The 48,054-nt window shown below is 71.9% G+C and carries 35 protein-coding genes and 1 tRNA gene; 10 read left to right on the top strand and 26 right to left on the bottom strand.

The annotated features are described in order from the left end of the window. Positions 1–212: 212 nt before the first annotated feature. The 5 genes from ACZ60E_RS44110 to ACZ60E_RS44090 form a co-directional block, all read right to left on the bottom strand. Complete coding sequence (locus ACZ60E_RS44110) at positions 213–974, bottom strand: ABC transporter permease (RefSeq protein WP_469448006.1); 762 nt, start codon at positions 972–974, stop codon at positions 213–215. Further along, entirely contained in the window at positions 971–1,936 is a 966-nt protein-coding gene (locus ACZ60E_RS44105) for an ATP-binding cassette domain-containing protein (RefSeq protein ID WP_469448005.1), read from the bottom strand. Before ACZ60E_RS44105 ends, ACZ60E_RS44110 begins: the two co-directional genes overlap by 4 nt. A 112-nt stretch (positions 1,937–2,048) precedes the next feature. Beyond that, positions 2,049–2,690, bottom strand: a complete 642-nt coding sequence (locus ACZ60E_RS44100; protein WP_469448004.1) for a PadR family transcriptional regulator — start codon at positions 2,688–2,690, stop codon at positions 2,049–2,051. 244 nt (positions 2,691–2,934) lie between these two features. Then, positions 2,935–4,398, bottom strand: a complete 1,464-nt coding sequence (locus ACZ60E_RS44095) for an aldehyde dehydrogenase family protein (RefSeq protein WP_453792495.1) — start codon at positions 4,396–4,398, stop codon at positions 2,935–2,937. Between the two features lie 80 nt (positions 4,399–4,478). Continuing rightward, entirely contained in the window at positions 4,479–5,303 is an 825-nt protein-coding gene (locus tag ACZ60E_RS44090; RefSeq protein WP_469448009.1) for a helix-turn-helix domain-containing protein, read from the bottom strand. Between the two features lie 344 nt (positions 5,304–5,647). Between ACZ60E_RS44090 and ACZ60E_RS44085 the strand changes: the two genes are divergently transcribed. Further along, entirely contained in the window at positions 5,648–6,145 is a 498-nt protein-coding gene (locus ACZ60E_RS44085) for an ATP-binding protein (protein WP_199854788.1), read from the top strand. Between the two features lie 156 nt (positions 6,146–6,301). On the opposite strand, the gene ACZ60E_RS44080 is transcribed toward ACZ60E_RS44085, so the two are convergent. The 5 genes from ACZ60E_RS44080 to rpmG form a co-directional block, all read right to left on the bottom strand. After that, positions 6,302–6,520 (bottom strand): DUF397 domain-containing protein, encoded by a 219-nt coding sequence (locus ACZ60E_RS44080; RefSeq protein WP_384801779.1) that lies wholly within the window; start codon positions 6,518–6,520, stop codon positions 6,302–6,304. 399 nt (positions 6,521–6,919) lie between these two features. Next, positions 6,920–7,186 (bottom strand): 30S ribosomal protein S18, encoded by a 267-nt coding sequence (gene rpsR, locus ACZ60E_RS44075; protein WP_469448003.1) that lies wholly within the window; start codon positions 7,184–7,186, stop codon positions 6,920–6,922. Positions 7,187–7,190: 4 nt separating this feature from the next. Then, a complete protein-coding gene (locus ACZ60E_RS44070) occupies positions 7,191–8,345 on the bottom strand; it encodes a GTP-binding protein (protein ID WP_469448002.1) in 1,155 nt (384 codons plus the stop codon). Further along, positions 8,345–8,611, bottom strand: coding sequence for a type B 50S ribosomal protein L31 (locus tag ACZ60E_RS44065; protein ID WP_469448001.1), 267 nt, complete (start codon positions 8,609–8,611; stop codon positions 8,345–8,347). Before ACZ60E_RS44065 ends, ACZ60E_RS44070 begins: the two co-directional genes overlap by 1 nt. Positions 8,612–8,616: 5 nt before the next feature. Beyond that, positions 8,617–8,781 (bottom strand): 50S ribosomal protein L33, encoded by a 165-nt coding sequence (gene rpmG / locus ACZ60E_RS44060; RefSeq protein WP_469448000.1) that lies wholly within the window; start codon positions 8,779–8,781, stop codon positions 8,617–8,619. A 75-nt stretch (positions 8,782–8,856) separates the two neighbouring features. Here rpmG and rpmB point away from each other — a divergent pair, with 75 nt between their 5' ends. From rpmB to ACZ60E_RS44045, 3 genes are all read left to right on the top strand, one after another. Further along, the gene (rpmB, locus tag ACZ60E_RS44055; RefSeq protein WP_384801594.1) at positions 8,857–9,093 is read left to right on the top strand and encodes a 50S ribosomal protein L28; all 237 of its coding nucleotides are present in this window, start codon (positions 8,857–8,859) and stop codon (positions 9,091–9,093) included. Continuing rightward, complete coding sequence (gene rpsN / locus ACZ60E_RS44050; protein WP_384801591.1) at positions 9,093–9,398, top strand: 30S ribosomal protein S14; 306 nt, start codon at positions 9,093–9,095, stop codon at positions 9,396–9,398. The genes rpmB and rpsN overlap by 1 nt, the downstream gene beginning before the upstream one ends. A 607-nt stretch (positions 9,399–10,005) precedes the next feature. Then, the gene (locus ACZ60E_RS44045; RefSeq protein ID WP_469447999.1) at positions 10,006–10,503 is read left to right on the top strand and encodes a hypothetical protein; all 498 of its coding nucleotides are present in this window, start codon (positions 10,006–10,008) and stop codon (positions 10,501–10,503) included. On the opposite strand, the gene ACZ60E_RS44040 is transcribed toward ACZ60E_RS44045, so the two are convergent. After that, on the bottom strand, positions 10,481–12,685 hold the full coding sequence (locus ACZ60E_RS44040; protein WP_469447998.1) for an FUSC family protein: 2,205 nt from the start codon (positions 12,683–12,685) through the stop codon (positions 10,481–10,483). The two genes, ACZ60E_RS44045 and ACZ60E_RS44040, sit on opposite strands and share 23 nt — an antisense overlap. A 178-nt stretch (positions 12,686–12,863) precedes the next feature. Between ACZ60E_RS44040 and ACZ60E_RS44035 the strand changes: the two genes are divergently transcribed. Next, entirely contained in the window at positions 12,864–13,412 is a 549-nt protein-coding gene (locus ACZ60E_RS44035) for a DUF4232 domain-containing protein (protein WP_384801583.1), read from the top strand. 275 nt (positions 13,413–13,687) lie between these two features. Here the strand turns inward: ACZ60E_RS44035 and ACZ60E_RS44030 are convergent, their stop codons facing one another. After that, positions 13,688–14,848 (bottom strand): DUF2786 domain-containing protein, encoded by a 1,161-nt coding sequence (locus tag ACZ60E_RS44030; protein ID WP_469447997.1) that lies wholly within the window; start codon positions 14,846–14,848, stop codon positions 13,688–13,690. Between the two features lie 130 nt (positions 14,849–14,978). On the opposite strand from ACZ60E_RS44030, the gene ACZ60E_RS44025 reads away from it, so the two are divergent. The 3 genes from ACZ60E_RS44025 to ACZ60E_RS44015 all read left to right on the top strand — a co-directional run bounded on the left by ACZ60E_RS44025 (position 14,979) and on the right by ACZ60E_RS44015 (position 18,417). After that, on the top strand, positions 14,979–15,608 hold the full coding sequence (locus ACZ60E_RS44025) for a LysE family translocator (RefSeq protein WP_469447996.1): 630 nt from the start codon (positions 14,979–14,981) through the stop codon (positions 15,606–15,608). Positions 15,609–15,710: 102 nt separating this feature from the next. After that, complete coding sequence (locus ACZ60E_RS44020) at positions 15,711–16,436, top strand: Clp protease N-terminal domain-containing protein (protein WP_384801574.1); 726 nt, start codon at positions 15,711–15,713, stop codon at positions 16,434–16,436. Between the two features lie 259 nt (positions 16,437–16,695). Next, complete coding sequence (locus ACZ60E_RS44015; protein ID WP_469447995.1) at positions 16,696–18,417, top strand: bifunctional 3'-5' exonuclease/DNA polymerase; 1,722 nt, start codon at positions 16,696–16,698, stop codon at positions 18,415–18,417. Between the two features lie 37 nt (positions 18,418–18,454). On the opposite strand, the gene ACZ60E_RS44010 is transcribed toward ACZ60E_RS44015, so the two are convergent. Together ACZ60E_RS44010 and ACZ60E_RS44005 are read right to left on the bottom strand one after the other, a co-directional pair. Next, positions 18,455–21,877, bottom strand: a complete 3,423-nt coding sequence (locus tag ACZ60E_RS44010) for an AfsR/SARP family transcriptional regulator (protein ID WP_469448008.1) — start codon at positions 21,875–21,877, stop codon at positions 18,455–18,457. Positions 21,878–22,379: 502 nt separating this feature from the next. Further along, positions 22,380–23,291 (bottom strand): glycosyltransferase family 2 protein, encoded by a 912-nt coding sequence (locus ACZ60E_RS44005; RefSeq protein ID WP_469448007.1) that lies wholly within the window; start codon positions 23,289–23,291, stop codon positions 22,380–22,382. Between the two features lie 366 nt (positions 23,292–23,657). Here ACZ60E_RS44005 and ACZ60E_RS44000 point away from each other — a divergent pair, with 366 nt between their 5' ends. Then, positions 23,658–24,605, top strand: a complete 948-nt coding sequence (locus ACZ60E_RS44000; RefSeq protein WP_384801565.1) for a M56 family metallopeptidase — start codon at positions 23,658–23,660, stop codon at positions 24,603–24,605. A 132-nt stretch (positions 24,606–24,737) separates the two neighbouring features. Here the strand turns inward: ACZ60E_RS44000 and ACZ60E_RS43995 are convergent. The 12 genes from ACZ60E_RS43995 to bldG all read right to left on the bottom strand — a co-directional run bounded on the left by ACZ60E_RS43995 (position 24,738) and on the right by bldG (position 45,322). Next, positions 24,738–24,811, bottom strand: a tRNA-Thr gene (locus ACZ60E_RS43995). A gap of 101 nt (positions 24,812–24,912) precedes the next feature. Continuing rightward, entirely contained in the window at positions 24,913–26,514 is a 1,602-nt protein-coding gene (locus tag ACZ60E_RS43990; protein WP_469447994.1) for an alpha/beta hydrolase, read from the bottom strand. Positions 26,515–26,689: 175 nt separating this feature from the next. Next, positions 26,690–27,895: a DNA polymerase III subunit delta' gene (locus tag ACZ60E_RS43985; RefSeq protein WP_385834113.1), complete on the bottom strand. Its 1,206-nt coding sequence runs from the start codon at positions 27,893–27,895 to the stop codon at positions 26,690–26,692. Between the two features lie 267 nt (positions 27,896–28,162). Then, the gene (tmk, locus tag ACZ60E_RS43980) at positions 28,163–31,537 is read right to left on the bottom strand and encodes a dTMP kinase (RefSeq protein ID WP_469447993.1); all 3,375 of its coding nucleotides are present in this window, start codon (positions 31,535–31,537) and stop codon (positions 28,163–28,165) included. Positions 31,538–31,749: 212 nt separating this feature from the next. After that, complete coding sequence (gene topA / locus ACZ60E_RS43975; protein WP_385834115.1) at positions 31,750–34,590, bottom strand: type I DNA topoisomerase; 2,841 nt, start codon at positions 34,588–34,590, stop codon at positions 31,750–31,752. Between the two features lie 413 nt (positions 34,591–35,003). After that, positions 35,004–35,201, bottom strand: coding sequence for a hypothetical protein (locus ACZ60E_RS43970; RefSeq protein ID WP_469447992.1), 198 nt, complete (start codon positions 35,199–35,201; stop codon positions 35,004–35,006). A gap of 273 nt (positions 35,202–35,474) precedes the next feature. Further along, complete coding sequence (locus ACZ60E_RS43965) at positions 35,475–37,820, bottom strand: serine/threonine-protein kinase (RefSeq protein WP_469447991.1); 2,346 nt, start codon at positions 37,818–37,820, stop codon at positions 35,475–35,477. A gap of 312 nt (positions 37,821–38,132) precedes the next feature. Further along, positions 38,133–39,653 (bottom strand): DUF7059 domain-containing protein, encoded by a 1,521-nt coding sequence (locus ACZ60E_RS43960; protein ID WP_469447990.1) that lies wholly within the window; start codon positions 39,651–39,653, stop codon positions 38,133–38,135. Between the two features lie 156 nt (positions 39,654–39,809). Next, positions 39,810–40,403 (bottom strand): small secreted protein, encoded by a 594-nt coding sequence (locus ACZ60E_RS43955; protein ID WP_384801541.1) that lies wholly within the window; start codon positions 40,401–40,403, stop codon positions 39,810–39,812. Between the two features lie 225 nt (positions 40,404–40,628). Continuing rightward, the gene (locus ACZ60E_RS43950; protein ID WP_384801538.1) at positions 40,629–43,034 is read right to left on the bottom strand and encodes a sodium-translocating pyrophosphatase; all 2,406 of its coding nucleotides are present in this window, start codon (positions 43,032–43,034) and stop codon (positions 40,629–40,631) included. A 1,350-nt stretch (positions 43,035–44,384) separates the two neighbouring features. Beyond that, positions 44,385–44,828 (bottom strand): ATP-binding protein, encoded by a 444-nt coding sequence (locus ACZ60E_RS43945; protein WP_469447989.1) that lies wholly within the window; start codon positions 44,826–44,828, stop codon positions 44,385–44,387. Positions 44,829–44,980: 152 nt separating this feature from the next. Continuing rightward, the gene (bldG, locus tag ACZ60E_RS43940; protein ID WP_003975386.1) at positions 44,981–45,322 is read right to left on the bottom strand and encodes an anti-sigma factor antagonist BldG; all 342 of its coding nucleotides are present in this window, start codon (positions 45,320–45,322) and stop codon (positions 44,981–44,983) included. A gap of 80 nt (positions 45,323–45,402) precedes the next feature. On the opposite strand from bldG, the gene ACZ60E_RS43935 reads away from it, so the two are divergent. Continuing rightward, positions 45,403–47,964 carry a DEAD/DEAH box helicase gene (locus tag ACZ60E_RS43935; RefSeq protein ID WP_469447988.1) on the top strand — a complete coding sequence of 854 codons (2,562 nt, stop codon included), beginning with the start codon at positions 45,403–45,405 and terminating at the stop codon, positions 47,962–47,964. Positions 47,965–48,054: the final 90 nt, after the last annotated feature.

Genomic DNA, 48,054 nt, shown 5'->3' with positions numbered 1-48,054 from the left:
CCCGCGCCCCTAAAGGCCCTCAGGTCGGTTTTGGGGGGGGGGGGGGGGGGGGGGGGGGGGGGGGGGGGGGGGGGGGGGGGCGGGGGGGGGGGGGGGGGGGGGGGGGGGGGGGGGGGGGCCCCCCCCCCCCCCCCCCCCCCCCCCCCCCGCTGCGCCTGCCCAGACACGTGCACGGCTATTTGCACGGGCTACTTGCAGGGCCACTTGCACGGCTACTTGCCGAGCGTGCCGAACCTCCGCACCGCCAGCGGGAAGAACACCGCCAGCAGGGCCAGCGGCCAGGCGACCGCCGCCCAGATGTGACCCGACTCGGCGCCCGGCGAGCCGAACAGGTCGCGTACCGCCGTCGCCGTCTGGGAGAGCGGGTTCCAGTCGACGACCGTGGCCAGCCAGTCGGGCATAGACTCGGGGGTCGCGATGGCGTTGGAGAGGAAGCCGACGGGCCAGACCAGGATCTGCACGGCCTGCACCATCTCCGGTCTGCCCGCCACCATCGCCAGCAGGATGCCGATCCACAGCATCGCGAACCGCAGCAGCAGAAGCAGGCCCACGGCGCCCAGGAAGGCGCCGAGCGTGCCGTGCGCGCGCCAGCCGAGCGCGTACCCGACGCCCATCAGCACGAGCAGGCCGAGCGCCGACTGGAGCATGTCGGCGGCCGAACGGCCGACCAGGACCGCCCCGTCGGCCATGGGCATCGAGCGGAAGCGGTCGATCACTCCCTTGTTGAGGTCCTGGGTGACGGCCAGCATCGTGCCCTCCAGGCCGAAGGCCATGGTCAGCGCGAACATGCCGGGCACCAGGAAGTCGACGTAGTCGCCCTCGACGCCCCGGCCGCCGCCGATCAGATAGCTGAACATCAGCAGCAGCATCACCGGGAAGACCAGCCCGACCAGGACCTGGGCCGGCTGCCGCACCCAGTGGGCGAGTTCGCGGCGGGTCATGACCCAGGAATCGCTCAGCGCGTACGTACTCACACCGCCTCCTTCGCGGGGTCGGAGCCGAGGTCGCCGTCCGCGGTCAGCCGCAGGAACACCTCGTCCAGCGTCGGCCGCCGCAGCGCCACGTCCTCCGCCTCGATCCCGGCCTCCTCCAGGGCCCGTACGACCCCGGCGAGCGCCTTCATGCGGTCCACGACCGGGGCGCTCAGCAGCCGCCGGTCCACGTCCACCGAGATCTCCGCCCTGGTGAGCGGCAGCAGGGCGACCGCGGCTCCCAGCCGGCCGCCGTCCCGCAGCACCACGTCGATACGGTCGCCGCCCGCCCGCGCCTTCAGTTCGTCAGCCGTGCCGCCCGCGACGATCCGTCCCCGGTCGAGGAGCGAGATCCCGTCGGCGAGCTGGTCCGCCTCCTCCAGGTACTGCGTGGTGAGCAGTACGGTCGTACCGCCGCCGACCAGGGAGCGCACCGCCTCCCACACCTCGGTCCTGCCCCGCGGGTCGAGGCCCGTGGTCGGCTCGTCGAGGAAGAGCACCTCCGGTTCGGTGATGAGCGAGGCGGCCAGATCCAGGCGCCGCCGCATACCGCCGCTGTACCGCTTCACCGGCTTGCGGCCCGTGTCCGCGAGGCCGAAGCGCTCCAGGAGCTCGTCGGCCCGCACGCGCGCGTGGCGGGCACCCAGGTGATGGAGGCGTCCGAACATCTCCAGGTCCTGGTGTCCGCCCAGTTCCTCGTCGAGTGCCGCGTGCTGGCCGAGCAGACCGATCCGGCGACGCACCTCCCGTGCCCCGGTCACCACGTCGTGTCCGGCCACCTCCACCCGGCCCCCGCCGGGCCGCAGCAGCGTGGACAGGACCCTGACCAGGGTCGTCTTGCCCGCGCCGTTGGGGCCGAGCAGCGCGTGCACCGTGCCGCGCGCGACCCGCAGATCGAGCCCGTCCAGCGCGTACTTGTTCCCGTACCGCTTCCGAACGCCCTCGACGACGATCACGTCGGTCATCGGGCTCCCTCCGTGTACAGCCGATCCCCCACAGGGAATCTCGGGTTACTCAAACTTGACTACCGATTCATCGACGGAGGGTATGCCCGCGCAAGGCTTTAGTCAAACTTGATTAACCGACGTCTTCCGGATGCGTCCGCCCCGTGCTGTACGGGTTCTCGTCGCCCTCCGAGAGCACCCCGACGAACGGCTCGCCCTCACCCGCGAAGGTGTACGCGCCGGCCTTGATCCGCTGGATCAGACCGCGGGTCCACTCGGCACCGCTGTCGGCGGAGTGGACCCAGAAGTTCATGATCTCGCCGATGTGACCGAGCTGGCCGGGCCCGTCGTCCGGCACATAGTGCTCGGTGACGGCCGTACGCCACTCCTCGATGCCCCGCACCCGCTCCTCCAGGAGTTCGAGCGCCTCGTCACGGCCGAGGTCCACCACGAAGCCGAGCGCCGCGGAGAGCACGTCCGGCTTCTGGTCGTACGAGGTCAGGGACTCGCGCAGCAGGGACAGGTACTCCGCCGTGCCCTTCTCCGTGATCTCGTACTCCGTGCGCGGCGGACCGCCGACCGTGGAGGGCGCGATCTCGTGGGCGATCAGCATTCCCTGCTTCGCCATCTGCTTGAGCGCGTGGTAGATCGAACCCGGCTTGGCGTTGGACCACTCGTGCGCGCCCCAGTACTCCAGGTCGTTGCGCACCTGGTAGCCGTGGGCCCGGCCGTGCTGACGTACGGCGCCGAGGACGAGAAGGCGGATCGCTGACATGCGGTCAAGCCTAGGGGCTGTCTGACAATTCCCGTCGTCGCCCGGAGGGCGGCCGGGCGGCGTCAGGTGCGTGCTCTGGGGGTCCCCCCGGCCGGAGGCTGGGGGAGCGTGCATGGCGTCGCCCGGCAGACGGGAATTGCCAGACAGGCCCTAGGGCCGCCCCATGCGCCGGGCCCACCGGGACCCGGCGCGGACCTGTCGGCTCAGGAACCGCTCGATACCACTCGGAACCGCCCGGTACCCCTCAGAACGGGAAGAAGCTGCGGCCGTGCTGGACCGAGATCCACTTCTGGGTGGTGAACGCCTCGACCGTGGCCTCGCCGTTCAGCCGGCCCACGCCCGAGGACTTCTCGCCGCCGAAGGCGACCAGCGGCTCGTCGTGCACGGTGCCGTCGTTCACGTGGAACATGCCCGTGTCGATCCGCTTGGCGAAGGAGACACCGCGCTCGACGTCGGCGGTGTGCACCGCGCCGCTGAGCCCGTACGGGGTGTCGTTGACGATCCGTACCGCCTCCTCCTCGCCGTCGAACGGCACGAGGAGCGCGACGGGGCCGAAGATCTCCTGCCGGAGGAGGTCGGACGCGGCGGGCAGACCGGTCAGGACGGTCGGCTCGACGAGGTTGTCGGTGGTGGTGCCCCGCACGAGCGCGGTCGCGCCCTCGGCGAGCGCCTGGCTCACGACGGACGAAAGGGCGTCCGCCTGCGAGGAGTTGATGACCGGGCCGATGACGGTCTCCGGGTCGCTCGGGTCGCCGACCTTGAGGGACTTCACCTTGGCCACGAACTTCTCGGTGAACTCCGCCTCGACCGAGCGGTCCACGAGGATGCGGTTCGCGGCCATGCAGACCTGGCCCTGGTGCACGAACCGGCTGAAGACCGCGGCGTCCACGGCGTAGTCGACGTCCGCGTCGTCCAGGACCACCAGGGCGCTGTTGCCGCCCAGTTCGAGGATCGAGCGCTTGAACTGCGCAGCGCAGACGGTCGCCACATGGCGGCCGACCTTGTCGGAGCCGGTGAAGGAGATGACCTTGGGGACCGGGTGCTCCAGGAAGGCGTCGCCGATCTCCGCGATGTCGGTGATCACCACGTTGAGCAGACCGGCGGGCAGGCCCGCGTCCTCGAAGATCTTCGCGACCAGGGAGCCGCCCACGATGGGGGTGTTCTGGTGCGGCTTGAGGACCACGCCGTTGCCGAGGGCCAGGGCGGGCGCCACGGACTTCAGGGACAGCAGGAACGGGAAGTTGAAGGGGCTGATCACACCGACTACGCCGACCGGGACGAGGTAGAGGCGGTTCTCCTTGGTGTCGCCGGGCGAGGGGATGATCTTGCCCTCGGGCCGCAGCGCCAGGTTGACCGACTCGCGCAGGAACTCCTTGGCGAGGTGCAGTTCGAAGCCGGCCTTCAGCCGGGTGCCGCCCAGTTCCGCGACGATCACCTCGGCGATCTCCTGCTCGCGCTCCTCGACGATCCGCAGCGCCTTCTCGAACACGGCCCGCCGCGCGTACGGGTTCGTCGCCGCCCATTCCTTCTGGGCGCGGGCGGCGGCCCGGTAGGCCTCGTCCACCTCGTCGACCGTGGCTATCGTGATCGAGGCAAGCTTCTCACCGTCGTACGGATTGAAGTCGATGATGTCCCAGGACCCGGTGCCCGGACGCCATCGGCCGTCGATGTACTGCTGAGCCAGGTCGGTGAAGTAGGACGACGACATGTGATCCCTCAATCCCTTGCTGCCCGAGGCAACAGCCCATGCATCTTCACGGTCTGATCACATGTCATCGTACGGGTGTTTCAACTGAGTTGGAGCAGTCCTCTGAGCAAATCGCGGCTCTCGTCGGGGCCCGGACTGTCCTGCTGGAGCTCCTTCATCGCCTTCTCGTACTGGGCGACGTCCTCGCGCTTGTCCAGGTACAGCGCGCTGGTGAGCTGTTCCAGGTAGACCACGTCCGACAGGTCGGACTCGGGGAAGCTGAGCACCGTGAAGGCGCCGCTCTCGCCCGCGTGCCCGCCGAAGCTGAACGGCATGATCTGGAGCCGTACGTTCGGGCGCTGGGAGATGTCGATGAGGTGCTGGAGCTGACCGCGCATCACGTCCCGGTCGCCGTACGGCCGCCGCAGCGCCGCCTCGTCCAGCACCACGTGGAACTCGGGCGCGCTCTCCGACACGAGGTACTTCTGGCGCTCCAGGCGCAGCGCCACCCGCCGGTCGATGTCGGCCCCGCTCTCGCCTCTCATGCCCCGGGTGACGACCGCGTGCGCGTACGCCTCGGTCTGCAGCAGCCCGTGCACGAACTGCACCTCGTACGAACGGATGTGGGCCGCGGCGCCCTCCAGGCCGACATAGGTCGGGAACCAGCTGGGCAGGACGTCCGAGTAACTGTGCCACCAGCCCGCGACGTTGGCCTCCTTGGCGAGCGACAGCAGTGACTTGCGCTCCGCCTCGTCGGCGATCCCGTAGAGCGTCAGCAGATCCTCGACGTCTCTCGTCTTGAAGCTCACCCGGCCCAACTCCATACGGCTGATCTTCGATTCGGAGGCTCGGATCGAGTAACCGGCCTTCTCCCGGGTGATCCCACGCGATTCGCGCAGCCGCCTCAGATGTGAGCCGAGCAGCATGCGCCGTACCACCGATCCCGACTCCTGCGCGCTCACGTTCGCCAGCCTCCCCAACCCGTCCTCAAGGGCCGCAGTCTGCCACTAAAACACTTCAAGCAGTACTCGTTCGGTTACAGAAACGGCAAGCTTTCAGGGGAGTTACACAGGAAACGACAAGGAGAAGACAAGCCAGACCGAGAAATGTGGCGGAGAGATGGCGGAAAAAAGCACCAAGAAGCGGTATGGGAAGGTCCAATTCGGGCGCGTGCACGTGCATCTGCCCTTGCATCTGCCGAACGCAGACGGAACGATGGTCTAGCGCCACCGCTGCATCGCAACGACCGCGAACCCCGGGAGTGCCTCGCATGGGGACGAATGGATCGACCATGCTGGAGCCGTTAAGGCAGGGGCTTCCGCCACTGGACCCGGCGGCCGTCTCCAACGCCGCCTCCTGCGCCCTCCCGCCCCGTTACGAAGCGGTGCGCGACGCACGGCAGTTCACCCGCCGCACGCTCGACCAGTGGGACGTGGGCAACCGCTTCGACGACGTCTGTCTGGTGGTCTCGGAACTCGTCACCAACGCGCTGCGGCACGCGCTGCCCGCGGACACCCCCCGCTCCGCCGACCAGGAACCGCCCGTGCGGCTCCACCTGATGCGGTGGACCGAGAGACTGGTGTGCGCGGTGCGCGACCCCAGCCACGACAGCCCGGTCGCGGGCGACTCCGACGACTTCTCGGCGGAGTCGGGACGCGGCCTGTTCCTGGTCGAGTCCTTCGCCGACGGCTGGGGATGGCACCCGCTGGCCAACACCCTCAACGGCAAGGTCGTGTGGGCCCTGTTCCGCCTGGGGCCCTCGGCGTGACGAACCGCGGCGCTTTTTTCGCGCCGCGGTTCTACGCGCGTTACGGGCTCCCGGGGCTGCGGGCCGCTGTGGCCTGCCGCGGGGCGCGGGGCGGAAAGGCCGTATACACCCTTGTGCATCCGCCGCGTCCGCACGCGCCCCTGACGGCCGCCGGCGTCAGCCCGCTGTCAGGTGGTCGAACTCGCCGTCCTTGATGCCCAGGAGCATGGCCTCGATCTCCGCGCGGGTGTAGACGAGGGCCGGGCCGTCGGGGAAGCGCGAGTTGCGCACGGCCACCTCGCCGCCGGGCAGCCGGGCGAACTCCACGCAGGAACCCTGCGAGTTGCTGTGCCGGCTCTTCTGCCAGGCCGCCCCGTGCAGCTCCGTGGCAGCCATGCCGTTGTACACGTCGTGGTCCACAGGTCGCTCCCCGGTGGTGCATTGGCGTCTGTTGCCATAGATGCAGTGGTCAACTGCCCCGGATCATAGCTGTCTTCACATGCAGATGCATGGGCAGATGCACGTGCACGGGGGGTGTTCTCCTGGTTACAGGTTTGACGGTCGCGAAGCCCGAATCGTTCCAACTCCGCGCCCCGTCAATGGAAGAGACGCACACCGGGCCGTTCCTGTTCCGATACGGGCCCGCCCCGCCCGGAGAATGAACGGGCGGGGCGGGACCGGCGGGCAGGCCGGGGCGGTCGAGGCCCGGAGACCACGGGGACCTTGGGGGACCTGGGGAACAGAGGGGCTGCGGGCGCCTCCCGAAACGGGCCGGCGCCCGCGCGGCGGCCGGGACTAGCGGGACGCGTAGCGCAGCAGAGCCATCTCACGGGCGTTCTTGATCGCGCGGGCCAGCCGTCGCTGCTGCCGGGCCGAGACCCGGGTGACCCTGCGACTGCGAATCTTTCCGCGGTCGGAGAGAAACCTCCGCAGAAGGTCCGTGTCCTTGTAGTCGATGTACGTGATCTTCGCCGCATCCAACGGGTTGGGGCGCGGCGCGGACGGCTTGCGTCCGGGATTGCGGGCGTTACGGGCGCCACCGGCACCGGCGTCACGGGCCATGGGGTCAGACCTCCAGGAGGATGTCGAAGGCGGGCGGGAGCCGCTTCCAGGCGGTGCGGCCGGCGGCGTACTCCCTGTCGGTCAGCAGGCAGGACTCCAGGAGCAGTTCGAGCCTGTCGCGGTCCAGGCCCGGCGAGGTGAAGACGAGGTGCTGGCAGCAGTCGCCGTGCTCCGGATGCCAGTCGAGCGCGGCGGCGGCCCGGCGCACCGGCGGCAGCATGTCCCAGGCCGCGTCGGGCAGGGACGCCATCCACGGCCCCGCGCTCTCCACACACAGGGCGCCGCCGGCCGCGTCCCAGTGCAGCAGGGTGTCGGGCCGGTCCGCGAGCCAGAACCGGCCCCGGCTGCGCGCGGCGGCGCAGGCCAGGTCCTCCAGCGCCGCGTAGAGCCGCTCCGGGTGGAACGGCCGGCTCCGGTGCCACACGAGTGTGGCGACCCCGCACTCGTCCGCCTCCACGGGCAGCAGCGCGCAGGCCGGATGCTGCGCGGCGGCGGCCGACTCCACGTCGAAGCCGGCGAGTGCGGCGGCGGCGAGGGGTGAGGGGACGCCCGGAGAGGGGTCGGACACCGCGGGATCGATCGGGATCCTGCGGGCGGTCGGGTGGAGCTGGGCCAGCAGGGCGCGGTCCTCGTCGTCGGCCTCCGCCGAGTCGGCGAGGGCCAGGACCGGGGCGTACTCCAGCTGACGCGCGAAGGTGTCGGCGACGGTGCGCTGGTCGGTCGTGGCGGCGGCGAGTCCCGCATCGGCGAGGTCGTCGCCCTTGCCGAGGTACGGGAGCACCAGCGCGGGGGCGACCGCGGTGATGACGCCGGTGAGGCGGAGTCCGGCGCTCGCGACCACCTCGGCCATCGCCTTCGGCTCGACCGAGTCCCAGAGCTCGACGATCGCGAGCCGGGTCACGCCGTCCGCCGCGAGCCGCTCCAGCTCCGGGACCAGGTCCTCGCGCAGGGCGCAGCACGCGCAGTCGTTGACCAGCGGCGCCTCACCGGCCGAGACGATGCCGGTGCGGTCGCGGACGGTCCGTACCACCGTCCCCTTCGCGGACGTCGCGAGGTCGTGGTGCAGCGCCACGGCACCCGGCACGTCGGCGAGCAGCCGCTCCACGGCCTGCCTGCGCGCGTCGGCGTGCAGCCCGCCGACGACGGCGACGGACAGCATCAGCGCTCCCCGCTCGTGCCGTGGTTCGTGCCGAAGCGGCGTTCGAAGCGCTCGACGCGGCCGGCCGTGTCCAGTACGCGGGCCGTGCCCGTGTAGAAGGGGTGGCTCACGTTCGAGATCTCGACGTCGACGACCGGGTACGTATTGCCGTCCTCCCAGTCGATCGTCTTCCCGCTCGTCATGGTCGAGCCGGACAGGAAGGCGTGGTTGGCGGCCCGGTCCCGGAAGACGACGGGCCCGTACGCCGGATGGATTCCCTCGCGCATGACGCTCAGCGCTCCTCTCGGAAGTCGACGTGCCGGCCCACGCGGGGGTCGTACTTGCGCAGGGTCAGCCGGTCGGGGTCGTTGCGACGGTTCTTGCGGGTGACGTACGTGTAGCCGGTCCCGGCCGTGGACCGGAGTTTGACGACCGGTCGGAGTTCGTTGCGTGCCATGCAGCTAGTATATGAAAACGAATCCCATTACCAATAACGGGAACGGAAGAGATCGAGAGAGGTACGTCACTCACCATGTCCGCACACTGCATGCTGACCGGGACCCGGCCGGGCTTCGGCAACTCCATCTCCCACTCGCACCGGCGCACGTCGCGCCGCTTCGACCCGAACATCCAGAGCAAGCGGTACTGGTTGCCGGGTGAAGGGCGGTTCGTCCGGCTGAAGCTGAGCACCAAGGGCATCAAGACCGTCGACGTCATCGGCGTCGAGGCCGCCGTGGCGCGGATCCGGGCCCGCGGGGTGAAGGTCTGATGGCGAAGAAGAGCAAGATCGCGAAGAACGAGGCGCGGCGGGTGGTGGTCGCGCGGTACGCCGAGCGGCGGGCCGAACTGAAGGAGATCGTGCGCCGGCCGTCCTCCACGGAGCCCGAACGGCTCGCCGCCGGGCGGGAGTTGCGACGCCAGCCACGGGACGCCGCGGCGGGACGGGTACGCAACCGGGACGCGGTGGACGGGCGTCCACGGGGCTATTTCCGGGCGTTCGGGGTATCCCGGGTGAACCTGCGGGTGCTGGGGCACGGGGGTTACCTACCGGGGGTGCGGAAGTCTTCCTGGTAGGGGGTGTTGGGGGAGCGGGGTGGCTGAGGCTTACTTCCGACTGCGGGCCGGCGGGGGTGGGGTGGCTGAGGCCGGCTTCCGACTGCGGCCCGGTGGGGGCCGTTCGCGCAGTTCCCCGCGCCCCTAAAAAGCGGGGCCGGTGGGGGTGAGGGTGGGCCCACCCCTGCGGGCCCCCTCAGGGGCGCGGGGAACTGCGCGGCCCACCCCCACCGGCCCGCAGCCGAAGCGGCCTCCGGATGGCCCCACCCCTCAGGGGCGCGGGGAACTGCGCGATCAGCCCCCACCGACCCGCACGGACGAACTCGCGTCGCCGCGCCCGCGGGCCCCTTCAGGGGCGCGAGGAACCGCGCGACCCACCCCCACCGGCCCGCAGCCGAAGCGGCCTCCGAATGGCCCCACCCCTCAGGGGCGCGGGGAACTGCGCGATCAGCCCCCACCGGCCCGCACTCGAAGCGAACCCCGCACAGCCCCACCCCCTCAGGGGCGCGGGGAACGGCGCGGGCGACCCCCACCGGCCCGCAGCCGAAGTGGACCCGACGGACGCCCACGCCTACTGCTGGTAACTTGCAGCGGTTGGACCCGGACGGCCACACCCCTGGAGGCTTCAGTGACTTCGGCGACCTTCCCGCGCAAGCACGCGCGCACCGCAGCCGCAGCCGCGGGGCTGGCGGTCGTGCTCGCCCTGACGACGGGCTGCACCAGCGACGGCGACAGTGACAGCAACGACAACGGTGGCGGCGACAAGGACCCCTCGTCCACCACGAGCGCCGAGCCCACCCAGTCCGCCGAGGCCGACGAGCTCGACGGCAACTGGCTCACCACCAAGGGCGGCAAGGCCGTCGCTCTGGTGATCACCGGCAAGCAGGCGGGCCTGTTCTCGACGAGCGGATCCATCTGCAGCGGCACGGCAGGCAAGACCTCCGACATGCGCATGATCACGCTGAAGTGCACCGACGGGAACAAGGACCGTTCCGAGGGCATGGTGGACTCCGTCGACTCCACCACCCTGAAGGTCACCTGGGACGGCTTCGGCGCGGAGACGTACACCAGGTCCGAGGGCGAGGGCCTGCCGCCCGGCCTGCCTACGGCGAGCCTGGGTTCCTGACACCGCCCGACTTCGTGCCCGGCTCCGTGCCCGTCTTCGTGCCCGGCTCAGCGACCGCCGACGTCCCGTCGAGCGTCATGGGCGGTACCGCGGTGTCGAGCGCCTCGGACAGCTCGGTCAGCGCGTCGAGGACGAGCCGCGCCGGTACGAGCAGGGCTTCCTCCCCGCCCGCCGGCTCCGTCTCCCAGGCCTCCACGGCGGCCCGTACCGCGTCCCACCCCGGCACCCGGCGCTCCCGGATGCTCTTCGCCCCCTGCTGGGTGGACTCGCGCAGGGCCTCGGCGAGTCCGGCGGCGGCCGGGACCGGGGTCGCGCCGCGTTCCGGGAGATGGGCCTCCAGCAGCATGGCGACACGGCCCAGCTGGGCGAGCGCGTCCTCGGCGTCGTCGGCGGCGGTCCGCGAGAGGCCGCGGTGGCGGACCGGTTCGGCGGTGGCACGGGCCACGGCCGTGTGCCAGGCCGCCCGGGCGGTGCGCGCGGTAAGCAGGGCCTCACGGACGTCCGGGGCGCTGCGGAGGGCCGGATCGGCGTAGGCGTCGAAGACCATGGCCGCGTAACGGCCCTGCGTGGCCAGCCAGTCCGCGAGGCGGGTGCGCAGCCGCGGGGTCTCCCAGGCCGGGTAGACGGCGTACGCGATCATCGCCAGCAGTCCGCCGAGCAGGGTGAGCACGACGCGTTCGGGCACGGTCTGCGTCCACTGTTCGCCGCCCATGCCGAGCAGGAAGACGACGTACGCGGCGATGCACCCCTGGGCAGCGAACTGGCCCGTCCGCATCAGTAGGTACATGAGCGCGGCGCTCACCACGGCGAGGGCCCCGGAGAGGTACGTGCCCGGGTCGGCGAGCCGCACCACCGCCGTGGCCACGGCCACGCCGACGACGGTGCCGCCGAGCCGGGCGACGGCCCGGCTGTACGTCTGGGAGAAGTCCGGGCGCATGACCATGACCGAGGTCAGCGGGGCCCAGTAACCGTGGCCGAGGGGCAGCGCGGTGCCGAGTACGTATCCGGCGGCGGCGACCGCGGACACCCGCGTGGCGTGCCGGGTGATCGGGGAGCCCCCGCGGAGTTCCTTGCGCATGGCCCTGAGCGCGGTGGGGATCAGGGCGAGCAGGGTGGGGCGGCTGCGGCTGCCGGGGCGGTGGGGCGGGGCGGCCGGGGCGACGCCGACGACCGGGGTCCGGTCGGTGCCCTTCGGTGTGCTGCCGCCCGCCGTCTCCAGCACGTCCTGGAGGAGGGTGTTGAGGCGGGACGCCGCGCGGTAGGGGCGGCCGGTGAGGATGCTCCCGGTGTCCGGGGTGCGGAAGGTGGCCAGGGCCGCGCCCGGGACGGTCACGGGCTCGCCCCGGCGGATCGAGTGGGCCGCCACGTCGAGGATGGCGCCCGCGGCGGCGAGCAGTTCGCGGACGCGGTCGCGGGCGTGCCCCTCCGCCGGTACGCCCATCGCCGGGTCGGCCAGAGAGGCCAGTACGGGGCGGATGCGTTCGGCGATGCCACGGGCGCCGTGCAGTTCGGCGGGGCGGCGGCGGGCCTGGCGGGGTGTGACGGCGGCGGCGTTGCGGGCCTCCATCAGGGGCAGCGGGTCGAAGGACGCAACGGGATTGTGGCGCAGCCGCCGCGCGTAGTCCGCCTCGGCGGCCAGGGCGTCGGCGAGCGCGTCACGGTGGGCGCCCCAGCGGCGTACGGGGAACAGCACGATCAGCGCGGCCTGGACGACACCGCCCACGATCATCATGGCGGCGTGGCCCGCGGCCTGGGCGACGGAGGTCGGCAGGGTGACCGTCACGAGCATGATCGCCACGTTCGAGGACGCGATCAGGCCGATGGTCGGGCCCGCGGCCCAGCTCATCCCCGCGGCGAACGTCCACACCACCAGCAGGGCGAGGAAGAGCGGTTCCCGGGAGATCGTCAGATAGCCGAGGAAGGTGGAGACGGCGAGGCTCGTACCGGAGGCGAGGGCCAGTTCGGGGCGGGGGCGCCAGCTGCGCTGGAACGTGGCGATCGCCGCCTGGAACGCGCCGAACGCCGAACTCGCGGCGACGGCCGGGCCGAAGGCCCACAGACTCGCCGCGATCACGATCGCGAGGCCCACCGCTCCGCGCACCGCGACGAGAGGTTCGAGCCGTGTCTTCTCCACGGCGAGCCCCGAGCGCGCGGTGTCCTTAAGCGCTCGTCGCCAGCTCACTGCGCCAGCGTACGGGAGGGGCCGGAGGGGCGGAGGATCCATGATGATCTACGGATACCGTCATCATCCGCATCACCATCTGCGTCACCATCTGCGTCACCATCTGCGTCACCACCTGCGTCACCATCAGCAGCTGTACGAACTTGCAGCAGTACGACCCTGAGGCTTGAGGAAATCCATGCGCACTCTGCCGATCGCCGTCACCGCCCTCGCGGCGACGCTCACCCTGACCCTGACCGCCTGCGGCGGCGACGACGGTGGCGGCGGTGACAACAAGAGCAGCGGGCCCAAGGACGCCTCCTCGTCCGCCTGCGCGGCCGACAAGCTCGGCCAGGAGGTCGTCGCCAGCGAGGCGCCGGCCGCGGGTGACACCGGGACCGTGTCCGTCAGCCTCACGAACGGCTCCGGAGCCGACTGCACGCTGAAGGGCTTCCCGACCGTCGGCCTGGACGCCGGCGGCACCGCGCTGTCCGTCGCTGCGGAGAAGGCCGCGGAGCCGGAGAAGCTGACGGTGAAGAAGGACGAGACGGTCGGTTTCACGATCACGTACGTACGGGGGCCCGCCGGTGACGCCGAGAAGGCCGCCGCGGTGACGACCGCGAAGTTCACTCTGCCGGGGGCCGACGGCGAGCTGTCGTTCGCGTGGAAGTACGGCGAGGTGGCGCTTCGGGGCACCGGCGGCGAACCGGACGCGTCCGTCACTCCGCTGCAGCGCACGGGGGACTGAGCGTCGCGGCGCGTCCGGCGGCCGGTGGGGTTGGCCGCGCCGTTCCCTCCGCCCCCTCCCGGCCGGGCCGGACCCTGTGCTGCAGCGGGACGGGGGCCTGAGCGTCGCGGTGCGTCCGCGGGCCGGTGGGGGCTGGCCGCGCCGTTCCCCGCGCCCCCTCCCGGCCGGGCCGGACCCTGCGCTGCAGCGGGACGGGGGGCTGAGCGTCGCGGTGCGTCCGCGGGCCGGTGGGGGCTGGGTGCGCCGTTCCTCGCGTCCCTGACCGTCGGGCGGGGTCAGGAGGTGGGGAGGCGTGGGTGGGGGTTGACCTGGGCCCGGTCCGCTGCTGCGGCTCCCTCTTGCCAGCCGGCCGCGTCGTTGATCCCGCGCATCCGGGTCGTGACGGTGTCCGGGAACATGCGTTCCGTCTCGTCCGTCACCGCGACGTCCCGCGCCGCGAGCACCGGCAGCAACTCCCCCGCCGTGGCGCTCACCTGCCCCTCGGCCGCGTCGGCCAACCGGTCGCCGATGCGGTGCGCGTACGCCGCGAGGAACGACTGCCGGAAGGACTTCGTACGCTTCCTGCCGCCCGCCCGCTGGGCAGCCTCCGCCTTGGTCATGGCGGCCGTGGCCTGCACGAGGAGCGAGGTGTAGAGGAGTTCGACCGCCTCCAGGTCGGGTTCGAAGCCGACGACGGTGGAGAAGCCGAGGGCCTCGTTCCACACCGCGCGGCAGCGGTTCGCGCCCGCCACCGCGTCGAGGAGGACCGCCTTGGCGGTCTCGTACGGCGGGTCGACGCCGATCCGGCAGGCGCCGGGCGCGTCCTTGGCGTGCGTACGCGCCGCGAGCAGCGCCTCGTCGATGCTGTGCCGCGCCATCAGCTCCTGCGCCTTGGCGCTCAGCGCCTCCGCCTCCTCCGGGAACCCGGTCGCCTCCGCCTTGGCGAGGAGCGCGCGGATACGGGTGAGCATGCGGGTGTCCCGCGGGACCGAGCCGCTCCCGGGCGCACGGGCCACCTGGGCGTCCAGCGACTCCAGCGGCTCCAGGGTGGGCAGCCGCAGCAGCAGCCGGTACAGCTCCAGGGCGGCGGTCGCGTACTGGAAACGGTCGGGGCGGACCAGGCGGTCCGGGCGGTCGGAGCGGTCCAGCTCGTCCAGCTGTGCCGTCCAGCGCGGAGCCCGGGGCGTACGGTCCCGGGCGGCCTCGGCGAGCACCAGCTCCGCCGCGAGGCGTTCGTGCACGTCGTCCAGCTCGCGCCGCACGATCCGTACGACGTCCGCGGGCTGCCAGCCCCGCCGCCAGGCCGCGGCGACGAACTCCTCGCCACGACGGGCGAGTTCGGCGTCGGAGGCGGGGTCGGCGGCGAGCAGGGAGGCACCGGTGTCGAGGGCCGTGTCGGAGTCGGCGTAGAGCGCGGCCGCGAAGGCGCGCTCCACCATGGAGGACGTACTACTCATGCGCCGATCGTGTCATGGGCGGAACGGGTGACCGGGCGGCGGACCCGCTCCGGCCCCGGCTGCGGGCGGCGGCCGTCTCAGCGGGTGAAAATCGCTCGACCCGTCGCCCGGCGGGCCCGAGCATGCCCCCATGGTCGACGCCTCTCTGTACGCAGCGTTCCTGGTCGCCGCGCTCGCGCTCGTGGTGAGCCCCGGCCCCGACATGATGTTCATCGTGGCGATGGGAGGCAGGGGCGGACCGGTCACGGGGGTGATGGCCGCGGCGGGCGTCGCCACGGCGATGCTCGTGCACTCGGTCGCCGCGATGCTGGGCCTCTCCGCCCTGTTCACAGCGCTGCCGACGCTGTACCACGTACTGCGCTGGGCCGGCGCGGCCTACCTGCTGTACCTCGCGGTCAAGGCGTTCCGGGACCGCTCGGTGCCGGTCGAGGAGGGCGCCGCCGTCGGTCCGGGGCGGCGGCGGGCCTTCTGGCAGGGGGCGGTCACGAACCTCCTCAACCCCAAGGTGATCCTCTTCAACGTGGCGTTCCTGCCGCAGTTCGTGAACCCCGGACTCGGCCATGTGATGGGCCAGTTCTTCGTCCTGGGCGTCACCATCGTGGTCATGGGCTTCGTTTTCGACGCCTCCGTAGGACTGCTTTCCGGCCGCCTCTCCGACCTGCTGCGGCGCAGCAGCCGGGTCGCCCGGGGGCTCAACATCTTCAGCGGCACGGTCTTCACGGGACTGGCCGTACGCCTGCTCGTGGCATCCCCGAAGTAGCCGAACGGACCGGAGCGGACCGGGACGACCCCTATCAGTCATCCTGGAATACACTGTCAACGCGAGGTTGACACCCCCACACCGTCAACCTACGGTTGACACATGACCACGAATCCACGCGGCACCACCTCCGTACGCCTCGACGACCTCATCGAGGCCATCAAGAAGGTCCACGAAGACGCCCTCGACCAGCTCCAGGACGCGGTGATCGCCGCGGACCACCTCGGCGACGTGGCCGACCATCTGATCGGCCACTTCGTGGACCAGGCCCGGCGTTCGGGCGCCTCCTGGACGGACATCGGCAGGAGCATGGGGGTGACCCGGCAGGCGGCCCAGAAGCGGTTCGTACCGAAGGCCGAGTCGGACCTCGACCCGAGCCAGGGCTTCAGCCGCTACACGCCACGCGCCAGGAACGTGGTGGTGACCTCGCAGGAGGAGGCCAGGAACGCCGACAACGACCAGATCCGCACCGAGCACCTGGTCCTCGGCCTGATCGCCGAGCCGGAGGGTCTCGGGGCGAAGGCGATCACCGCGCAGGGCGTCACACTGGACGCCGTACGCGAGGCAGCGAGCGCCGGCCTCCCGCCGCGCGCGGAGACCATGCCCGCACTCGTACCCTTCGACGCCGGCGCGAAGAAGGTCCTCGAACTCACCTTCCGCGAGGCCCTGCGCCTGGGCCACAACTACATCGGTACGGAGCACATCCTGCTCGCCCTCCTGGAGCACGAGGCGGGGACGGGCCTGCTGAGCGGACTCGGCGTCACCAAGACGGCGACCGAGGCGGACATCACGAAGTCACTGGAAGAACTGAAGAAGCCCCTCCAGTAGACCCCGCCTCCCCAATGAATCCGGCCACCGCCCCCTCAGGGGCGCGGGGAACTGCGCGCCCGACAAGGCCGACGGGCCCAGCCACCGCCCCTTCAGGGGCGCGGGGAACTGCGCGGCCCACCCCCACCGGACCCGCACCCGCACCCGACCGACAAGGCCGGTGGCCCCGGCGGTGAGCACGGCAGGCGGGCCCCGGCGGCGAACGGCGGGCGGGCCGCGCTGGGGCCGGATTGTCAGACCCTCCTGCGAGACTCGCGTCATGACCGGACGGTGGGCGCTCGCGCCGGCCGAGGACGGCGGCGCGGAGCTCGCCCCCCTCGGCCCCGACGGACTGCCCGCCGGACCGCTCCTGCGGGAACCGGACCTCGCCGAGTCCGTACGTTCCCGGCCGGACGTCACCCGCTGGGTGTGGCGGGCGACGCCGGAGGTCTACCCACGGCTGCGCGCCGAGGGCGTCCGGGTGGAGCGGTGTTACGACCTGGAGGCCGCCGAGACCCTCCTGCTCGGCCACGAGGGACGGCTCGGCGAACCCCGTTCGGCCGCCGCCGCCCTCGCCAGGCTGCACGGCGGCCCCGTACCGCCCGATCCCCCGCAGCGTTCCGCGGAGCCCGGCTCGCAGTCGTCCCTCTTCGAGCCGCGCCCCGTCCACGTACCGCTGGCGCAGCTCATCGAGGTGTACGGGGAGCAGCAGCGAAGGCACGACGCGACCGCGCGGCCCGAGCGGATGCGGCTGCTCACGGCCTCCGAGTCGGCGGGCACGCTGGTGGCGACGGAGATGAACGAGACCGGGCTGCCGTGGAGCGCCGACGTGCACCGGGAGGTCCTGCACGAACTGCTGGGCGAGCGGTATGCGGGCGGCGGTGAGCCACGGCGGCTGGCCGAACTGACGGAAGAGGTGTCGGCCGCGTTCGGCCGCCGGGTCCGCCCCGACCTGCCCGCGGATGTCGTCAAGGCGTTCGCGCAGGCCGGGATCAAGGTGAGGTCCACCCGGCGCTGGGAGATCGAGTCCATCGACCACCCGGCGGTGAAGCCCCTGGTCGAGTACAAGAAGCTGTACCGGATCTGGGTCGCCCACGGCTGGTCGTGGCTCCAGGACTGGGTGCGGGACGGCCGGTTCAGACCGGAGTACCAGGCGGGCGGCACCGTCACCGGCCGCTGGGTGACCAACGGCGGCGGCGCCCTGCAGATCCCCAAGGTCATACGCAGGGCCGCGGTCGCCGACCCCGGCTGGCGGCTCGTCGTGGCGGACGCCGACCAGATGGAGCCGCGCGTCCTGGCCGCGATCTCCCGCGACCCCGGGCTGATGGAGGTGGCGGGCCGCGAGAGCGACCTCTACCAGTCCGTCTCCGACCGGGCCTTCTCCGGCGACCGCGCCCAGGCGAAGCTCGCCGTCCTCGGCGCGGTCTACGGCCAGACGTCCGGCGACGGCCTCAAGAACCTCGCGCTGCTGCGCCGCCGCTTCCCCAGGGCGGTGGCGTACGTGGACGACGCGGCCCGCGCGGGCGAGGAGGGCCGGCTCGTACGGACCTGGCTGGGCCGCACCTGCCCACCGGCGGCGGGGTCGGACTCCTCGGGCGAGGAGGCGGGGATCCCGGACAGCGAGGAGACCGGCGAACTGGCCGGCGGTCCGGGCGAGGGGGCCGAGCCGGGGGGCGCCCAGGACTGGGTGCCCGGGTACGCGTCCAGCAACTCCCGGGCCCGGGGCCGCTTCGCCCGTAACTTCGTGGTGCAGGGCAGCGCCGCCGACTGGACCCTTCTCGTGCTCGCCGGGCTCCGGCGCACCTGCCGGGACATGGCGGCCGAGCTGGTCTTCTTCCAGCACGACGAGGTGATGGTGCACTGCCCGGAGGAGGAGGCCGACGCGGTGGTCCAGGCGATCCGGGAGGCCGCCGAGGAGGCGGGACGGCTGACGTTCGGGGAGACGCCGGTGCGGTTCCCGTTCACCACGGCGGTGGTGAAGTGCTACGCGGACGCGAAGTGAGCGCACTGCGCGCCACACACCACCTGATCCATGGTGGTCAACCGATGCGGCTCAGGAGCAGGTCCCGCAGCTCCTCGACCACCGGGCTGTCGGTGCCGTCGAGGTCGTCGAGGGCCAGTTCCCACTGCTCGTACGCCTCCTCGGTGCGGCCCGCCGACCGGTGGAGCAGCCCTTGCTGGTGCCGGGCGAGACCCGCGGTGTAGCGGTCGGCGCGCTGCTCGGCCCGCTCCAGCAGCAGGGCGCACTCCCGGGCGGCCCGCTCCGCGCGGTCGAGGTCGCGCAGGGCACGCACCAGACCGAGCCGGGTCTGCGAACCGCTCTGCCAGTCGGCCCCGTCCGAGATGCTCAGGGCACGGTCGAAGTGCTCCAGCGCACCGGCCGGCTCGCCGAGCGCGAGGTGGGCGTACCCGATGTTGCAGTGCCCGGACTCCCGTACCCGTGAGTCGCCCATGACCTCCCCGAGCGCGAGGCTCCGCTCGTGCCACGCGATGGCGGCACGCGGGTCGCTGTGCTCGTACAGGTTGCCGAGGTTGCTGTAGACGACGGCCTCGCCGTCCGTCTCGCCCGCCTGCCGCGCCAGTTCGAGGCTTTCCCGCAGGGCGGTCTCGGACTCGGTGTACCGGCCCAGGCTTTCGAGCAGCAGCCCCCGGTTGTTCAGACAGCGCTGGACGCGCGGCAGGACGCCGAGACCGCGCCAGCGCACGAGCGCCTGGTCGGTCAGGACGAGCGCCTCGCCCGCCCTGCCCTGCATGAAGTGCAGCCCCGCCAGGTCGGAGAGCGCGATCGCCTCGGCGGCGTCGTCACCGAGACGCCGCGCCACGTCCAGTGCCCGCCGCCCCAGAGTCGCCAGTTCGCGGAGCCGGCCGCGGCGCTGCAGATACGGGAAGAGGGCGCGGACGAGGACGGGCACGAGCGGGGAGACGGCGGCCCGTCCCTCGACGAGCGCGACGACGTTCGCCACCTCCCGGTCACCCCAGGCGACGGCCTCGGCGGCCGAGCCGAACGGCGGGGGCGGATCCCCGTCCGCATCGGCGGCCACGCACTCCTTCTCCGCGACGGTCACACCGAGCCGGTTGTCCCGGTCGACACCGGAGGGCGTCAGGGCCAGCACGCACTGGCGGGCGGAGGCGATGTACCAGCGGAGGGCGATGTCCGTGGAATCGGAATCCGAACCCGAGGGATCCGAACCCGGGGGATGCGAGCCGGAGGAATCCGAACCCAAGGAATGCAAGCCCGAAGGATCAGGGCGCGTGCTCCCCTCATGGGCATCCTCACGTGCATCCGCGTGGGCACCGTCTCGGGCGACCTCGCGGGCGAAATCCCGTACGAGGTCGTGGGGGGCGTAGCGGCCGTACGTGCTCTCGTCGAGGAGAGCGACGTCGACGAGGCGGTCGAGGGCGGCCTCCGCGCGCCGCTCGCCAGTGGCCAGCAGCCGTGCGAGCAGCGGAATCCCGTACGTCGGCAGGTCGAGCGCGCCGATCCGGCGCAGGGCGAGCGCGGCGTCCCGGTCGGCCTCGCGGTCCGAGGCGCGCAGCGCGTCGAGGGCGACCGCGAGCGAGCGGCGCACGCTCAGGTCGTCGTACTCCAGATGGTGCAACCGTTGGTCGCTGGCGGCCAGTTGACCGGCCAGCGCGTCCGGGGTGAGAACGTGCCGGGCGGCCAGACGCGCGGCGACGATCCGCAGGGCGAGAGGCAGCCGTCCGGTGAGGCCGACGAGCGGGTGCGTACCGTCGAGGCCGTCCCGCCCGGAGACGGCGCGCAGCAGCTCGGCGCTCTCCTCGGCGGAGAGCGGCGCGAGCGGAAAACGCGTCGCGCCGTCCAGCGCGGTGAGGGGCGAACGGCTGGTGACGATCACCGCGCACCCGGGCCCGGCGGGCAGCAGGTGGCGGACCTGCGCGGCGTTCGCGACATCGTCCAGCACGAGCAGGGTGCGGGTGGGGGCCAGCAGGGACCGCAGCAACGCGCTTGCCGCGTCCGGGTGTTCGGGCACGCCGCACGGTTCCACACCGAGGTCGCGGAGCAGTGCGGCGAGGGCCTGCCCGGCGGTGAGCGGCGGCACGCCCGGCGTCGCCCCGTGCAGCCGCACGTACAGCTGCCCGTCGGGGAACTCCGTCCGCAGCCCGTGCGCCACCTGGACGCCCAGCGCGCTCTTCCCGACCCCCGCCATACCGCTGACGACGGCGACCCGGGGGCGGCCGTCCCCGACGGGATCTCCCGGACCGTCCGGGTCGACGGGGCCGTCCGGGAGGAGCGCGGTGCGCAGTGCCCGGATGCTTGCCTCGCGGCCGGTGAAGTGGAGTGGTACGGGCGGGAGTTGGGCGGGCCTCGGAACGGCAGCGGTGGTGATGGTGGAGGGGGGCCGGGAGGTCCGAGAGGCCCGGGAGGTCTGCGCCGGAATAGCCGGAACCCGAACCGGACCCGGACCCGTAACCGGAACCAGAAACGGAACCGGACTCGCAGCGAACGTTTCCGCCAGGATCGTGGTGGTGGCAGGCCTCATGGTCCGGGCGGCCCCACGAGAGCCGGAACCGGAACGGGAGTCGGAGCTGGAACCGGAGCTGGACGCGACGGCGGCTCGTTCAGTGACAGCCCGTTCAGTGACAGCTCGTTCGGTGTCAGCCCTTTCAGTGGCAGCCCGTTCAACAGGTCGCGCCCGGCCGTGGACGGCGGTCACCGCACCCGCGGCTCCCGGGGGCGCACCCACCGGCTCCCGCAGGATCTCCAGATGGGCCTCCCGTACCGCGTTCCCCGGCTCCACACCGAGTTCGCGGACGAGCCTGCCGCGCAGATCACGGTGGACGGCCAGCGCCTCCGCCTGGCGGCCCGTCCGGTACAGGACCAGCATCAGCTGCCGGTGGAAGGCCTCACGCAGGGGGAACTCGGCTACCAGAGCGGCCAGTTCGGGAGCGAGCCCGGAGAGCCGTACGCCCTGTTCGGCCGCTTCCCGGCCGAGCTCCAGTTCGGCGTCGTACCGGCACTCCAGGGCGAACAGCCGTGCCTCCTCCAGCCGTTGGACGAGGGAGATCCCACCGGCCTCCGGGCACCAGCCGTCCAACGGGGTGCCGCGCCACAGCGCGAGCGCCGCGACGGCCTCGGCCGAAGCCCTCTCCCAGTCGCGCCGCGCATACGCAGCGCGGGCGGCCACGATCCGGGCCTCGAAAACCCCGACATCCAACTCGCCTGCCGATATGCGCAGTTGATAGCCGGTGGCCACCGACCGCAGCCGGTCCGGGTCATCCAGGAGCCGCCGCAGCCGGGTCACATGATTCTGCAGCGAGGCGTGCGCGGACGCGGGCGGGAACCCGCCCCACAACGCGTCCTTGAGCGCGTGCACGGAGACGACCCGCCCCGGTTCCAGGAGCAGAGCGGTGAGCAGGACGCGCCCCTTGGCGCTGCTGACCGGCCGGGCCACGCCGTCGGCCCCGTACACGACCGTGGGCCCGAGCAGCCCGAAGCGCAACCGGCTCGGACCTGCGGCGGAAGCTCCGAGCAGGGCACCGGCAAAAGGGGCCGCCGCTGCGGACGTGGGCGTACCGGGCAAGGGAACCAGCGACTCGGACGTGGGCGTGGGCGTGGGCGTGGGCGTGGACGTGCCGGGCGGGCCGAGCAGTCCGGCCTCTCGTTCCGACCGCGTCCCGCCGCCCACCTGTCCGCCCTCCCGTCGCGGCGTCGGGCGGCCGGAATCCGACGCTCCGCCGGCCCTCGGGCGAAACTCCGTGCCCCGCCACACCGTTCGCCCATGTTAGCGATCGGTTGGCGTGGCCTGATTTGATCACCGCATCGGATCCGGTCGTTCCGGTACGCGGTAGGCGTCGTAGGTCGCCGCGACTCGGGGGAGTGTCGCCGTCGCGACCGGGTCCGAGAGCCCCGTGGAAGACACGTGAGGCACCCGTGGAACACGCGTGAGTCCCCCGCGTACCGGGCGAAGCCCCAACAACTGGCCCCGCCCCTCCCTCTCCGTCTCAGATGACGGGCGGGCGCCCCAGCCGCGTAAGCCGCCACACGGTCTTCCAACGCATCGGCCGGCGCTCCCCGGCGGACACCCTCAGCCCCTCCACGAATCCGCCGAACCACGCCCGCAGCCCACCGACGGACCGCGTCCGTACGAGGGTCAGCGCGATCCAGACCCCCAGGTGGACGGGGATGAGCGGAAGGGGCAGCCGGCGCCTGACCAGCCAGACGCGGTTGCGGGCGGTGACGCGGTAGTAGATGGCGTGCCGGGCGGGTGACGTCTTCGGGTGCTGGAGCAGCAGCTGCGGCTCGTACCGGATGGTCCAGCCGGCGTCGGCGGCCCGCCACGCCAGGTCGGTCTCCTCGTGCGCGAAGAAGAACTCGGCGGGCCAGTCCCCCGTCTGCGCGAGCATCTCCATGGACAGGGCGTGGCCACCGCCGAGGAAGCAGGTCACCTCGCCGCCCCGCAGGGGGTCCTTGGCACCGAGCCTGGGTACGTGGCGCCGCTGGGTCTCGCCGTTCTCGTCGGCGATGCGGAAACCGACGATGCCCAGGCGCGGCTCGACGGCGTACAGGTCCCGTACCGTCCGCAGGACATCGGGGTCGATGAGCAGCCCGTCGTCGTCCAGTTCGACGACGACGTCCACGTCCCCGAACTCCCGCAGCCGCCGCAGAGCGACATTGCGGCCGCCCGGGCAGCCGAGGTTCTCGTCGACCTCGATGGCGGTGACCTCACCGGGCAGGCCCAGCCGCTCGGCGAACTCCGGCAGCGGACAGCCGTTCCCGACGATCACGATCCGCGCGGGCGCGACGTCCTGCTTGGCCACCGCCGCGAGCAGCGCGTCGACCTCGTCGGGCCGCGTCCCCATCGTCACCACGGCCACCGCGATTCGAGGTTCCCTCGACACGACGCCCACCCCGATCTCGACCTCGTCGGACAATCAGAGAACGATGCTAGCCGTTCACGCTGTGGACTCCTCAAGTACGCGACTTCTTAAGGGTGTCGCGAGGTTGTCGCGGCGCGCGTCCGGACAGTGTTCCCCGTCCTGTACGGAGGTGAGTTACGGCCGTCTCACGACCGCGCGGCGCTGCATCACGCCGGGCGGTCGCATGAGACATCCCTCCAGGCCGTCACCCCGGGCTGTCACTCCGCTGGGGTGCCTCAGGGGCCCCGCCGACCGGTAGCGTGTCCATGACCCGCAGGATCACGGGCGGCCGACCGGCGGATTCGACGGGACCAGCCGGACCCGCGGGACTCACCGGACCGAGGGCAAGAAGGGGCTCAGGACATGACCGTGACCATCTCCCTCATGCTGATGGCGGCCGTCGCCCTGACCGCCGCGGTCGTGGCGCCCCGCGTCCTGACCGGCGCCTCCTGGCCCGAGCGGGAGCCCGTACTCGCACTGTGGGTGTGGCAGTGCCTGGTCGCCACGGTCCTGCTGTGCTGTCTGTCGTCGCTCGTGCTGAGCGCCTCCGCCGTCTTCCACACGGTCCGCGCCCATGTCTTCGCGCCCGCGCCGGCCTCCGTGACGGCGGCGTACGACCTGGCCGCCGCCCCGCCCTGGACCACCGCGCTGACGCTGCTGCTGGCGGGCGGCGCCGCCTGGACCACGGCGATGCTCGCCCGCGAGGTGACGGAGGCCCGCAGGCGCAGCCGCCTGCGCCGCGAGCACCTGCGCGAACGCGCGCCCGAGCTGCCGGCAGGCCTGCCGACCTCGCGCGGCCCGCTCCTCGTGCTGGAGGACGAGTACCCGGACGCCTGGTGGATGCCGGGCAGCCCGTCCCAGCTCGTCGTCACGACGGGCGCCCTGCACCGCCTCACCGATCACCAGCTGGACGCCATCCAGGCCCACGAACTCGGCCACGCGCGGGCCCGCCACGACTGGCTCCTGCATCTCTCCCAGGCGCTGGCCGGCGGCTTCCCGGGCATCCCCGTCTTCCGTGACTTCCGCGACCAGACGCACCGCCTCGTCGAACTCTCCGCCGACGACACGGCGTCGCGCCGCTGCGGCCACCTCACGACCGCGCTGGCCCTGATCGAGCTGAACCAGCACCGAGGCGTGCTGTCCTGCGCCACCCCGAGGCCCCTGCTCCACCAACGTGTGGAACGCCTCCTGGACCCCCCACCCCGCCTCACCCGCTCCCACCGCCGAGGCACCACGACGGCCGCGGCACTGGCCCCACTGGTCCCACTGCTGATCGCGTTCGGCCCGGCGCTGGCGACTCTGGCGCCGTAGGGCCTGCGGGCAGTTACGGAAAAGGCCGCCGCCCGCGGGAACAACTGGTGAAGCTCACGGGCTCACAGGCCACGGGCTCGGACAAAAGCAAAAGCCCCAGGTCACGGCGAGTGAGTCCTGGGGCTTCCACAGAGCCGCCTTCGGGATTCGAACCCGAGACCTACGCATTACGAGTGCGTTGCTCTGGCCATCTGAGCTAAGGCGGCGCGCTGCCAGCACTATGGTGCGATCGGCAACGTCAGCAAGTCTACACAGTTTCCGGGGGTGCTCCGTACCGGCCCCGGAGGCACCCCCGGCTGCTCGGCGATCAGGTCGCCGAGCAGCGCTTTCCCTTCTGCGGCGGGGTGCCTTCGAGCAGGTACTGGTTGATCGCGGAGTCGATGCAGGCGCTGCCTCGGCCGTACGCCGTGTGGCCGTCGCCGTCGTAGGTCAGGAGCGACCCGGAGGAGAGCTGGGTGGCGAGGGACTGCGCCCAGGGGTAGGGCGTCGCGGGGTCCCGGACCGTGCCGACGACGACGATGGGCGCCGCGCCCTTCGCCTCGATGCGATGCGGCTCACCGGTCGGCTTCACCGGCCAGTAGGCGCAGTTCAGCGAGGCCCAGGCGAGGCCCTCGCCGAAGACCGGGGAGGCCTTCTCGAAGTCGGGGACGCCCTTCTCGACCTCCTCGGGGGAGGCGAAGGCGGCGGGCAGGTCCAGGCAGTTGACCGCCGCGTTGGCGGACATCAGGTTGGCGTACGTGCCGTCCGCCTCCCGCTCGTAGTAGCTGTCCGACAGGACCAGCAGGCCCGCGCCGTCCTTGTCCTTCATGGCCGTGGTGAGGGCCTCGCGCAGTTGCGGCCAGGCCCCCTCGTCGTACATCGCGGCGATGACACCGGTCGTGGCGAGCGCCTCGCCCACCTTGCGGCCGTCCGCGTCACCCGCGTCGATGGGCGCGGAGTCCAGTTTCTGGAAGAAGGCCTTCAGGTTCTTGCCGACCTGCTCCGGCGACGTGCCCTTCCCGCCCAGCGGGCAGTCGGACTCCCCCACGCAGTCCTTCGCGAAGGACCGGAACGCCGTCTCGAAGCCGGCCGTCTGGTCACGGTTCAGCTGCCGCGCGGGCAGGGACGGGTCCATCGCGCCGTCCAGCACCAGCCGGCCGACGCGCTCCGGATACAGGCCCGCGTAGGTCGCCCCGAGGAACGTGCCGTACGACGCACCCACGTACGTCAGTTTCCCGTCGCCCAGCGCGGCCCGTACGAGATCCATGTCACGGGCCGCCTCGACCGTGGACACATGGCGCAGCAGGTTCGCCGAGCGCTTTCCGCAGGCCGCCGCGAACTCCTTGTACGCGTCGACCAGTTCGGCGGTCTCGCGCGCGTTGTCGGGGGTCGTGTCCGTCTGCGTGTACGCGTCCATCCGCTTGCCCGTGAGGCATTCGACGGGCGCGCTGCGGGCGACGCCCCGCGGGTCCACTGCCACCATGTCGTAGCGGGCGCGCACCTTCGCCGGGTAACCGATCCCCGCGTACGACTGGAGGTAGTCGACCGCCGATCCGCCCGGCCCTCCCGGGTTGACCAGCAGCGAGCCGATCCGTTTGCCCGGTCCCGTGGCCTTCTTGCGGGCCACGGCCAGCCGGATGTCGCCCTTGGCCGGCTCGGCGTAGTCGAGCGGGGCCTTCAGCGTGCTGCACTCGAAGCCGGCGACACCGCAGGCCCGCCAGTTCGGCCGCTGCGCGTAGTACGGGGCCAGCGCGGACGGGGTGGCCTCGGGCAGCGCGTGCAGTGCCACCGACCCGGCCGGGCTCGCGGCGGTCGTCGAACTCCCCGCGGAGCAGGCGGAGACGAGGAGTCCGGCGACGGCGAACAGGGTGCCGTACGCGCGGAGGGAACGGTGGGCCCGGGATGACCTGGGCCGGCGCCTGATGTACATCGACCGAGCGTAACCCTGTGCGACGTTTTGATCGCTCAGAGTTGCACGCGTGCCTCGTACGAGTGACGCCGTCAACTCCCCGTCCGACCCGCGCCCGTCCGCCGGGCCGGCCTACCGTGCCGGCCCGCCGTGTCGGTGCACAGAGCGTCAGCCCACCGCGCGGGCCCCCTCAGCCTCACCCCGCCCGCAGCGCCATCGTCATGGCCTCCACCGCGAGCAGCGGCGCCACGTTCCGGTCCAGGGCCACCCGGCACGCGGCGATCGCCTCGATCCTGCGCAGGGTGGCCTCGGGCGACGAGCCCCGGGCCAGCCGGTCCAGCGCGTCCTGCATCTCCGTGTTGGCCAGGGCGAGATCCGTGCCGAACTGCAGGGCGAGCACATCGCGGTAGAAGGCCGTGAGGTCGATCAGGGCCAGGTCCAGGCTGTCGCGCTGCGTACGCGTCTTGCGGCGCTTCTGCTTGTCCTCCAGCTCCTTCATCACGCCCGCGGTGCCACGCGGCATTCGGCCGCCCTGTCCCGCGCCGAGGGCCGCCTTCATGTCCTCGGTCTCCTTGACGTCGGTCTCCTCGGCGACCTGCTTGGCGTCCTCGGAGGCCGCGTCGACCAGCTCCTGGGCCGCCTTGAGGCAGGCACCCACGTCGTCGACCCGCAGCGGCAGCTTCAGGACGGCGGCCCGGCGCGCACGGGCCCGCTCGTCCGTGGCGAGGCGCCGGGCGCGCCCGATGTGGCCCTGGGTGGCTCGGGCCACGGCGGCGGCGACGTCCGGCTCGATGCCGTCGCGGCGTACGAGGACGTCGGCGACCGCGGCCACCGAGGGCGTCCGGAGCGTGAGGTGGCGGCACCGGGAGCGGATCGTGGGCAGCACGTCTTCCAGGGAGGGCGCGCACAGGAGCCAGACCGTACGGGGGGCGGGCTCCTCGACGGCCTTCAGGAGCACGTTGCCCGCGCCCTCGGTGAGGCGGTCGGCGTCCTCCATGACGATGACCTGCCAACGACCGACCGCCGGGGACAGCTGGGCACGGCGGACCAGGTCGCGCGTCTCCTTCACACCGATGGAGAGGAGGTCGGTGCGGATGATCTGCACGTCCGCGTGCGTACCGATCAGGCTCGTGTGGCAGCCGTCGCAGAATCCGCAGCCGGGGATCCCGCCGAGGGCGCGGTCGGGGCTGGTGCACTGCAGGGCCGCCGCGAAGGCGCGCGCCGTGGTGGAACGGCCCGAACCCGGCGGCCCCGTGAAGAGCCACGCGTGCGTCATCTTCGAGGCCTCGGGCAGCGGGGTGTCGGCGGCGACCGCGGTCACCAGGGCGTCGGCGTCCCGCGCGGCGGCCTCAAGCTGCCCGCTCACCTTCTCCTGGCCCACCAGGTCGTCCCATACGGTCATGGGGCGCCGCCCTTTCGTCGAACCTGCCGTCACCGTCACCGTCGCCGTCACCATCGGCGGCGCAGCCGCTGTCATCGCCACGGCCGCAGCCGCAGCCACAACCGCGCCTTTTGTCGCACGTGTGCCTGCTGCGTCCCATTGTGCGGGAGGGCACTGACAACGAGGCCCGGACGCCGGCACGGCCCCGCTGCCGGCGCCCCGCCGACGCCGCTGCCGCCTCTGCCGACGCCCCTGCTGGACGTGCCTGACGCCCCGCCCGCGATGCCGTCAGCGCCGCCGGCGCCCGTTCCCCTCGTCCCGCTCGTCGTCGTCCCGCGGGCCCAGCAACTCGTCGGCCAGCGTCGGCAGATCGTCCAGCGGGGTCTCCTCCGCCCAGTCCGAACGGGGGCGTCGCCGCGGCCTGCCCTCGGCGTCGACCTGGGGCAGCTCACGAGTGCCACCGTCGGAGGCACCCGTTCCGGTGCCGTACCCGTCCCCGTACCCGGGAGGCACCCGGTCCTCGGGCTCGCGGCCACGACCACGGCCGCGCTCGTCCCGTACCGGGGGAAGGACCGCCGTCTCGTCCGCGGCGGGCTCCGGCCGGACCGGCGGCAGCACCGCGGTCTCGTCGGCGGCGCCCTGCGGAGGCTGCGGCACCTGCGGCAGCACAGCCGTCTCGTCACCGGCCGGACCGGCGGTCGGCCCACCGGCCGGACCGGCGGTCGGCCGGGCGTCCCGCGGCGGCACCGGAGGCAGCACGGCCGTCTCGTCGACCGGACCACCGGACGCGTTCGTGGGCGTCACCATGGGCGTCTGCACAGTGCTCTCGTTGTCAGGACTCGCGTTGTCCAGGCTCTCGCTGTCCGGGCTCGCGTTGCCCGCGTGCCCAGTACCCGCGTGCCCAGTACCCGCGTGCCCGGTGCTCGCGTTCCCGGTGCTCGGGCTCTCGTTGCCCGAACCAGCCGCCGTCCGACCGGACCCAGCCCCTCCAGAAGGCGCGGGGGTCACAGCCGCGGACGATGCGGCAGCAGCTCGCGCCGAAGCCGCCGCAGCCGCGGAAGCGGTATTGGCCGCCGCCACGGCAGCCGCCGCCTCAGCCGCGCGTCGCGCCTCCTCGGCCCGTACCAGCGCCTCCTCGGCCTTCCGCTGCTTCTCCAGGCGCCGCTCCTCGGCCTCCGCCCGCAGTCGCGCCTCCTCCTCGGCCTGCTTGCGCCGGCGCTCCTCCTCGGCCGCGCGGGCCTTCTCCTCCGCGAGCTGCCGTGCCTTCTCCTGCTCGGCACGCACGCGTGCGGCCTCGGCGCGCTGGCGGGCCTCCTCGGCCTGCCGCTCGGCCTCGCGCCGCTGCGCCTCCTCCAGTTCGAGCCGCTTGCGCTCTTCCTCCTCCGCGCGCAGCCGGGCGAGCTGCTCCTGGCGCTCGCGCTCCAGCCGCTCCTCCTCGGCCTTGCGTGCGGCCTCTTCCTCGGCCTTGCGGCGCGCTTCTTCCTCGGCGGCCTTGCGTGCCTCCTCCTTGGCCTTGATCTCGGCCTCGGAGAGCGGCAGCACCACGTCGAGCCGGTGCCGGATCACGGTCGTGACGGACTCGGGCTCCTGCCCGGCGTCGACGACGAGGTAGCGGCCGGGGTCGGCGGCGGCCAGCGTCAGGAAACCGGACCGCACGCGCGCGTGGAACTCGGCGGGCTCCGACTCCAGTCGGTCAGGCGCCTCGGTGAACCGCTCGCGCGCGGTCTCCGGCGCCACGTCCAGCAGGACCGTCAGATGGGGTACGAGCCCGTCCGTGGCCCAGCGGTTGATGCGGGAGACCTCGGTGGGGGACAGATCGCGCCCCGCCCCCTGGTAGGCCACCGAGGAGTCGATGTACCGGTCCGAGACCACGACCGCGCCCCGTTCCAGCGCGGGCCGCACCACGGTGTCCACGTGCTCCGCGCGGTCGGCGGCGTACAGCAGCGCCTCCGCGCGGTGCGAGAGGCCGGCCGACGACACGTCGAGCAGAATCGACCGCAGCCGCTTGCCGACGGGGGTGGCGCCGGGCTCGCGCGTCACGACGACCTCGTGTCCCTTGGCGCGGATCCACTCCGCGAGGGCCTCGGCCTGGGTGGACTTGCCGGCGCCGTCGCCGCCCTCCAGGGCGATGAAGAACCCTGCGTCGGTGGGCGCCTGCACCGGGTCGTCCCCGCCGCGCAGCGCGTCCCTCAGGTCGTGCCGCAGGGGTACTCCGGAGCGGTCGTCGGCCTTGGCGAGGACCAGTGCGGCGACCGGCAGGAGCAGCGCGCCGACCAGCATCAGGGTGAAGGCGGCGCCGCCGTGCGCGAACACGAACTTGCCGTTCTCCAGGCGGTGCGGACCGATGGCCGCCGCCACGAGCGGCGCCACCAGGACGCCCACGGCCACGAAGACCCGTACGACCGCGTGCAGGTGTTCCGTCGTACGCGTGCGGCGGTAGTCCTCGGCCTCCTGGTCGAGCAGGGCGTGGCCGGTGTTGGCGGCGACGCCCGCGCCGGTGCCCGCCAGGCCGACGATCAGGAGCACGGTCGTGACGTCGGGGACGAGTCCGGCGGCGAGCAGCGCGATCCCGGTGAAGGCGATCGCCAGGGCGAGCAGCCGCCGGCGCGACAGCGACGGCAGCAGCTTGGGCGCCGTACGGATGCCGACCACGACCCCGCCGGTCACCGCGAGCACCAGCAGCCCGAACGTCACCGGGCCGCCGCCCAGGTCCTTGGCGTGCAGCACGGCCACGGCGACGGCCGCCGCGACGGCTCCGGCGACGGCCGCGCAGGCGAGCACCAGGAGCGGGATGGCCCCCGTACGGCCCTTGTCGATGCCCGAACCCGTCCTGGGGCGGCGCAGCCCCTCCAGCGGCGACCGCGCGCGCGGGGTGCGCACGTCGGGCAGTTCGAGGAAGGTGAGCACCGACAGGGACGCGGCGAACAGGCCCGCGGAGACGTACGAGGCGAGCGCCGCCTGGTGCTGGTCGAACCACGCGAGTCCGGCGCCCAGCAGGTTGTTGAGGAGCCCGGCGACGACGAGCACCGCCGCCGCGAGGGGCGCCGTGACGAATCCCGTACGCAGAGCGAGGCGCCGTAGGGCGTCCATGTGGTCGGGCAGCGGCCGTACCGTCGCGCCCTCCAGCGGGGGCGCGGGCAGCAGCGCGGGCGCCGCGCTCTCGCGGCACACCGTCCAGAAACGCTCGGCGACCCCGATGACGAACGCCGTCACGAGGATCACGGCCAGCGCGTTCTCAGGGGTCCAGTCGATCCACAGGGGCGCGATGATCAGCAGGACGGCCCGTACGCCGTCCGCGCCGACCATGGTCCAGCGGCGGTCGAGCGGGCCGTCCTGGGCGGTGAGTGAGGTGAGCGGGCCCAGAAGCACCGCTCCGAAGAGGAGCGTCGCGAGGATGCGTGCCCCGAAGACCGCCGACACGGCGAGGGCCACTCCGCGGTAGCCGCCTCCGAAGGAGCCGTCGGACACCGCCGCCTGCAGGGCGAGCAGGACCAGCACCAGCAGGGCGAGGGCGTCACCGACGCCGCTCACCAGCTGGGCGCTCCACAGCCGCCTCAGTTGCGGTACACGCAGCAGCGCCCGGACGGCTCGCTCCCGTGAGTCTGCGACCAGGGAGTCGTCGGGGGCCGAAGTGTGGGCCGTTGGCTGCTCGGCTCGCGTCATCCTGCCAGCCTATCCGGACGCACCCGGTCCCCGAATAGGGCCCCGAACATGCGAACGCCCTCGACACCAAGTGGTGTCGGGGCGTTCGTTCTGGGAACCGAAGGTGAAAGATCCGGTCCGCCTCCGGTCGGCCTCCCGACCGTCCGCGGACCGGTCCTCGACCGAGGACGGAGAGCGGCTCAGCTCTTTGTGCGGCCTCTGTGAAGAACCGCTCAGTCCTCGGCCGTCGCCTTGGCGGCCGTGGCCTTCGCGGTCGTCTTCTTGGCGGCCGTCTTCTTCGCGGTGGTGGTCTTCTTTGCCGCCGTTTTCGTAGCAGCTGTCTTCTTTGCTGCCGTTTTCTTCGCGGGCGCCTTCTTGGCGGGGGCCTTCTTCGCCGCCTTCTTGGCCGTCTTCTTCGCCGGCCCCTTGGCCCGCTTCTCCGCGAGCAGCTCGAAGCCCCGCTCCGGAGTGATCGCCTCGACACTGTCGTCGGACCGCAGGGTCGCGTTGGTCTCGCCGTCGGTGACGTACGCGCCGAAGCGGCCGTCCTTGACGACGACGGGCTGTCCGCTGACCGGGTCGGCGCCCAGTTCCTTCAGCGGCGGCTTGGCGGCGGCGCGGCCCCGCTGCTTGGGCTGCGCGTAGATCGCGAGGGCCTCGTCGAGCGTGATCGTGAAGAGCTGGTCCTCGCTCGTGAGGGAGCGGGAGTCGGTGCCCTTCTTCAGGTACGGGCCGTAGCGGCCGTTCTGTGCGGTGATCTCCACGCCCTCGGCGTCCGTGCCGACGACGCGCGGCAGCGACATCAGCTTGAGCGCGTCCGCGAGGGTCACGGTGTCCAGGGACATCGACTTGAAGAGCGAGGCCGTACGCGGCTTCACGGCGTTCTTGCCGGTCTTCGGGGTGCCCTCGGGCAGCACCTCGGTGACGTACGGGCCGTAGCGGCCGTCACGGGCGATGATCTGGTGGCCCGACTCGGGGTCGGCACCCAGCTCGAAGTCGCCGCTCGGCTTGGCGAGCAGTTCCTCGGCGAGTTCGACGGTCAGCTCGTCGGGTGCCAGGTCCTCGGGGACGTCGGCGCGCTGGTGGTTCTCGGAGTCCTTCTCGCCGCGCTCCACGTACGGGCCGTAGCGGCCGACGCGCAGCATGATGTCGCCGCCCATCACGGGGAACGACGACACCTCGCGGGCGTCGATGGCACCGAGGTCGGTGACGAGCTCCTTGAGGCCGCCGAGGTGGTCGCCGTCGCCGTTGCCGGCCTCCGCGGCGCCGGTCGCCTCGCCCTCGCCGAAGTAGAAGCGCCTGAGCCACGGGACGGACTGGGCCTCGCCCCGCGCGATGCGGTCGAGGTCGTCCTCCATCTTGGCCGTGAAGTCGTAGTCGACGAGCCGCCCGAAGTGCTTCTCCAGGAGGTTGACCACGGCGAAGGACAGGAAAGAGGGCACGAGGGCCGTCCCCTTCTTGAACACGTAGCCGCGGTCGAGGATCGTGCCGATGATCGACGCGTACGTCGACGGGCGGCCGATCTCCCGCTCTTCGAGCTCCTTGACCAGGCTGGCCTCGGTGTAACGGGCCGGGGGCTTGGTCGCGTGACCGTCGACCGAGATCTCCTCGGCGGACAGCGGGTCGCCCTCCTCCACCTGGGGGAGGCGGCGCTCACGGTCGTCCAGCTCGGCGTTCGGGTCGTCCGCGCCCTCGACGTACGCCTTCAGGAAGCCGTGGAAGGTGATCGTCTTGCCGGACGCGCTGAACTCGGCGTCCCGGCCGTCGGAGGCCCTGCCCGCGATCTTGACGGTGACGGAGTTGCCGACCGCGTCCTTCATCTGGGAAGCGACGGTCCGCTTCCAGATCAGCTCGTACAGCCGGAACTGGTCACCGGTCAGACCCGTCTCGGCCGGGGTGCGGAAACGGTCGCCCGAGGGACGGATCGCCTCGTGCGCCTCCTGCGCGTTCTTCACCTTCCCGGCGTACGTACGCGGCTTGTCCGGCAGGTAGCTCGCGCCGTAGAGCTGCGTGACCTGAGCGCGGGCCGCGGTGATCGCGGTGTCCGAGAGGGTCGTGGAGTCCGTACGCATATAGGTGATGAAGCCGTTCTCGTACAGCTTCTGCGCCACCTGCATCGTGGACTTCGCGCCGAAGCCGAGCTTGCGGCTCGCCTCCTGCTGGAGCGTGGTCGTACGGAAAGGTGCGTACGGCGAGCGCCGGTACGGCTTCGACTCGACGGACCGTACGGCGAAGTCCGTGTTCTCCAGGGCGGCGGCCAGCGCGCGGGCGTTGGCCTCGTCCAGATGGAGGGTGTTCGCGCCCTTGATCTGGCCGAGCGAGTCGAAGTCGCGGCCCTGGGCGACGCGCTTGCCGTCGACCGCGGTCAGCCGGGCGACCAGGTTCGACGGGTCGCTGCGGTCGCCGGCGCGGCCGGTGCCGAAGGTGCCGGTCAGGTCCCAGTACTCGGCGGAGCGGAAGGCGATGCGCTCGCGCTCCCGCTCGACGACGAGACGGGTCGCCACCGACTGGACGCGGCCTGCCGACAGCCGCGGCATGACCTTCTTCCACAGGACCGGCGAGACCTCGTAGCCGTAGAGGCGGTCGAGGATACGACGGGTCTCCTGGGCGTCGACCATGCGCTGGTTGAGCTCGCGCGGGTTGGCCACGGCGCTGCGGATCGCGTCCTTGGTGATCTCGTGGAAGACCATCCGGTGGACGGGGACCTTGGGCTTCAGAACCTCAAGAAGGTGCCACGCGATGGCCTCGCCCTCGCGGTCCTCATCGGTTGCGAGGAAGAGCTCGTCGGAATCCTTCAGCAGGTCCTTGAGCTTCTTGACCTGCGCCCTTTTGTCAGCGTTGACCACGTAGATCGGCTGGAAGTCGTTCTCGACGTCCACGCCGAGCCGACGCACCTCGCCGGTGTACTTCTCGGGCACCTCCGCGGCGCCGTTGGGGAGGTCGCGGATGTGCCCGACACTCGCTTCGACGACGTATCCGGGGCCGAGATAGCCCTTGATCGTCTTCGCCTTGGCAGGCGACTCGACGATGACGAGTCGGCGGCCGCCGTGTGCGGTCTCGCTGGTCGGGGACAACTTCGCTCTTCTCTCCGGTCGACGCAGGGGGTCTCGCCCCAGGCCTTGAACCCGGGGGTCGGGTCATGCTGACGCTGCGGAGTGTGACGGTACATCCCGCCCCCGTGTCAAACGGGAAAAGCCCGCAACGGCCACTCGAACGGTAACCCGACTCCCGCCATTCCTGCCGCCCGGAGTGCCGACCTGCCCTTTCCGGGACATCCGGAGCGTGACCTCTCAATTACCGGAGAGGCGAAGTCCGACCGGCGTCGATCTTGCCCGCGCCCGCCGCCGTACGGCGATTCCAGGACAGCGGAGACGGCGTTTCCCGGACAGCGGGGCGGTGTTGCGCGGGCGGCGGGCCGCATCGAGCGGACGGCGGAAGGCGTTCCCCGGGGAGCGGGTCGGACCGGCGCGTCACCGGCGGCCGGAACTCAGACGCGAGTGAAACACCACACCGCGAGGAGCACGGCGGCCGTCCCGGCGAAGCCCGCGACCGCCACCGATGCGACGGGGCTCGCTCCGAGGGCGACGGGGGCGCGCTGCCGCAGCCGGACCGCTGTCCACAGCAGCAGTCCGCCCCCGAACAGGGCGAACACCGCTCCCGTGAAGATCGCCGGTCCGCTCTCCATGGCTCGTCCCCTCGCCCTCGTGTGTCGCCGGGTCCCGCCCTCGCGGGACCTGCGTCCCGCTCTCGCGTGCTCCGGTCGGGACGCTGGCACCTCCGGGAAGCCGGAATCCCAACCCGGGGTGAACGGGAGGCGGCCGATACCGTGCGTCCCGGCGTCCCGACGCGGGGCGGCCCACACCGCGAGCCGCTCCGCTGCCACGCCACGTACGCACCGGCCGGAAGGGGCCAGCCGTCGCACGCACACGGAGCCGACCACGCCTTCGGGTGGAGTCCGTCACACCGCGCCGGGCTCGGACATCTTTCCGCTCGTCTGCGTGCGGTCGGCACGGCCCACCGTGCACACCGCCTTGGTGAATCCCTGCTTCCAGGAGTACTCGTCGGCTATCCAGCCGTAGACGACATGCTCGGTGTCGGGCGCCCAGGTCGACTCGAACTTGTTGCTGCAGAGCTTGTTCACGTTGTCGATGCCCTTCTTGTAGTTCATGTTCGCCGGGGCCGGGACGACGCCTATGAACTGGTCGCTGTGGAGCTCGGCGCAGTCGGCCAACGAGGCCCTGTAGATGTCCTCCTCCAACTCTGCGATCCAGCAGTCACCGATGCCCATCTGACCGACCGACATCTGCGCCCCGTCCTCCCGGAAACGGCCCACCGCGCCACCGATGGCGGCATGCCGTCCGAGTACGAGACATGCCGTACGGGCCTCGGCCGCCTCGAAGCCACGCTTCGTCGGCGTCACGGTGTAGACGTCCGCGTCGGGCAGCGCCTCGGCGATCTTCCCGCCCTGCCGCTCGCAGCGCCTCGCCCCCTCGGCGTGGGCGTCGGCGTAGTCGGCCGCCGTGTCCACGGCCACCACCTGGCCGTCCGGCCAGTCCTTCGCGCAGTCCACGACGCCGAGGTTCGGCACCGACTTGAACGGCGTCGCGGACCAGACGGTCCGCACACAGTCCCCGGTCTTCAACGGCTTTTTGAGCCCCACCTTCTCGCCGTACGGGAGGGCAGGCCCCGTGTCGCCCGACGCGGGCGATGTCGTGCCGCCGGTCTTCGCCTCCTTCTTGTCGTCGCCGCTGAACGTGAGGGCCGCCAGTGCGACGCCGCCGACCACCAGCACCAACGCCGAGACGACCGTGAGGACCGCGGCGGTGGACAGGATGCGTCGCGTGTCGTCCCGGCCACCGCCGACATCGGTGACCGCCGTCGGACCGCTCCCGTAGGGCGGGGCCCCACCGCCGGCGTGGGGCGGGACCGGGCCGGCGCCCCCGTAGGGCTGCGGAGCCTGCGGAGATCCGCTGCTCCCGTACGGCGGGGAGGACGCGCCCGCGTACGGATTCCAGGGCCTGTACGGCCCCTGCGCGCCGGGCCCCTGCCAGGGGTCCTGCCCGCCGCCCGGCGGGCCCTGCGGAGAGGGACCGCCCGGTGTGTGCGGTGTCTGCGGAGTGCTGCGGCCCTGAGGGGTGTGCGAGGGCGGGAACTGCGGCGAGTTCCCGGCCGGGGACACCCCGCCGGGGGCCTCGGGGAGCGGGCCGGGCGGCCCGGAACCCGGTGTGGAGGCGGGAGTCCGGGCCCCGCCCCATGGATCACCCTGCCCCGCGGCGGGCGCGGACCCGGGGGTCGGTGCCGACCAGTCGGGCCCGCCACCGGAGGCCACCGCCCCGGCAGCCGCGGCCCCGGGAACCGCCCCGGGCGGCGGCCCGAACACCCCGCCCGCCGGGCTCTGCAGCACCCGCTCCAGCCCGCGCGACACCGCCTCCGGCGAGAACCTGCGCACCGGGTCCTTCACCAGCAGGCCGTGCAGCACCGGCGCCAGTTCACCGGCCCGCTCCGGCGGTGTGGGTTCCTCGCTCAGCAGGGCCGTCAGGGTCGCGTACTCCCCGTGCCGGTCGAACGGACCGCGTCCCTCGACCGTCGCGTACAGGGTCGCGCCGAGCGAGAACATGTCGGCGGCCGGTGTGGGCGGCTCACCGCGGGCCCGCTCCGGCGAGAGGTACCCGGGCGTACCGAGGATGCCGGCCGTGGCGGTGAGCCGGGGCTCGCGGGACTCGGGCTGCAGCGCGATGCCGTAGTCGGTGAGCAGCACGCGCGCGTAGGGATCGCCCGAGGCGTCCGGGGCCAGCAGGATGTTGGCGGGTTTCACATCGCGGTGGAGGATGCCGATCCGGTGCCCGGCGGTGAGCGCGTCGAGCACACCGAGCCCGATCCGGGCCGTCTGCACGGGTGTCAGCGGGCCCGCCCGACGGACGACCGTCTGGAGATCGACCGCGTCCGGCACGAACTCCATGACGATCCAGGGCAGCCCCTCGTGCATCAACACGTCGTGCACGGTGGCCACATGCGGGTGGCCGCGCAGCCGCGCCGCGTTCCGTGCCTCGCTGCGGGCCCGTGCGATGCGCTCCTGGACCCCCGGCTCCGCCGGTCCGGGAGAACCCTCGCCCTCGCCCGCGGACTCGCCCGATTCCCTCGGCACATCGGGCAGGTTGATCTCCTTCATGGAGACCTCGCAGGCCAACTCCTCGTCGTACGCGAGCCAGACGCGACCCATGCCGCCCGCGCTCAGCGTGCGCAGCAGCCGGTACCGCCCGCTGATCAGCCTGCCTTCACCCCGACCCGGCGTGTCCCCCGACATGCAGCCTCCCCCGAGACAGCGCGCCTCCCCCGAGGACGCGTGCGTTCTGTCTCTCGAAGGTAGCTTCGCACGTACCACTGACAGGAGCCCTTTTGCGTACCAATCGCGCCAGAACCGACACATCGGGCTCATCGGCGCGGATACGTATCAGTCGTCCCGCTCCCGGCTCAGTCGTGCCGCTGCCGACCGGCCGCCGACGACGACGAGTTCACGTCGTCCGACGGGCCCGGGGCACCGCCCCCGCCGGCAGCTCCCGCCCGCTTCCCGGTGCCTTCTGGTGCCCCACGGCGTCAGTGCGACGTCACCGCGACGTCAGTGCGCCGCGGGCTCGATGAATCCCTGCTCGACCAGCACCCGGATCTGGGCGGGCGTCCGGTCGCGGAGCAACACAGGATCCTCTCCGACCAGTTGGGCGATGGCGTCCAGGATGCGTCCCGCGCTCAGCGTGCCGTCGCAGACGCCCGCGAAACCGGCGCCGACCGTGTCCACCTTCGTGGCTCGCCGCATCCCGCGGTGCTGGCGCAGCACGACGTGCTCCGGGTCCTCGGCACCGGGCAACCCGACCTGCTCCTGCACGACCTCGCCGACCAGCCTGAAGTGCGCCGCCAGCAGGGCCGCGTCGTCGTGTTCACGCAGATAGTCGACCCGCTCGAAATGGGCGCGCACGGCGTCGCCGAGCGGCTGCTCGACGGAGTGCGGCCACTCCTCCAGGACGACCGAGGGCAGCTCCGCGTCCGACCTGCGCAGCGTGATCCAGCCGAAGCCGACGGCCTTCACCTTGCGCGCCTCGAACTCGTCCAGCCAGGCGTCGTACCGCGCCTGGTACTCCACGGGATCGGCGTAGTGGTCGCCCGCGTCGCGCAGCCACAGCTCGGCGTACTGCGTGACGTCCTGGACCTCGCGCTGCACGATCCACGCGTCGCAGCCGCGCGGCACCCAGGAGCGCAGCCGGTCCTGCCAGTCCTCGCCCTCCACGTGCTGCCAGTTGGCCAGGAACTGGGCGTATCCCCCTTCGTTCAGACGGTCACCCGCCTCCTGAACGAGCGTGCGGCACAGATCGTCCCCGCCCATCCCGCCGTCGCGGTAGGTGAGCCGGGCGCCTGGAGAGATCACGAAGGGCGGGTTCGAGACGATGAGGTCGAACGTCTCGTCGCCCACCGGTTCGAAGAGGGAGCCCTCGCGCAGGTCGGCCGCCGGAGCCCCGGACAGGGCGAGCGTGAGCGCGGTGATGTGCAGCGCGCGGGGGTTGAGGTCGGTCGCGCTCACGCGCGTGGCGTGCTGTGCGGCGTGCAGCGCCTGGATCCCGGAACCGGTGCCGAGGTCGAGCGCGGAGGCGAAGGGGCCGCGCACGGTGATGCCCGCGAGCGTGGTGGACGCGCCGCCCACGCCGAGTACGACGCCTTCGTCATGGCTGCCGATGCCGCCGGCCCCGCCGACCGCGCAGCCGAGGTCCGAGACGATGAACCAGTCCTCGCCGCCCGGTCCGCCGTACGGCCGTACGTCGACGACCGCCGCGACCTCGTCCCCGCCGACGCGGGTCAGCCAGCCGCTCTCCAGGCAGTCCTCCACCGGCAGAACGTGCGCCACGCGCGCGTGCGGCACGGGCTGCTGCAGCAGGAACAGCCGTACGAGGGCTTCCAGCGGGGAGTCGCCCCGGGTGGCCCGGAGCGCGGGCACGGTCTCACTGCGGGCCAGCGCCGCGTACGCGGGGGCGCCGAGCAGGTCGAGCAGCCCGTCGGCACTGAAGGAGGCGCCCAGGAGGGCGTCCCGCAGCCGTGCGGTGACGTCGGTGCGGTCGGACGAGGGCAGCGGTGCCAGGCTGGTGTTACTCACCCGCCCATTGTGACGCGCGCCCGGCGCCACGCGGGCGGCCAGCCTCCCGCGTCGCCCACCTGACCGGCGATACGCGTCACGGCGCCCGCCGGGGCGCAACCCCGCGCCGGAGGGCCTGAGCGGCACCCCGGCGCCGGGCAGCGGCTGCGCCGGGGTTCAGCTCTTCGTCGCCGAGGCGGACGGGGACGCGCTCTTGCAGCTCTCCTGCTTGGCCATCGCCTTGCCCACGTCGCCCTCCTCCAGCTTCGCGAGGGCGTCGTTGCCGCTCTGGCTCAGCTTGTCGAGCTGGGTGGCGATCCCCTTCAGACCGTCGGCGAACTTCGCCTGGTCCTTCGTGTCGAGGTCGTCGACCTGCTTCTTGAGGTCGCCGTACGACGCGGAGATCGTGTCGAGCTCCTTGACGGCGTCCGTCTTCTTCTTCTCGCCGCCCTCCACGTCCGGCGCCCCGGCCTTGCTCACGGCGCCGCCGATCGCCTTGTAGGCGTCGGACATGTCCTGGAAGGCCTGGGCGTCGGTCTTCTGGACGTCCGCCGGGGTGCTGTTGTCCGAGGTCTGCTGCTGGATGGCGGTGTTGGCGGCCGCGATCTTCTTGGCCTGCGGCTTCACCGCGTCGCAGACCTGCTTGGCCCAGGAGTTCAGCTTGTCGCTGTTGTCGTCACTGCTGCTGCATCCCGACAGCGCCAGTACCAGTACCGCACCGCCGGACAGCGCGGCCGCGAGCTTCTTGTTCACCGGGTTGGTCCCTTCCATGGCTCTCGGCCCCGGAACATACACGCCAATCGGGCGACACCACCGTGACGAACATCCGTTTGGACCGCTATTGAAGCCATTTGCACCAGGCAGGGAAGGGGCGAGATAAGGCTCACGAAACAGGGCGTACACACAGGCGTACGCACAGACGGGCGGGCGGACGGCACGTCAGTACGCGCCGTCCGCCCGCCCGTTGAGCGCAATCCGCTCAGCCGGGCCCGGGGTCTACGAGACCACCGCCGGATCGACCGGTTTGGCCACCCGCTCGGAGTTGCCCTCGTCGCCCACCGCGATGCCGCGCCGCTTGGACACGTACACCGCGCCGATGATGACGGCGAGCGAGAGCACCGCGATGAGGACCCGCATGCCCACGCTCTTGTCGTCGCCGTAGCTGAATTTGACCACTGCCGGCGCGATGAGCAGCGCCACCAGGTTCATCACCTTCAGGAGGGGGTTGATCGCGGGTCCCGCGGTGTCCTTGAAGGGGTCACCGATCGTGTCGCCGATCACCGTCGCGGCATGGGCCTCGCTGCCCTTGCCGCCGTGGTGGCCGTCCTCGACGAGCTTCTTGGCGTTGTCCCACGCGCCTCCGGAGTTGGCGAGGAAGACCGCCATCAGCGTGCCGGTGCCGATGGCGCCCGCGAGGAAGGCGCCGAGCGCGCCCACCCCGAGCGTGAACCCGATCGCGATCGGCGTCAGTACGGCGAGCAGACCGGGCGTGGTCAGCTCGCGAAGCGCGTCCTTCGTACAGATGTCGACGACGCGCCCGTACTCGGGCTTCTCGCTGTAGTCCATGATCCCGGGGCGCTCGCGGAACTGCCGCCGCACCTCGTAGACCACGGCCCCGGCCGACCGTGACACCGCGTTGATCGCCAGCCCCGAGAAGAGGAAGACGACCGCGGCGCCCGCGATGAGCCCGACCAGGTTGTTGGGCTGCGAGATGTCCATCATCAGGTTCATCGGGGCACTCGGGCCCGAGACCTTCTCCCCCACGTCGTTCGCGGCCGTGAGGATGGCGTCCCGGTACGAGCCGAAGAGCGCCGACGCCGCCAGGACCGCAGTGGCGATGGCGATGCCCTTCGTGATGGCCTTGGTGGTGTTGCCGACGGCGTCCAGGTCGGTGAGCACCTGTGCGCCCGCGCCCTCGACGTCGCCCGACATCTCGGCGATGCCCTGCGCGTTGTCGGAGACCGGCCCGAAGGTGTCCATGGCGACGATGACGCCGACCGTGGTGAGCAGTCCCGTTCCGGCGAGGGCCACCGCGAACAGCGCCAGCATGATCGACGTACCGCCGAGGAGGAAAGCCCCGTAGACGCCGAGACCGATCAGCAGCGCGGTGTAGACGGCCGATTCGAGACCGATCGAGATACCGGCGAGGACGACGGTGGCCGGGCCGGTGAGCGAGGTCTTGCCGATGTCCCTCACCGGGCGACGGGTCGTCTCGGTGAAGTAGCCGGTCAGCTGCTGGATCAGCGCGGCCAGCACGATGCCGATGGCGACCGCGAGGAGCGCGAGGATCCGCGGGTCGCCGGACTTGCCGAGGATGGCCTCGTCGGTGACACCGTCCAGGTCGGCGTACGAGGACGGCAGATAGACGAAGACGGCCACGGCCACCAGCGCCAGCGAGATCACCGCGGAGATGAAGAAGCCACGGTTGATGGCGCTCATCCCGCTGCGGTCCGCACGGCGCGGAGCGACCGCGAAGATGCCGATCATCGCGGTGAGTACGCCGATCGCGGGCACGATCAGCGGGAAGGCGAGCCCGGAGTCACCGAAGGCCGCCTTGCCGAGGATCAGCGCGGCGACGAGCGTGACGGCGTACGACTCGAAGAGGTCGGCGGCCATACCGGCGCAGTCGCCGACGTTGTCGCCCACGTTGTCCGCGATGGTCGCGGCGTTGCGCGGATCGTCCTCCGGGATGCCCTGCTCGACCTTGCCGACCAGGTCGGCGCCGACGTCGGCGGCCTTGGTGAAGATGCCGCCGCCGACACGCATGAACATGGCGATCAGCGCGGCGCCGAGACCGAAACCCTCCAGGACCTTCGGCGCGTCGGCCGCGTACACCAGCACCACACAGGAGGCGCCCAGCAGACCGAGCCCCACCGTGAACATGCCGACGACGCCGCCCGTGCGGAAAGCGATCTTCATGGCTTTGTGCGAGACGGCGGTGAGATCCTTTTCGGGCTCACCCTCCGCCGGGGTCGCTTCCCGTGCCGCGGCGGCCACGCGGACATTGCTGCGTACGGCGAGCCACATGCCGATATATCCGGTGGTCGCCGAGAACGCCGCGCCGATCAAGAAGAAGACCGATCGGCCGGCACGCTGATTCCAGTCGTCCGCGGGCAGCAGCATGAGCAGGAAGAACACCACGACGGCGAATACCCCGAGGGTACGCATCTGCCGCCCCAGGTAGGCATTTGCGCCCTCCTGGATCGCGACCGCGATCTCCTTCATGCTGTCGGTGCCCTCGCCCGCCGCGAGCACCTGGCGGACCAGGACCCCGGCGACGGCAAGCGCCGCAACGGCGACGACCGCGATCACCACGACGATGAGGCGGTTGTCGTCCGTCAGTACCGCGGCTGCGAGGGTAGTGGGCTGGTCAAACTGATGAGGGGTAGAAAGCCCCGCCATTCGTCCTCCTTGACGCTTGGACCGAGCTCAAGATGTGGACGGATTGTAGGTACCGGAACCTGATCAAAACAGTGCGCGGTAAGCGGAATTGGCCCTCACATGCTCTTCAGCAAATGATCCGGGGATCGCCGGGGGACTCGAAAGTGGTAATGCCTCAAACGCATTGACGCCAGGTCCATTACCGTGCGGCGCCGCGTAAAGCTGATCTTATTGTTGATCGAAATCCAGATCGTGAATTCATTCACGAAATGGGGGTGGCTTGATCCGGAGGGCGCGGGGGGCGCCGGGGGGGGGCTGGCCGGTGGGCGCCGCGCATGCGCCGAGCGGTGGCGCCCCTGCGGCGGACGACCGTCGGATGAGCGGCGGCGGATGACCGGTGATCGGGCGATGATCGGGTGGTGATCGGGCGGTGATCAGGTCGCGTGGGGGCGGCGATCGGCTGGCGCCCGGCCAGGGATCGGGCGGCGCATGGGCGGCGATCGGGTCGTAATCGGCCAGCTGGTCAGCCCTGGGGGGCGCCTGCTGAGTGGCCCGACGGGCAGCCGACGAGGGACCCGGGTCGGCTTTCGGGCGACTCACGGGCCACTGCCGATGGGCTGGCCGGGTGGCGCGAGGACGCCTCGGCGGGTGACCGGCGGCCACCCCTGAGGCGATCACCGAGTGGCCGCCAGGGCAACCTGAGGCGATTTTCGGGTGGCTGGCAGGGCAAAGCCTGGGGCGGTCGATCGACGGCCGGTATGGCTGTCGGGGCGGCGACCCGAGGGGTGTTGGGGCAGCGGCCCGGAGGACTCTGGACGGCGCCCTGCGGGGCCGTCAGCGGCGACTGGACCAAACCAGGGACACGGCCGACGGGCCGACCGAGCTGCGGTGGGTGCCCTCGCCCCTCCGGGAGACGGCCCTAGACGGCGGCTGTCGACACCTGAGGGGGCGTCCGACGCGGAGCCACGGGAAAGCCCCCGCCCGGGGACAGACGTGCCGGAGAGGACGCCTGAGCGACGGCGCGGACCGCGCGAGGCGGGTCCCGGGTCAACCAGCGAGCCGACACGTCCAGCGAGACCAGACGGCCACCAGGGCCGGGCTGCGCGGTCAGCGAGGCGGTGCGGCCGGCAAGGCAGTGCCGTCGGCCGACAGAACCGCTTTGCCGACTGCTCAGCCGGCGCAGCGAGGCGGCAGCAGGCCGGGCTGCCGTGGCTGGTCGGTCTCCGCTGGGCAGCAGCGGGGCCGGGCAACAGGCGCGGCCGTTGTCCGGCGACGCTGCGGCCACCTCGCCGGACAGCGGCCGGACATGCCAAAGGGCCCTGGTGAGCAGGGCCCTTTCGCAAAGGTTCAGGCAGTACCAAGAGGGGTGGATCAGGGAACGAGCGTGGCCGGCGGCGTGGTGGGCCAGCTCATCCTGATCAGTCCGCCGTTCTCACCGGCGGTCACTTCCACGTCGTCGACGAGGCCGCTGATGACCGCGAGGCCCATCTCGTCCTCTTCGGTCTCGACGTCCGCGCCGTCGGCTCCGCCATGGGCACCCGGCGACTTGTCACCGGGAACCGTGTGCGGCGCCTCATCACCGACCTCGATGGAGAACAGCTTCTCCTCCTCGATCAGCGAGACCCGCACCGGCGCCGAGATTCCGGCGCTTTGGTGCAGGCCGACGGCCCGTGTGCAGGCTTCGCCCACGGCGAGCCTGACCTCGTCGAGGACGGCCTCGTCCACTCCGGCCCTGCGCGCCACCGCTGCCGCCACCAGTCGGGCGGTCCTGACGTGCTCGGGCAGCGCGCTGAAGCGGAGTTCAACGGTGGCCATGCATCCCCCTCGGAACTACGGGCGTGCGGTCGGGGGGTCGGGTCGCCGAGACCCGACCCCCCTCCATTGACTTCTGCCTCCCGGGCCGTGCCCGGGATTCGGCTGTGACGGCTGACCGGCCAGTCAGCAGGGACGGGCCGGACCGTGGCCGCTCAGTCGGTGGCCGCCACCGCTTCTTCGACCGAGGTGTGGATCGGGAACACCTTGGTGAGACCGGTGATGCGGAAGATCTTCAGAATGCGCTCCTGGTTGCAGACCAGACGGAGCGAACCCTCATGGGCACGCACCCGCTTCAGGCCGCCCACCAGCACGCCGAGACCGGTCGAGTCGAGGAAGTCCACGCCCTCCATGTCGACGACAAGGTGGAAACTGCCGTCGTTCACCAGCTCGACCAGCTGTTCGCGCAACTTGGGCGCGGTATATACATCGATTTCGCCACCGACCTCGACGACCGTACGATCGCCGACGGTACGGGTCGACAGGGACAGGTCCACGGATCCTCCAGCACCTTGCTATCGAGCGGTCATCCCAAGGGACACCTCGGCGGAGCCCCCGGGACGGTTCGCCAGCCGCGATGGCATTCAATCACTTACCGGCAGGCGTGCACGACGCCTTGGGCCCATTGTCCGTCATGCCGGTGACACACTCGATGCCGATGGCCAATAATCTCCGACCCGATCGAACCTCGACGGACACCGCCTCCCGCCCCTCGCCGGGCGAGATCCTGGACCGGCTGGCCTCTGGGCCGAGCCGGGCTTCGCGCATCACTCATACGGAGCACTTGCCCCCACGTGAGGGTCGCCATGCCGTGTGGCCCGACCGGATCCGTTCGGAGGTCGTCGCGGCGGTGCAGTCCGCCGGTATCGAACACCCCTGGGCCCACCAGGCACTCGCGGCCGAGCACGCCCTGGACGGCGAATCGGTGATCGTCTCCACGGGTACGGCCTCCGGCAAGTCCCTGGCGTATCTCGTCCCGGTTCTGTCGACACTCCTCGACGGTTCCGAGGCGCCGAACGGCCGCGGCGCGACCGCCCTCTACCTCGCCCCGACCAAGGCTCTCGCCGCGGACCAGCGCCGGTCCGTGAAAAAACTCTCACATCCGCTGGGCCACGCCGTCCGTTCCGCGGTCTACGACGGGGACACCCCCGTCGAGGAACGCGAGTGGGTGCGCCAGTACGCCAACTACGTCCTCACCAACCCCGACATGCTGCACCGCGGGATACTCCCCTCCCACCCCCGGTGGGCCTCCTTCCTGCGCGCCCTGCGCTATGTCGTCATCGACGAGTGCCACACCTACCGGGGCGTCTTCGGGTCGCACGTCGCCCAAGTGCTGCGCAGGCTGCGCCGCCTGTGCGCCCGTTACGGCTCCTCACCCGTCTTCCTCATGGCCTCCGCGACCGCCGCCGAGCCGTCCGTCGCCGCCTCCCGCCTCACCGGCCTGCCCGTGGTGGAGGTCGCCGACGACGCCTCGCCCCGCGGGGAACTGGTCTTCGCCCTCTGGGAACCGCCCCTCACCGACCTGCACGGCGAGAAGGGCGCCCCGGTGCGCCGCTCCGCCACCGCCGAGACCGCGGACCTCCTCACCGACCTGACCGTGCAGGGGGTCCGCTCGGTCGCTTTCGTACGGTCCCGCCGCGGGGCCGAGTTGATCTCGGTGATCGCCAAGGAGCGGCTCTCCGAGGTCGATCGCTCCCTGGCCCGTCGCGTCGCCGCCTACCGCGGCGGCTACCTCCCCGAGGAACGCCGCGCCCTCGAACACGCCCTCCACTCCGGCGAACTCCTCGGCCTCGCCGCCACCACCGCTCTCGAACTGGGCATCGACGTCTCCGGCCTGGACGCCGTCGTCATCGCCGGCTACCCGGGCACCCGTGCGTCCCTGTGGCAGCAGGCGGGCCGTGCGGGCCGCTCCGGACAGGGGGCGCTCGCGGTCCTGGTCGCCCGTGACGATCCGCTGGACACCTTCCTCGTCCATCACCCGGAAGCCCTGTTCGACCAGCCGGTGGAGTCCACCGTCCTCGACCCGGACAACCCGTACGTCCTCGCGCCCCACCTGTGCGCCGCGGCGTCCGAACTCCCCCTCACCGAGGAGGACTTCGACCTCTTCGGTCCGGCCACCGCCGAACTGATGCCGCAGCTGGAGGCCGCGAAGCTGCTCCGCCGCCGCACGAAGGCATGGCACTGGACCCGCCGGGAACGGGCCGCCGACCTGACCGACATCCGCGGCGGAGGCGGCAACCCGGTGCAGATCGTGGAGTCCGGCTCCGGACGGCTGCTGGGCACGGTCGACGCCGGGGCCGCGCACACCACCGTCCACGAAGGCGCGGTCCACCTCCACCAGGGCCGTACGTACCTGGTCGACGAGCTGCACCTGGACGACTCGGTCGCGCTGGTCACGGAGGCCAACCCGCCGTATTCGACGGTCGCCCGTGACACCACGGCCATCTCCGTCCTGGAGACGGACGTCGAGATCCCCTGGGGTGACGGCCGGTTGTGCTACGGCTCCGTCGAGGTCACCAATCAGGTCGTCTCCTTCCTGCGTCGTCGTCTCATGACCGGCGAGGTGCTCGGCGAGACGAAACTCGATCTGCCTCCCCGCACACTCCGTACGCGTGCCGTGTGGTGGACGGTCACCGAGGACCAGCTCGACGCCGCCCGGGTGAACCCCGAGATCCTGGGCGGCGCCCTGCACGCCGCCGAGCACGCCTCGATCGGCATGCTGCCGCTCTTCGCCACCTGCGACCGCTGGGACATCGGCGGCGTCTCCGTCCCACTGCACCCGGACACCCTCCTGCCCACGGTCTTCGTGTACGACGGCCATCCGGGCGGCGCGGGCTTCGCGGAGCGCGCCTTCCACACCGCCCGCGAATGGCTCACCGCCACCCGCCAGGCCATCGCCTCCTGCGAGTGCGACGCCGGCTGTCCGTCCTGCATCCAGTCGCCCAAGTGCGGCAACGGCAACGAGCCGCTGCACAAGCGGGGAGCCGTCCGGCTGCTGACAGTCCTCCTGCAGGGAGCACCGACAGCACCGGAGGAACCACCGGCCCCCGGGGAAGGTCTCCCCGAGGAGGCGCAGAGACAGGACGACGGCCGGCAGCCGGACGCCGTCACCGCGACCGATCCCGCGGCAAGGCCCTAGGCAGTGTCTTCAAATGATCACCGTGATGGATCATGGTGTCGTGATACGTCGCCATGAACTGTCCGATGTTGAGTGGGAGTTCGTCCGGCC

This window comes from Streptomyces sp. NPDC102514 (genome assembly GCF_055584525.1).
Note: the sequence above shows the minus strand (reverse complement) of the source record. Positions and strands in the feature narration are given on the sequence as shown.

Coding starts and splice junctions, on each gene's coding strand:
- rpsR (WP_469448003.1), bottom strand. CDS start 7,186: ATGGCCCGTGACGCCGGTGCCGGTGGCGCCCGTAACGCCCGCAATCCC.
- ACZ60E_RS44035 (WP_384801583.1), top strand. CDS start 12,864: ATGCGCACTCTGCCGATCGCCGTCACCGCCCTCGCGGCGACGCTCACC.
- ACZ60E_RS43990 (WP_469447994.1), bottom strand. CDS start 26,514: ATGTACATCAGGCGCCGGCCCAGGTCATCCCGGGCCCACCGTTCCCTC.
- ACZ60E_RS44020 (WP_384801574.1), top strand. CDS start 15,711: ATGACCACGAATCCACGCGGCACCACCTCCGTACGCCTCGACGACCTC.
- ACZ60E_RS44025 (WP_469447996.1), top strand. CDS start 14,979: ATGGTCGACGCCTCTCTGTACGCAGCGTTCCTGGTCGCCGCGCTCGCG.
- ACZ60E_RS44015 (WP_469447995.1), top strand. CDS start 16,696: ATGACCGGACGGTGGGCGCTCGCGCCGGCCGAGGACGGCGGCGCGGAG.
- ACZ60E_RS44070 (WP_469448002.1), bottom strand. CDS start 8,345: ATGCTGTCCGTCGCCGTCGTCGGCGGGCTGCACGCCGACGCGCGCAGG.
- ACZ60E_RS44065 (WP_469448001.1), bottom strand. CDS start 8,611: ATGCGCGAGGGAATCCATCCGGCGTACGGGCCCGTCGTCTTCCGGGAC.
- ACZ60E_RS43985 (WP_385834113.1), bottom strand. CDS start 27,895: ATGACCGTATGGGACGACCTGGTGGGCCAGGAGAAGGTGAGCGGGCAG.
- ACZ60E_RS44080 (WP_384801779.1), bottom strand. CDS start 6,520: ATGGCTGCCACGGAGCTGCACGGGGCGGCCTGGCAGAAGAGCCGGCAC.
- ACZ60E_RS43955 (WP_384801541.1), bottom strand. CDS start 40,403: ATGGAAGGGACCAACCCGGTGAACAAGAAGCTCGCGGCCGCGCTGTCC.
- ACZ60E_RS43950 (WP_384801538.1), bottom strand. CDS start 43,034: ATGGCGGGGCTTTCTACCCCTCATCAGTTTGACCAGCCCACTACCCTC.
- ACZ60E_RS44105 (WP_469448005.1), bottom strand. CDS start 1,936: ATGACCGACGTGATCGTCGTCGAGGGCGTTCGGAAGCGGTACGGGAAC.
- ACZ60E_RS44030 (WP_469447997.1), bottom strand. CDS start 14,848: ATGAGTAGTACGTCCTCCATGGTGGAGCGCGCCTTCGCGGCCGCGCTC.
- ACZ60E_RS44090 (WP_469448009.1), bottom strand. CDS start 5,303: ATGCTGCTCGGCTCACATCTGAGGCGGCTGCGCGAATCGCGTGGGATC.
- ACZ60E_RS44095 (WP_453792495.1), bottom strand. CDS start 4,398: ATGTCGTCGTCCTACTTCACCGACCTGGCTCAGCAGTACATCGACGGC.
- ACZ60E_RS43965 (WP_469447991.1), bottom strand. CDS start 37,820: ATGTCGGGGGACACGCCGGGTCGGGGTGAAGGCAGGCTGATCAGCGGG.
- ACZ60E_RS43970 (WP_469447992.1), bottom strand. CDS start 35,201: ATGGAGAGCGGACCGGCGATCTTCACGGGAGCGGTGTTCGCCCTGTTC.
- rpmB (WP_384801594.1), top strand. CDS start 8,857: ATGTCCGCACACTGCATGCTGACCGGGACCCGGCCGGGCTTCGGCAAC.
- ACZ60E_RS44000 (WP_384801565.1), top strand. CDS start 23,658: ATGACCGTGACCATCTCCCTCATGCTGATGGCGGCCGTCGCCCTGACC.
- ACZ60E_RS43935 (WP_469447988.1), top strand. CDS start 45,403: ATGGCATTCAATCACTTACCGGCAGGCGTGCACGACGCCTTGGGCCCA.
- rpsN (WP_384801591.1), top strand. CDS start 9,093: ATGGCGAAGAAGAGCAAGATCGCGAAGAACGAGGCGCGGCGGGTGGTG.
- ACZ60E_RS43945 (WP_469447989.1), bottom strand. CDS start 44,828: ATGGCCACCGTTGAACTCCGCTTCAGCGCGCTGCCCGAGCACGTCAGG.
- rpmG (WP_469448000.1), bottom strand. CDS start 8,781: ATGGCACGCAACGAACTCCGACCGGTCGTCAAACTCCGGTCCACGGCC.
- ACZ60E_RS44085 (WP_199854788.1), top strand. CDS start 5,648: ATGGGGACGAATGGATCGACCATGCTGGAGCCGTTAAGGCAGGGGCTT.
- ACZ60E_RS44100 (WP_469448004.1), bottom strand. CDS start 2,690: ATGTCAGCGATCCGCCTTCTCGTCCTCGGCGCCGTACGTCAGCACGGC.
- tmk (WP_469447993.1), bottom strand. CDS start 31,537: ATGACGCGAGCCGAGCAGCCAACGGCCCACACTTCGGCCCCCGACGAC.